Here is a 56861-nt window from a genome sequence, read left to right as displayed (position 1 = left end):
AGGCTCGTTTGAGTGCCGTTGTGCTCCATATGCGCAGTTGCCTGAACCGATTCATCCAGTCGACTCGGCGAACCCGTTTGCACATTCTGATCTGCCACATGAATGCGAGTCTGATTGCCGGCATCGGCGAACTGCGGTGTCGCCTGATCGCCGCTATCTATTGTTCTCCGCGAATGCGTCTGGATCTCGGCATCCTGGACGTCTCGCCCTATTTGAGTTTCTTCATGGACGACCCGCTTATCCGTTTGAGCACTGGTGTGATTGCCTGCCGTCGCATACTTGTGCTCACCCGTTGCCTCTCCATCTGTCGCATGCGGCGGTTGCTTTTCCGTCTGATTCGAGGCTGTCTGAGTGAAGCGGCTCTGCGTGAAATGCGGCGTTTGAGTCGCCCTGCTGATGCCGGCACTCTCCGTTTGAGTCGGTCTATCTCGACTCATTGACAGTAAATGGGTCTGCGTTCCGTGCGACCGTTGCAACTGATCAGTCGTTTGCGTTTGCGCATTACCGGTTCGGAGTGTGGTCGTCTGAGACTGCTTCGATGCAGAAGCCGGTCGGAAATCGACCAGCGCGATCTCTTCGTGCGGATCGCGACTGGGGAGAAACGAGAACGCTCCCTGTCTCAACGGTCCACGCAGGTAATTACGCAGTGTTGCCCGCTTGTCCTCGACCTTCGAGAAATCGATCGCGTAGCCGATCGCATTGCCGAGCGCCTTACTCGCCTGCAATCCGGCGAGGGCTAGGTCCTGTCCACCGTCAGGATCCTGTGCCTTCCCCAAAGAACTGAAGAACCTGCCGAGATTCGACACCATGCCATTGCCCGCATGCCCCATGCGGTTTGCCGAGACCAGCCGGGACGAAAACGAACTGCCTCCCGGCAGCGACTGCCTGTCTTGCAGCGTGTTCAAGGTAGATAGAAGAAGGCCTGTCTTGAAGTTCAGGCTGTTGGAGAACGGTGTCGATACGGAAGGAGAGACCGGGTCGTGCGGGTCGGGCGGTTGGATCGCCGGGAACGGCGGCGTGGCGTTTTTATCGGCGGACTTTTCAGTTTGATGTGGATAGCTAACTGCATATTCGCTATCACGTACGGTACTTCCCATAGTGGACGTCGTCATTTTGATGACCTCTGAATGGAGCGGCACGAGCAATCATTAGGTCACGCCACGTCAGTGCGATGTGGTATCGCGGTACTGCATTCAAATGAGTCACGCCTATCTGAATGCCACTGCAAAATCTATATCCCCTTATGACATGCCACAGGTTCGCCGGTGATCTGATGACCACCACGGTGGGCAGATCTTCATCGCGCACCGTTCGTCCACAACTCTTCGAGGTGCGACCATGTCTACCAGTCCGATCAGTAGTTCCGATCCGCTTGTATCTCCCTATTCGTCCGTCCCGAACGGCGCTTCCATACCGCCGGTTCCCGATCCCCGTGACGCGCTGGCGGGACCACCCCTGCAGCCGGCAACGCGTGAGCCTCACAGCCAGCGCGGCGCTCGCAAACCGGTTTCAACACACGCGTTGCTGCAGAAGTACTCCACCAATCCGACGTTGCAATCATCGGTGACATCGCCGGCCGCGCCGCAGTCGCCCCCAACGTCGGCGACGCAATTTGCCGCCGACATGGTCGGTCGGTACGATGGCGGCGCTCAGTCACGCAACCATGGCGCCGACCTGAAGAGCGCCATGGTCCTGTGGAAGACGGCCAGACTGGTGATGACCGGCCTGCCGCGCGACGAGGTCCAGGTCACCCAGGACGAGCAGGAGCTGGCCTCCGCACTCGCGCAGATGGACCCGGCCACGCGCAAGCAGTTCGAGCAGCGCGCCAACGCGTTACGCACGGTGCCGGAAGATGGCTATGAAGCGGCAAGCTCCTCGTTGCATCGGGACGTAGACCAGGAAATGCGCCGCGTCGAGTCGGACCCGGTCAGTCGCATGAACGCGGTATTCAATGCGCCGGTCGGCATCGGGTTGCTGGGCGAGGACGGCCAGAAACAGATGGCCGCGTTGCTCAACGAGGCGACGAAGATGGATACGCCGGGCGCCACGCCCACCCAGCGCGAGCAGGCCTTCGCGGAAGCCGTTGGGATCAAGTCGCGGATGCAGGATCAGATTCTGCAAGAATCGCAGGACATTCATGAGGCCCAGAAGAAACTCTGGGACGCGTCCAGCGCCCGCGTGAAGCAGGTTCTCGACGACGCGGAACACTACAGGATTTCAGACGACCCGCAAGATAACAGCAAGGACACACTCCACCTGCGCACCCACTCCGACGATTCGGAGTGGGACAGCGGCACGCGGCTGCCGGCCTACGCGAAGACGTTTCCGTACCAGTCGGTGATGGAGAAACTGCTCTCGCCCGACGGCTACTCGCAACAGGAGCGCAGCCGTTCGACCGCGCGTACGCTCTCGCCCGAAGATCGCACGCGCGATCTGCTCACCTTCCAGCAGGGCATGTCGGAGCCGGGGTCGGACATTCACCAGCGCGTCACGAAGCTGGAGCAGCAGGCGCTCTCGACGATGGCCAGTCCCGGCCCCGGTCTGAACGCTGCCACGCCGGCCACGACCCTGAGCAGCGTGGCGGCCCATCCGCCGAAGTATGATCAGAACTACGTACAGAATCTCGCGGACGGCTATCAGGGTGCGCTGGGGGACACCGACAAGCAGATCCGTACGATGCTGAGGCAAGACACTGGCGGTCCTTTGGACAAGGCGCTGTACGCGATCGGCCGGTTCGTCGCGGACCTGTCGCCGATCCCCGGCATGGACTGGTTCGCCACGAAGCTGCTCGATGCCAGCTTCCCCAATCGGGGTGGGCTGACCGGTCAGCAGGTGAGGAACATCGACCTGGGGGCGATGTTCACCGGGTTGCTGCTCGGCAGGGGGGAGCCCGAGGCGGGCGAGAGCGCGCTGAAGCCGTTGCTGGGCGGGCCTGGTGAGGGCGCGATGCAGCTGCAACCAGGTCCGACGGGCAACCCGTCTTCTACGGTTCAACCGCCAGTGAGCGGCGCGACGGCAGGTCCCGCATTCACGGCCGGCGGCATGCCCGAAGCCTATGCACTCAAGAACGTGCCATCCTCGTACGGTCCATCGGCTACGCCGGGCGTGTATGTCGATACGGCCAACGGCCAGAAATTCATCCTCGCCGACCACCAGGCGTTTCCGGTGAAGTACGACAAGGACAACACTACCTACCGGATCTACGACCTCGCCAATCCGGCCCGTCCCACCTATCCCGTGCGTCACGATTCAGGGTCCGAGAAGTGGGAAACCCACCGGGATGTTGGGCTGCAAGGGGGCACCCCTATATCGATGGGAACGAAACTAAAAGCCAAAGATTTGCTTTGCGACGGGTGGATGCAGAAGGACGTCGCGACACTATTGGGTATCAGCCCAAACTCTGTCAGTCGCATTCAGAGCTCGTTTATTAATCCGGATCCCTGGACGATGCCGCTGTGCTCAGAACCCTTCCGACAGGAGGTCATTGCCCAACTGAACGCCGGCGCCCCGCGAGAGCAGATCGCGCGCGATAAACATATCCAACCCGAAACCGTCGATTACATCGACCAGCATTATCGCCGGAACAGGCACGCGCCTCAGCAGGCAACCGGCGCCCAACAGCCGACCGCTTCGGCCGCGCCGCACGGACGTGCATCGCCGCAACCGGGCACCTCCACTGGGGGACGAACCGATGTTCCGACTGGCCTGATGAACCCCGTCCAGACGAACATCGGGACCGAGGCCGGGAAGGTGGAAACCCCTCAGGGTCGCAACCTGAAACGCAGTATGACTCTCTCGAATGTGCCGCCGCATATAAGGCTAAAAGCTGAAGCCCTGCTTGAGGATGGGTGGACGATTATGGAGACCAGCAATGAAACGGGCATGAGCAGATCCTCCGTCGGCCGGTTGAGGACGAGTACGGACCTCTCGAGCCGCCCGGCGCGGCCGCTGGCTTCCCTTTCAGTCGTATGTGCGGTCATAAGCCGGCTGGAAGCTGGCATTCCGCGAGAGCAGATAGCACACGATATGCATATCCAACCCGAAACGGTGGATCGCATCGACCAGGACATTCGTTCCCAATATAGGGCGCACCCGTCATTGCTTGCGCAATTCACGCAAGTAGATCCCAGTATCCCACCACTCGAAACTTCGACCGGGTCTGAAGGACCCGCGTCGCCGCAACCGGGCACCTCCACTGGCGGGCAGACCTACCCATCGACAAAACGCCCGCGCGTCGACGCGCCACAATCCTTGGGCCCGGAAGCATTGAGATCGGAAGTGCTCAGGCAGGTCGAAAACCAGATTCCGGCTGAACAGATCGCAAAGAACCTGGGTCTGACGCCGGAGGCCGTCAACCAGACAATCGAGCGCTATGTGATGGACGAAACCCGGAAGCTGCACGAAGAGTTCCTGGCCGAACAGGCCCCTCAGCCCATCGCCGCGGCACCCACGCCAGTTGTACCGCCCGCCACCCGGGAGGACGTGATCCGTCGACTGAACAACGGACAAACGCCGGCCGACATTGCCGCTCATTCCGGTCTGACGGTGTTCCAGGTTGACCAGATCAGGGATCAGTACTTGCAGGAGGAGCTCGCGCATTTCAACGCGGATTTACTCAGGCAATAGAACACGCGACGCCGGAGCATTGAGCGCCTTCACCACTGCCTCGGCGTCTTCCTGAAATGCATCCGCCGAAAACCTTCGACTGAACTGCGGCATCTGACGCGTCCGTCCACGCAATTCGATTCCCTGTGCCCGGCCGGCCGTATCAGCTGAACGGATGGCACTCGCTGCCAATCCGGCGACGCCCGCGTCCCTTGATTGCGTTTGGGATCGCGTTAGACGGCTCTGTCCCTCCGGTTTTGGCAGTGGGTCGGCCTACAGCCACTAACTCACGACGGGCACCTCCTGAAAAATAGGACCACCCGAACAATTTGCATCTCATCTCTCACCCTATAAATAAGTATGCCGAACGACAATCGAATCTCTCTACCATGTCGTACACGGAGCCAATTCCACACCGTCGGCGACGCGGTTCCGTCAATCTGGTCAAGCCGACTTTTTATTTCCGGAACATCGACATGTCAACAACGACGCAAGCCCACTACAACTCCTTCGCCGTCTATAACAGCGCGAACAATCATTCGCAATTTGCAGCGCTATCGCAGCGTTTCGGTGCTAACTCGTTCGGCGGCCGCGGCTCGTCGGAACCGATGTCCAGAATGCGAGGCAACTTCTCGCAGACGTCGTTCTCCATGACCAGCCACAACTCGCCGCACGGCTCGAGCAGCACGATTACCGCGCAATCGACGAGCATCGGCCGCGGCTATGGCCAACCGCCCGCACCGGCTTACCATCGCGGCGAGTCGTTCAGCCAAAGCCATATGGCAATCAACAGCCGCTCTGTGAAGAATTCGCGAGATTGCGATCGCACGCCGCCGCGTAACGACCGCGACAGGAATTCGTCGCAAGTCAACGTGAGCGGCTTCACCGACGGCAACGGCAAGATCGCCACCAAAGACTACGACTTCGGATTCAACAAGGCCGATTCGTCGATCTCCATCACCAACAAGCAGACCGGCGTGACGAACAAAGTTTGGGGCGACCCGCATTACGACAAGCAAGGCACCTTCAATGGCGCGCTGGATTTCAAAATGCCTGGCGGCGACCTGACAATCGACACGAAGGCGGCCAAGAGCAATTCGAAAGTCTCCTACGCGGACACGGCGACGCTCAGCATGGGAAATAAAACATACACGGTCAACGGCATCAGTCAGGAGAACAGCGCACCGCTCACCGTGCAGGAGAGCCGCGGCCGCTCCGCGCCGCATGGCTACACGCTCGAGGCCACCACGGGCGCCGCCGGCTTTGTCGATCCGCACACCCACAAAGCGCCGACCCAGGCCGATTTCAACCGCTACGCGGCGTAACTCTCGCGATTCTGCATAACACTCACCGGCGCGGCCGCTGCCCCGCCCGGTGAGCGAAGCGTGCGAGCCGGCCCGCGGTCGATGACTGCCCACCGTGCCAGCGGGGTTCACGCGATGCGAAAAAGCCGGACGTCCCCGAGACAGTCCGGCTTCGTTGCTTCCTGTGATCCGTGGGACCCTCTCCGCGACGGCCTTCACGCTACCCGCTTTCACGCAGCCGCATCAAACATTCACGAGCACGCGTATCGGCCTCCTCCTGCCGCACCGTCTCGCGTCGCCAGTTCGTCAAAGCTCGCACCACTTCCTCGCACGCTCGCGTATGCGCCGCCTCGGCTTCGGCCAGTTGCCCACGCAGCGTCGGCGTACGCGCATCATGCGCACGCTGCGTCGCATGCCACTGCCGGCTTGCGCTCAGATCACGCCGGCACGATGCCAGCACCCGTAGCCGCTCCTCCGCATGCCGTTCGAGCGCGGCGATCCGCTCGGCCACCACACCGGCTGCGAGACGCTCGCTGCGGCGCGCGTCCACCATCTCCCGCAGCCGGCGCTGAACGCGCAAGCGGCGCACGCGCGCGAGCACGCGCCAGAACGCCGCCAGCCTGACAACGCGATGTGTCATAGCGGATGAGCGCCATCGCATAGCGCATGCAACTGCATGCGCGTGTCCTCCCAGCCGCAACGCGTATCGTACGGCTGACGCAGAAAGCGCTCGATCGCCGCGCGCCGGTCGATGGCCCGGTCCGTCTCCGCGTCGTTACCACGCTGGTACTCACCTATCTGCAGCAATAGTTCGACCTCCTCATAGCGAGCGAGCCAGTCGCGCACACGGTTCGCTCTCGCCTGATGCGCGGCATCGGCAACGCGCGTCATCAACCGGCTTCGGCTGCGCAGAATATCGATGGCGGGATAGTGACCGGCCGCACCGAGTTTCGACGAAAGCTGGATATGCCCGTCCAGCAGCGAGCGCGCTTCCTCGGCGACCGGATCGGACAGGTCGGCCTCATCCGCGAGCACGGTGTAGAACGCGGTGATGCTGCCCTGCGCCGTCACGCCGGCCGATTCGATCAGGCGCGGCAACTGCGCAAACACGCTGGGCGGAAAACCGCCTCGCAGCGGCGGTTCGCCGACCGCCAGTCCGAGCTCGCGCAACGCGCGTGCATAACGCGTGAGCGAGTCGAACAACAACAGCACGTTGCGTCCGCTCGCGCGCAGCCCAACCGCGACCTGCGCCGCGAGTTCCGCCGCCTTGATCCGTTCGGCGGCGGGACGATCAGACGTCGCGGCGATCACAATGGTCGACGCGCGCCGCCGCTCAAGGTGGTCGTGGATGAATTCGGCGACTTCGCGCCCGCGTTCGCCGATCAAGGCCACCACGACCGCATCGGTCGATGCGCCGTTGGCGATCATGCCCATGATCGTGCTCTTGCCCCCGCCGGCAGGCGCGAAGATGCCGGTGCGTTGCCCGACGCCGCAGGTCAGCAATCCGTCGACCGCCCGCACGCCGGTAGCAAACGGCGTCGTGATGACCGGCCGTTCGAGCGGATTGAGCGTCGCCCCGCTGCTGTCTTGCGCCGCGGCGCTGACGAGCGGCGGCGCAGAACCACCGTCGAGCGGATTGCCCAGACCGTCGACCACGCGGCCGAGCAGCCCTGCCGCGTCGAACGTGCCCCATGCCGAGCCGCAACCTTGCACCTCGGTGATATCCGACAGGCCGTTCAAACCGGCAAGCGGCATGACCAATGCGCCATCGTGTGCAAACCCGACCACTTCGCCGTATTGCGCTTCCAGCGTATCGGGCCGCACGAGGCGCACCTTTTCGCCGATCCGCAACGACACACCCACCACCCGCGCGATCACGCCGCGCGCTTCGACCACCCGGCCGCGCAACGTCGGTGCGGACGAGAACACCGGCGCACTCTTTTCCAAAGACGGCATGCCGTTCCCCTTCATGCGGCACCCAGCGTCGCGACCGCCTGGACGCGGTAGACGTCGAGCGGAATCTCTTCGATGGCCAGCACCTCGACGCGCCGGCCGAAGTCGTGCAATAGCCGCGCCAGATGCGGACGCAGAATCGCGTTCGTGACGATCAACGCGATTCCGTCCAGTTCAGCCATGAAAACCCGTTGCGCACGCTCCAGATCTTCCACGGAAAGCACGCATTGCGGCTCACCGTCGACACCGCTTCTGATCTGCGCCTCCAGCTCGGCCTCCCATGAAGGCTCCAGCACCGCCGCGAAAATCGTCCACGAATCGAGGTCGGCGCGGCCGCGCGCGATCTGCGGACCGAGCTGGATGCGCGCCTGGCGCACCATCCGGTCAATCGTGCGCTCGCCCGCCGGCACACGCACCACGGCTTCGAGAATCGCGCGCAGATTGCGGATCGCCACGCGTTGCTGAAGCAATTGCCGCAGCACGCTGGCGAGCTGGACGGTGCTCACAGCCTGCGCCGCCTGACCAACCAGCTCACGAAATTCGATCGACAGTTGGTCGAGCAGAAAGCGCGTCTCCTGAGTGCCGAGAAAATCAGCCGCGGAGCGCTCGCACACCTCCGCGAGGTGATCGCATAGCGCCTCGTCCACACTCGCCTTGTGGATCTCCGGATCGTCGAGCGAGGCCGCCGTCGCGCTCGGCACCCAGACCGATCTCTCCGCGCGCGGCCGATAGCCCGCAATACCCTCGAACGTGACGCGGTTCGCGTCGCCGCTCACCAGCATATGCGCGTCGACCAGCGTGCCGCTGGCAAACGGCACGTCCTCGATATCCACGACGTAGCGCTCGGGTTCGAGCCGCGCATCGCGCAGCAGCGCGAGGCCAGGAAACGGCACGCCGAGGTCGACCATCAGCTTGCGGCGCAACTGACCGAGCCGTCGGTTCAGCGCCTCGGGCCGCAGCGCGTCGAACGCGCTCAGGCCGAGTCGCAAGCGCAGTGCCGCGCTCGTGCCCAACTCGACGTCGTCGAGAATACGCGGCACGTAGTTGCCGCCGTCGCGCGTCATGCCTGGCATCAGCGCGCGTTGCGAGTTGTTGGCGACTGCGGCGTTGCGCATCAGCGTGATGGCGAGCGCGAGCAGCAGGCCGCCGGCGACCATGAACTGCACATGCGGAAAACCCGGAATCACCGCTAGCGAAACACACGCGACGCCGGCCATGGCCATGGCTTTCGGATGCTCCGCCAGTTGCCTGTAGATGTCGCTGCCGAGATGCGCGTCGGCGCCGTCACCGGCACTCACTCTCGTGACAAGAATGCCCGCGGCGACCGAGACGATCAGCGAAGGAATCTGCGACACGAGGCCGTCGCCGACAGTCAGAATCGTGTACGTGTGCAGCGCGTCGCCGAACGACATGCCGCGCTGCGCGATGCCGACCGCCAGTCCGCCGACGATATTCACCAGCGCAACGACGAGGCCCGCCACCGCATCGCCCTTGACGAATTTCATCGCGCCGTCGAGCGAGCCGTAGAAATAGGTTTCGCGTTCGAGCGACGCGCGCAGACGGCTCGCCTGCGCAGCCGAGATCACCCCGTTGCGCATGTCGGCGTCGATACTCATCTGCCGCCCCGGAATGCCGTCGAGCGTGAAGCGCGCCGCCACTTCCGCGACGCGGTCTGCGCCCTTCGCCACGACAATGAACTGGATCGCCGCCAGCACCACGAAAACCACGAGCCCTACCGCCACATTGCCGCCCACCACCAGTTCGCCGAACGCGCCGATGATCTGGCCGGCGTGCGCGTGGAGAAGGATCATTTTGGTCGAGGCGATCGCCAGCGCGAGACGCAGCAGCGTGGTGATCAGCAACAGCGACGGAAAGCTCGCGAGGTCCGCGGCCTTCGACACATACAGCGTGGCGCTCAGCATCGTCAGACCGGAGGCGAAGCTCACGCAGATGAACAGATCGAGTATGAACGGCGGCACCGGCACGATCAGCAGTGCGAGGACCGCCAGAATGCCCACGCCGACGGCAAGGTCTGCGTGACGCGCAAGAAAAGCCGACAGATCGTAGCGGCTGAGGATGGAACGGTTCGACATGTTATTGACCAAGCTCCCGATGAAGCGCTCGACGCCGGCTCTTTATGTAGGGGTCGCCTTCGTCGTCGCGGTATTCGCGTTTGATTTCGTTCTTGTCCATGCGCAGGCCGCGCAGCCACAAGAAGCGCTGGATGAAATAGTCGGCAACGCTGGGCACGATCTGCGAGGCGGCCATCAAGGCCAGCAGATGCGAGTGCGACATTGCCGTATTGCCGAGATGGACCGGCAAGGAAAACGTCCATGCGGGCGCAAGCTGCCGCAGGCAGGCCTCGATGGCCTCCGCGAACAGAAGCAGCAGGATCATGAACTGGATGATCGTGAGCACGCTGTCCCACACGAGGCGCAGACTGAACATCTGCTTCAATCCATTGATCGGGTTCAGCCGCTTGAGGTCGGGCACGACGCGCTTGAATGCCAGCAGGCCGCGCGTTTGCACCAGTTCGGGCACCAGCACCGCGAGTGCGCCGACACCGAGCGTCGTCAGCACCGGCGCAATGAAAGCGTAAAGCGCGCCGCCCGTCGACGCGAGCAGATCGCCGAATTCGCGCGATGCGTCCAGCGTCGTCACGTGCACGATCAGGCGGCTGCCGAGTGCGTACAGATGCGGACCCTCGATAAACAGATACAGCCACCAGCACAGGCCACTGAAGGCCACCGTCACCTGCGTGCTCTTCGTGATCTGGCCGTCCATCCGCGCGCGGCGGATGCGTTTGGGGGTTGGCGCTTCGGTTTTGTCGCTCATCGCAGATGGATCACATGATCGAAAGCGACGCGCAACTGCTCGAACAACGCGGGTACGCTCAGCATGGCCGCGAAGGTCAGAACCGCGGCTTTCACGGTGCGCGCGTTCGCAAATGGATTGAGCCGCTTCGCATGCCGTGACATGAGGCCGAACGCCACGTCGACAAGCAACAGGAGGCCGAGCAACGGACTAGCGAGCCGCACGCCTTCGGTCAGCGTATCGGGGAGATTGCGCAATGCCAGTTGCCGGAACACATCGAGCAGATCGGTACGCCATTGCCCGGGCGGCCATAGCACCCACGCATCCGTGAAGAAGCCGAACAGCAGCGGCAAACCCGGACCTGCAAACAGCATCAACGCGGCGAACTGCAGAAACAGTTGTTCGAACAACGCCGCTTCCTGCTGGAAGTGCGGGTCGTACATCGCAGCGCTCCCATAGCCGCCCTGCTGATCGAGTATCGCGCCGGCGGCGCCGGCGGCATGGAAGATCGTGCCAAGCAGCAGGCCGAGCACGGCACCGGTCGCGACTTCGACGATCATCGCCAGCAACAGGTTCGGCGGGCAACCAACCTGCTGCGGCAGCATGGCAACGGCGAACATGATCGGCAGGCGCAACTTGGTTCCTAGCGAGTCGCTCTGGCCGAAGGGAATCATGCGAAGCGCGACGGCCGGCCGGATCGTGCAGAACGCAAAGCCTTCGAGATAAGGGATATATTCCATGCTCAATGCAAGCGCCCTGCCGCGATATAGGTGAACACGTGCGCGAGGAAGCGCGCGAGTTCGCGGTTCGCCCATGGCGCGGTGACGATCAGCACGAAGCCGACGCAGATGATCTTCGCGCCATAGGGCAGGCTCTGGTCCTGGATCTGCGTGATCGACTGCAATAGCCCGATCAGCAGGCCGATAACGGTAGCCACGGCGAGCGCGGGCAACGACAACCAGAACACCAGCATCAACGCGTCGCTGGACAAGGTGGGGAGAGACGGCAGGCCGTTCATTTTGCATAGCCGACGATAAGGCTGTGCATGAGCTTCGACATACCCGACGCCGACACGAACATGAACAGCTTGAGTGGAATCGACACCGTCGTCGGCGAGAGCATCATCATGCCCATCGCACTCAGCACATTGGCGACCACCAGATCCACCACCAGAAACGCGATGTAGAGCAGGAAGCCCGCCTCGAACCCGCTCGATATCTCGCTGATCATGAATGCCGGAATCAGCAGCTGCAAATCGGTTTCGCGCGCATCGCGCTCCGGATCGATCCGCTTCGCGGCGCTGACGAGAAACTGCCGCTCGTCGGGCCGCGAGTGCTTCAGCATGAAGTCGCCAAGCGGACCGCGCACGGCCCGCACGATTTCGACGGGGCGCGGCATGGAAGCCTGGCCGCCTTCGCCGGTATCGAGCGAGGCCTCGATCTTCGACACCGTCGGCGCCATGACCACCAGCGTCGCCGCGAGGGCGAGGCCGGAGATCACGAGATTGCTCGGCGCCTGCTGCACGCCGAGCGCCGAGCGCAGCAACGTCAGCACGATGCTGAATTTCGTGAACGATGTGGTCATCGTGACTGCGATTGGCAGAAGCCCCAGCATGAAAAACAGGAAGATGTTCTGTAGCGGATCGAACTGGTCGTTCATGCCGGCAGATCCTCCTGCGTGAGCCGTGTGACGCGCACGCCGAGCGCACCTTCGATATCGATCAATTCGCCGCGCGCAAACGGAATGCCCTGGCATAGCAGCGTGACCTTGCGCTCGCGAGCCGGCAGCCGGAACGCGACGATCGACCCTTCGCGCAAATGCGCCAGTTCGGCCACCGACAACGACAACGTGCCGAGCACCGCTTCGAAGGCGAAAGTGATCGAGTCGATCGGCAACAGTTCACTGGTGACTTCGACGGGCGGGGTTTCATCAGTCATGACATGCTCTATCAAGGTGTACTCCTGAGTAAATTTCAAAAGAATCCGGCATGTTCCAATTCGCAATGGCACACGCAGGTAAGTCGCAGGACGGTCGAACAGCAATGCATCGCCCACCGCGATCCTGCGCAGCCGCGGCAGCGACAGCCACGGACCGGGCACGCAAACCGGCAGGCGCACGTACAGGCGGTTGAGCAATGCCTCTCTCGACGGCACGGGAGGTATGCGCAGTCGCAGCCAGGCATCGACCGCCGTGCTGCGTACTGAGAAATGGGCAGCACGGCCGCTCGCCGTATGGGTGACGGCAAGGCCGTATGCGCCCTGCTCCGGCACGGCGTCGAACGCAACGCTGGTCAGGTCGATCGTGAAACCGAACAGACCTTCGAGCGCGCACAGCCAGTCATTCAACGCGTCGGCGACATGCATGAGTGCAGCCTCGCCGCGTGCGTCGATCACCGACGGCGCGAGTTCCGGCAGCAGCGCGCCGGCGTCGCACCCGGCGCTGAACGGCGCCTGGCCCGCGAAACCGGACACCCGCAGCGGATAAGACGCGCGGCACGGCTCGAACTGCAGCGTGAAGCTGCGCGTGCCCACCGACACCGCGTGTGGACTGCCGAAGTGGCGGATCGCCAGGTTGGTGCGCTCGGCGTCCGCGAGCGCGACCGTCTCCATGTCGTGCCAGAGCGTCACACCGCCTCCCGCACGAATGAACGCCGGACGACACGGACTGAGCGCGGTTTGGGTGGCGATGACGTGGGCGATGTCGGCGATGGCTGCGATGGCTGCGATGGCTGCATTGGCTGCAATGGCTGCATTGGCTGCATTGGCTGCATTGGCGAAGGCGAAGGCAACATCGGCGCTGCCAACGGCGCCGCGAGCACGGCCAACGTCTGCCGCACGCCCTGCTCGATCGTGTCGAGCGCCGTACGCCCCGAACCATCGGCGAAGTCGTACTCGCGCAGCACCGCCGCCACACTGTCGCGGATCCCACGCTCCAGCGCCCGCAACTGCACTTTCAAGCCGGCGTCGATCACGCCGGACTCGGTTTCGACGACGCACGAGCGAGCCGGCAGTCCCGCATCGGCGAGCACGCTGCATAGCGGCGCGCCGAGGTCCTGCTCGAGGGCGGCGATCAGGCGCACCGCGTCATCGAACTCGGCCGGTGCCACGCGGACCGACACGAGCCGCTGCGACTGCGCGACCGTAATCGAGCGGCGCAATTGATGCTTCAACGCGGCCGACGGCGGCAGTTCGCCGACAATGTCGCTCACCGCGCCGAGCACGATCTGCGTGAGCCTCTCTTCGAGACGATGGGCGGCGAATGCCACCGCGCTCGTGCGTCCGACATGTTCGCGCAGCGCTGCCGCCGTGCCGGCCGCGTGGCCATGACGCCACGCGCGGCGCTTGAGTTCGCGCACCCGCGTGCCGAGGCGGCGGCGCTCGTGTGCCGCGTCCGCTGCACGGTCGGCATCGACTGCGCGCAGGCCGTCGAGCGACGCCAGTTCATGCGCGCTCAGATGTCCGTCCGATTCGATGTGCCAGGCACCCAGTCGACATATCAGCATGGATGGGCTCCCATCAGACGGCGCGCCTCGGCGACCAGTTCACGCGCTTCGGCGGAAGATAAATTGCTCACGCGATAACGCGACGCGGTTTCCGACATCTCGCGCGGCAAGCGCAGGCTCCACCAGAATGCGTAGCGCGAGTCGGCGGTGGCTTCGAGCGCGAGTGCGAGGCCGACTGCCGTCATGTCGCGCCGGCTGAATAGCGACGGCGCCGGTTCGACGAGCAGATCGGCAGCCTGCGCACGCGGGTGCCGCTGAATCGCACCGAGCAGGCGCGGCGCAATCCCCGCCGCAAAGGCGGCACGAGCCTGCGCGGCGACAACGCGGCGCAGCGAAGGCGCGAACGCAAGCGCGGCGACGATCCGGCACAGCCGCGCGCAAGCCGGCCGCGGCCAGATCGGCAGCGCGGGCGGCACGTCGGCCAGCGCCACCTGAACCAGTTGCGGATAGCTGCCGAACAGAAACGCATGCGCGATGCGCGCGGTACGTTCGTCGCGGATCGGCTTGCCGTGTTCGAGCCAGCTGTGATGCGCCCAATAGGCCGGCGCACAGGTGTAGGCGCGCCTCATGCCTGGCCTCCGGCGTGCTTGGCGCGCTCCGAACGCGCACTTGTGTCCGACACTTCGGCGCCCTTCTTCGGCTTGAACCATGTGCGCCTTCCCGAGCGCCACAGCCAGATCGAGCCGCTCATCAGCGCCACGAGCAAGGCCAGCACGCCCAGCATCGCCGTGGCACGCGACGGCGTATAGCCGGCGCTCTGCGCGCAAGTCGTCGCGGCGACCGCGCCCGCTGCACTGGCGACGCCGTCATCCGCCGCGCAGTCGGCGGGAAGGGTCAGCACCGGCGTGACCGCGACGAGCGTCAGCGATACGCGTGCCGGCGTCAGCCCTTCGACACCGCCCGCGACCAGCGCGCGAATCCGGTCGCGCATCGGTTCGAGGTTGTAGTCGCTGCGATAGCGCATCATCACGGAAGCCGACGGCAGCGTGTCCTGCGCCGGGTCCATGGGATCCTTTTCCGGCAGCACGATGTGCACGCGCGCCAGCAGCACGCCGTCCATTTTTTCGAGCGTCTCGGAGATTTCCTGCGAGAGCCCGTACACGTAGCGGACGCGGTCTTCCTCAGGGCTCGAAATGAGCCCCTGGCGGCTGAACAGTTCACCGAGATTCGGGTGGCCGCCGCGCGGCAGCGCATAAGCGCTCGCCAGTTCGGTGGCGACCACGGCATCGGCGTCGTCGACCGAGACGTTCCAGGTGCGGTCCGGGTTGCGCTCCTTGTAGCCGTTGATGCCGTGATGGCTCAGCGCGGCGACGATGTGGTTCGCCTGGTCCTCGTCCAGGCCTTCGAAAAGCGAGGTTCTGCAGCCGACGAGGAGAAGCAGCACCGGCAGCAGGATCAGGGCGCGGCGCATCATTTTTGTTGTGTCAGGCTGTCGATCGTGCGACCGGCCGACTGGGCGATTTGCTTCGTGAAATCTACCCGCACTTCCAGTTTGATCACATCGACGTGCAGCCGCAGCATGTCCATGGTCGACAGGCTGCGGGAAGCAGGTTGATCGAGATGGCGGGCTACGCTGTTCGTCGACGCGTCGTAGCCATCCTGCACGCCTTCCAGCCAACGGTCGAATGTCCCCCCTGCGTTGTATGCCCCTTCAGTGATTTGGGGTTCGGCGGATGGCACGGGGGACCATGCATCGTGCGCCGGCGTAGCAATAAAAGAATCTATAGACATATCAATGCACGTGTCGAATAGTTAGTCGTTCAATCGTCGAGAACAAAGCCGCGCGATGCGTAGTGTGTGTAGCGCGCGCGGCACGGGTATAAGGCGCGCATTCGGGCAGGTTCAGGAACACCGTCGCCATCGAAAACGCGCTGGACTCACCATCGTCTGGCACCGTCATCAGCGTTCGGGTGCCGAGCGCGTATTGGCCTTCGAGCAACTGGCACACGCCCAGCCAGGCGCGTGCCAGCGTGTTGTCCGGCGCGAGTTCCACCGCCTGGCCCAACAGCCGGGAGGCAGCGAGATGATTCGCCCGATCCAGTTCCACCAGGCCGAGCGCGAGGTACGAAAAGGCGCGCCGCGGATACAGCAATGCCAACCGCTCGAACAGATAGCGCGCCTCGTCGAAACGTCGATGGATACGGGCGTAGTGGCCAATCGAAATCAGTAGTTGCAAGGTGTCGTCCTGCATTTGCAATGGCTCCCGAAGACGCCGCGAGAGCGTCTTCGTTTTGTTTTGGATTACTGTTTAAAGTTTTGCTCCTTCTTTTGCATTTTGGCCGGCGGCCTGAATCAGGCTATCGACCATCGTATTGACCGCGTTAAGGTTCTGTTGCGCCTGCGAGAGTTTCGCCATGCTGATGTTGTCAGGAGCGCCGCCCTGGTCGCCTTGCCCGCCGGCCTGCGGCGTTTGTTGCTGATTTTTTTGGGCCTCATCCATCGCTGAGCCCATCTTCTGGTTTGCGGATTGAAGAAATAACAAAGCCACACTGGCGACACTGTCGATCGAAACGCCGCCATTGGGGTTAAGTAGCGAACCGTCGCCCCCGAGACCGCCGGCGGTGTACGGATTGATACCCGGGTTCGGTTGGACCAGCGGATTTACACCATTCATGATTTCTCTTCCTTAAAGTTGTCGCGCGCATTTGCGAAGTTCACACTTCGCTCCACAACTTGCCGAGCCGCGCGCAAACACTCGACAAGCAAAACCAGTTCTTTTTGCAACTCCCGTGAAGCAGTTGGCATTGCGCTGTTCAGGCAGCCGATCTCATGCGTCAGGCGGGCGACGATTTCTTCTCGACCGGCCCCTCCGGGTTGAGCGAGCTTCTCCTCGATAGAAAGCTCGCCAAATGAACCGGGCGTACTTCTAGCGGCATCTTTCTGTGTCATGGGCGGCACTCATAAAAAATTCGTAGATCGAACCATCGTCGAGCGTCACCTCTGCCGCACAGGCCGAGATCCGCGTGATTCTCCCGACAGGCAATCGCGCACCAACGAAATAGCGCTGGCCTTGTGCATCGGTCAGCCAGGCCGCGTGACTGCCGGCGAGAAGATTCATTCCCAGTGCCTCGAGAGGCACGCGCACCTTTCCACCCTCCAGCGAGTGGCCGGGGAACGTGAGCTCGCGCAGCCCGTCGATCTCAGCGCGCGCCAGCCTCGCGACACGTGCGTAGTCCCACGACTCAGGCGACACGAACCCCGGCGCGCCAGGCAGCACCACGGTGAACGCACCCGGCTCGGCGGCCCGCACCTCGGCGCCGCGGTAATAGCGCGCGAGAAAATCGCCGACCTGCTCCTGCAATTGCGAAAGCACGATCACGCGCATGACCGGCGCCCGCTGCCGTGACCACGCCCGCGCGGTCAGCGCGGACAGATCCGCGGGCGACTGCACGTAGCCCTCGTAGACGAGCGCGCCGGACTTCGGATCGGGATGCGTCTTCACCAGCCGGAACGTGTCGTCGATGCGCGGTGCGTGCGGCCTGCCCGTCATCGGATTCGACGTGATCCACGCAAGCAGCGCGAACGCGACCGGCGCCGCAAAGACCGTCGCCTTCGCAACGGGCGATGCGCCGGACCAGCGTTTCGCGCAATAGGCGAGCGGCGCATGGCGCAATAGATAGGCGCGCTCGGCGTCGCCCGCCATCGTCGGAGTCGGCGCATCGCGGCCGCCGAACTGGAAGGTGACCGCGCCCGCCGAAAACCACGCGCCGCGCCGCAACAGCACGCGCCGCCCCGGCGCCAGTCGCCGGCCGAACACCGTCACGCCCGGCTGGTGCGCGACCAGCCCGAGCGCCGCGCCGCGCAGCTCGACGGTGGCGTGCAGCGGCTCGACCCCTTCGTCGATCACCATCAGATCGGCGTCGCCGCCGCTGCCGATCCGCAGCGGCCTATCGGCGGACAGCGCGATGCTGGCACCGGTATGCACGCCGTCTTTCACGAGGATCATTGCGTCAGCGGTCATTGCGGTCCTCCCAAGGCATCTTGCGTGTCGATTGCCATGCGGGCAGAGGCGGCGGCGACGGCAATGGCGTGACTGGCAGAGGCGCGATCGAAGGAGCACCCCGCGACGGCGACCGCAGCGCGGCAGCAACCGCCGGTGGGATATTGGTGGCCGCCGGGAGCGGGGGCATCGTCGCTTGTGCCGCTTGTGTCGCTTGTGTCGCTTGCGCCGCTTGCGCCGCTTGTGCCGCTTGTGCCGCTTGCGCGAGCGAACCCGATTCGGCACTCGGGGCGCCGGGCAAACCGGAGCCCGGTGCAAAGACCGCCCCCACTCCTGCGGGGGCCAGAGCCGGCCCCGCCATGACCGCCCCGCCCGCCGCTTCGCCGGTGCCAGCCGCACGCTTGAGGCGCGGTGTGATCAGGATCAAACGTTCGAGACGCTGCCGGGTCGTCTGGGTGTCGCGAAACAGCGCGCCGACGTAGGGCACGTCGCCGAGCACCGGCACTTTCGACGTGCTGCTTTCGCTGCGCTCGTATTGATACCCGCCGACCAGCAGACTCTCGCCGTCGCGCACGATCGCCTGAGTGACGATGGAGTGGTTGTCGACCTTCGGAATGCCGTCGACCGACATCGATGTATTGAACGCGCCGTCATCGATCTGGATGTTGAGCCGGATATTGCGGCGCGGATCAGCGGCCGATTCGACGCTCGGCGTTACCTTCAGCGTGAGACCGGTATCGATGTTGTAGAGATCGACGTCCTGGTTGCCCGCCACCCGCACATAGACCGAGCTGTGCGAAGTCAGCACCGCTTCCATGTTGTTCAGCGTGAGGACTTGCGGGCTCGACAGCACGCGTGCCTGGCCGGCGTCTTCCAGCGCGTGAATCTGCGCGAACAGGTACTGCGCCGAGTTGCCGACCAGAGTGGCGAGATTCAGTCCGGACGCCACGCCCGCCGCTGTTGCAAGCGCCGGCGCTCCGAAGCTCAACGGCGCGTTGATGGTGCCGGAGGACCCGCTGATACGCCCGTTCGAACCGCTCCAGGCCACACCGAGCGAACGCGCCGCGCTCGACGACACGTCGATCACGACAGCGTCGATCTCGACCAGTTCCTGCGGCTGGTCGAGCATCGCGATGGCGCGCTCGTAGTTCGGCATCATCGACGCGAGGTCGTTGATCACCACCGAGTTGGTGCGCGGGTCGGCAATGATGTTGCGTCGCGCGGGCGTCACGCTGGGCTGATCGGTCCGGCTCGTCTCAGTCGTTGCCGTATCGGGCAGCGGTGGTGGCGAGCTGTCGCCATCGGAAGGCGCGCCGCCGGCCAGCCCTAGGCCGCGCAGGCTCGGCAGCGGCGGCGGACCGCCGCGCGCGCTGCGGGCGTCGGCGCGAGCTTCGGCGCGCGAGCGGACTGCGCGCGGCGCGGTAGCTTGCCAACTGTCGATCATGACCCGCCGCAACAGCGAGGCCACCCCGGGCACCACCTGGTCCTGCGAGCCCACCGAATAGTGCATGTCCTGCGCCTGCGCGTAGCGCAGCGGGAAAATGCGGATCTCGGTCTGATCGAACGACGGCTCAGCGGTACTCTGCTGCTGCGCCTTGTCGATCGCGTCAGCCACCGCATCGACAAAGGCCGACGGGCCGGCAACCCTCGCGGTCGTCGCCGAATACCGGATCGGCAGACGCGGGTCGTCCAGATCGAGGTTGCGCAGCAACGCCGCAACCGCTTCGCGGGTCATCGGCGCAAAAGGAATCACCCGGCTACGCACGCCGGCAGCGGTCGCGACATGCATCGACTTGCCGTCGAAATACCAGACCAGGCCGTAGGCCTCGACCAGCTGCATGAACACGTTGCCGGGCGTGTCGTCGAAACGGCCGTTGACCGCGCCCTTCACGTCACGGGCGATATTCGCGGACAGTCCTTCCACCGCCAGCACGTCACGCAGCATGTCCGGCAACGGCGTACCGTTCGCCGCATAGTGAATCGGCGCGCCGTGCCACGCAGGCGTGACGGCCTGAGCCTGGGAGACCTGCAGCACCGCCCACACCAACGCGAGCCGGCCAGCCATTTGAAACATGGCAGCGCCAGTCACGCACGATGGCGAGGACTGCGGTCCACCTCCGCCCTTCTTATTGGGCGAATCATTGCGGCTCGTGATAAGCATCGAAATTTCCTGGCTACGTTGTATTGATTACGCCAGTGAAATTTAATAGCGCCGGCATCACGGATGGTCATATATATGCATGACTTCATCTGCCAATTTCAAATACCGCCATTCCAACCGCTCTTTATCTAGCGCGTGCAAATCCGGATCGCCGCACTCATGGCCTTTCAATTGATCTTATCCGGACTGCATATCTTGAAAATAGGACGACACTTCAGATAAACGTCATACATCTTTATGACCCAGTCGGAATATTGCGGGGAGAAGATTGACTAGCCGTCACTTGAATTCATCCGAACATGAGAAACAACCCGCGCGACTCACATCGCAGATGCATTGCCATCTTGAAATGCATCAGGATATTTACCGCCGTCATGGAGGCTCCGCCTTCTCGAACTCCTACACGCGCACGCACATGCGGATGACCCAGTATTGCAACTTCACCCCGCAGCTCGCCAAGCCGCGGCAGCGCTCCGTCAGAATCAACGGGCTGGCCACCTGTCTTCGGCTCGAGGAGGTGTATTGGCGAATCATCGAAGAGATTGCGCGCCAGGAAGCGGTGACGGTGGGAAAACTGATTTCCAGATGGGCACTTGAAATTGATCTTACCCAGGAAGCCATCTGTAATTTCACGGGCTTTGTCAGAATAATCTGCGTCACCCAGTTGCTGGACAGAAAACATCCGATCGATTTGGATTTGATCGACCCGGATGTGTCAGTTGGTTAACCTGGATAAACCAGAGGAGGTCAATAGAAAACAACCAGATTTCATTTATGCACTTCTGCGCACCAGCGATCCGGAAGCGGGCGCATAAATTCCACACAATACAGCTGTCCGGTTTATATATTTCCTTTTACTCGATTTAAGGATTCTGTGATGGAAGCGATCAACACTATCAGCAACACTCGGCAGTTCGATCTGAGTTCAATGGTGGAAACGATGGGTAGCGGGGCGGCCGACCGCCCCCGTTCCAGTTCGGTCCAGATGTTTTCCACGGAGCACACCGAGGGTGGCCATGGCCCTGTGCAGCAGGACGATACGATGGGTATGCGCCGCCCTATGCACGCGGACCACGCGAACGGTGCCCACCACGCTATGTCGCGCGACGCCGAGGCGGCTGGCCACGACCTTAAGCTGCGGAACGCCGAGAGGGCTGCGGGGCTGGCTTCCGATGATGCGGCACTCGACGCAATCGCAGGACAGCAGACAATGGCGCCGCCGACCGGCGGCACCGACGCATCACAGAACGGCGCCGGCAACATGGCCGCACAACAACCTCAGGCAACGGCGCCGGCCGGCGCCGCCGACGGAGCACAGAACGGAGCGTCGAATGCTATCGGCGAGTTCTTCCAGACCGTCATGAAGGGCCTTCAGGGACTTCTTTCCGCCGTCATCCCGGGCGCGGGGCAGGCGCTCGGCATGCTCTCGCCGCTGATGGGCATGCTCTCGCCGATGCTAGGCAAGCCCGCTACAGGCGGAACCGGCACCGCTTGACGCAGCGCTGAACGCAGCCGGCCGCCGCCACCCCGTCAACGTATCGCCGTGGACGCTCCCGGCGGCCGGCTGCCACCCGCCATTTGCACGCGCCCGCCCACGCTGTTTTCAATGCAATCCACGCTCCGGCAAAGCCGCCCCCGCTCCCGGCATAGCAAGCGTCGCGTCCGACAATGACAACGACAACAGCAGTTGACCGGCTCCCCGGCGCCGTCCGGTAAACTACGCGCCCCACGCCCGCGCTCCCCGGATTCCAGCTTGAATCGTTACGCCCTGCTTCTCATTACCTCGATGCTGTTAGTCGGCACCAATGTCGGCATCGGTAAATCAATCGTCGAGTTCGTCCCCGTCCCCCTCTTCGCGCTGCTGCGCTTCGTGATCGCAATGGCGGTGCTGTGGCCGCTTCTGCGCGTAGCCAAACTGCGCCGCGTGAAGCGCGATGAATGGCTCAACCTGTTCCTGCAGGCCTTGTTCGGCACCTTCGGCTTTACCCTGCTGATGCTCGGCGGCGTGCAGCGCACCAGCGCCGTCGCGGCCGGCGTCATTACGAGCACGATCCCGGCTGTCGTCGCGTTGCTTTCGTGGCTGGTTCTGAAAGAGCGACCGAACGGCCGGGCGCTCGCGTCGATCGCGCTCGCGATTGTCGGCGTGCTGGTCATCAATCTGGCGCACGTGGATCGCAACGCGGACGGCGAGAGCTCGCTCGCCGGCAACCTGATGGTCCTCGGCGCCGTATGCTGCGAGTCGCTCTACATCATCCTGTCGCGCCGCCTCACGCAGACGCTCGCGCCGATCGACATCTGCGCCTACACCCATCTCTTCGGCCTGCTGCTGATGCTTCCGCTCGGCGCCGGCGCATGGCTCGAATTCGATTTTCGCGCAGTGCCGTTCAGCGTCTGGATGCTGGTGTTGTGGTACGGACTGTCCGCCAGCATCTTTTCGTTCTGGTTATGGATGAAGGGCATCCGCCATGTCCCGGGCAGTCTCGCGGGCGTGTTCAGCGCCGTGCTGCCGGTGGCGGCGGCGATTTACGGCATCCTGTTTCTGGGCGAGCGGCCCAGCTTCGCGCACGGCATCGCGCTCGCCTGCGTGGTCACGGGGATCGGGCTCGCGAGCCTGAAGCTCAAGCGACTGCCGACGGTGGCCTCGTGAGGCCTGCCCGCCGCGATGCAGCAAATTTAGCCGACGCGTTACAATAGCGCGCCTGACGCGAGGCTCCTAAGGCCTCGGCTGGCTGTGCATCGCGCCGTGTGCGCCGTCCATGCCGGGTTTGCTTGCCGGGTTTGCTTGCCTGACTGGCGTGCATATCGCGTAGTGCGCCTGCCGGCCCGGCGCATTTTGGTCCGTGTTCCGTCACCTGCGTCTCATCCGACTCTTGCCCATGTCCGCTCCGCGAACCGACTCCGCCCAACAGCGCCGCCCCATGCGCCCGCTGCCCGCCATCATCTTCATGAGCCGCTGGCTGCAGGTGCCGCTTTATCTGGGCCTGATCGTCGCGCAAGCCGTCTACGTCGTCCTCTTCCTCAAGGAAGTCTGGCACCTCGTCACGGCATCCCTGACGCTCGACGAAACCAACATCATGCTGGTCGTGCTCGGCCTGATCGACGTGGTCATGATCTCGAACCTGCTGATCATGGTGATCATCGGCGGGTATGAAACATTCGTGTCGCGCCTCGGCGTGGAGGGTCATCCGGACGAACCGGAATGGCTCGACCATGTGAACGCGGGCGTGCTCAAAGTCAAATTGTCGATGGCGCTGATCAGCATCTCGTCGATCCATCTGCTGAAGACCTTCATCAGCCCCGACCAGAATTCGACGCATACGATCATGTGGCAGGTGATCATCCACGTGGCGTTCCTCGTCTCCGCAGTCGTGATGGCGCTGGTCGACCGCCTCACCACGCATACGCATCCCAGGCATTTCGAAGAGCCCACGGTGCTGCACGCCGTGGGTGCCGCTAAAGGTTCCACTCCCCTGAAGGCGCACGACTGATCCGCCCCGCCCGGCGTGTCCGACAACAAGCGCCCCTGTCTCCACTGAGCTAGCCATGACCGTCATCAAACAGGAAGATCTGATTCAGAGCATTGCTGATTCGCTTCAGTACATCAGCTATTACCATCCGCTCGACTATATCCAGGCTTTGGGCCGCGCCTACGAGCTCGAACAGAGCCCGGCGGCGAAAGACGCCATTGCGCAGATTCTCACCAACAGCCGCATGTGCGCCGAAGGCAAGCGCCCGATCTGCCAGGACACCGGCATTGTTACGGTGTTCGTGAAGGTCGGCATGGACGTGCGTTGGGACGGCGCGACGATGGGCGTCACCGACATGATCAACGAAGGCGTGCGCCGCGGTTATCTGAACCCGGACAACGTGCTGCGCGCGTCGATCGTGAGCCCGCCCGAAGGCGGCCGCAAGAACACGAAAGACAACACGCCGGCCGTGATCCACTACGAGATCGTGCCGGGCGACAAGGTCGACGTGCAGGTCGCGGCCAAGGGCGGCGGCTCGGAAAACAAGTCGAAGTTCGCGATGCTGAATCCGTCGGACTCGATCGTCGACTGGATTTTGAAGACCGTGCCGACCATGGGCGCGGGCTGGTGCCCGCCGGGCATGCTCGGCATCGGCATTGGCGGCACCGCTGAGAAAGCGATGGTGATGGCGAAGGAATCGCTGATGGATCCGATCGACATTCAGGACGTGATCGCACGCGGCCCGAAGGACTGGATCGAAGAATTGCGCGTGGAATTGCACGAGAAGGTCAACGCGCTCGGCATCGGCGCACAGGGTCTCGGCGGTCTCGCCACCGTGCTCGACGTGAAGATCATGGCCGCGCCGACGCACGCCGCGTCCAAGCCGATCGCGATCATCCCGAACTGCGCGGCTACCCGTCACGCGCACTTCACGCTGGACGGCTCCGGCGCCGCCAAGCTCGAAGCGCCGTCGCTCGACGCATGGCCGAACGTGCATTGGCAGCCGGACACGGAGAAGAGCAAGCGCGTCGACCTGAACACGCTCACGCCGGAAGAAGTCGCCGCGTGGACGCCGGGCCAGACGCTGCTCCTGTCGGGCAAGATGTTGACGGGCCGCGACGCGGCCCACAAGCGCATTGCCGACATGCTGGCGAAGGGCGAAAAGCTGCCCGTCGACTTCACGAACCGCGTGATTTACTACGTCGGCCCGGTCGATCCGGTGCGCGATGAAGCCGTCGGCCCCGCAGGCCCGACCACGGCAACGCGCATGGACAAGTTCACCGAGACGATGCTGGCGCAAACCGGCCTGATTTCGATGATCGGCAAAGCCGAGCGCGGCCCGGTCGCGATCGAAGCGATCAAGAAGCACAAGGCCGCTTATCTGATGGCCGTGGGCGGCGCAGCGTACCTCGTGTCCAAAGCGATTCGCAGCGCGAAGGTGCTCGCGTTCGAAGACCTCGGCATGGAAGCGATCTACGAGTTCGACGTGCAGGATATGCCGGTCACGGTGGCCGTCGATTCGAACGGCACCTCCGTGCACCAGACCGGCCCGAAGGAATGGCAAGCCAAGATCGGCAAGATTCCGGTCGCGACGGTTTGATTCGCCGCTAACGCCTGTCACGTATGTCGAAGAGCCGGGACCGCGGTCCCGGCTTTTTTGTTGCCGCGCGCAACGCGACACGCGACACCTGAAACAATGTCAAAAGATATGTCTGTTCCCTTGGCTTTTTCAGGTATGGCGTTTATTGTTGTTGAAAATTCAAAGTCCCACAAAGGAAATACCATGCAAGGCGACAAGAAAGTTATCGAGTACCTGAACTCGCAACTGAAGAACGAACTGACTGCGATCAACCAGTACTTTCTGCACGCGCGGATGTATAAGCACTGGGGCCTCGAGAAACTCGGCAAGCATGAATACGACGAATCGATCGGCGAAATGAAGCATGCCGACTGGCTGATCGAACGCATTTTCATGCTCGACGGTCTGCCGAACCTGCAAGACCTGCACAAGCTGCTGATCGGTGAGGAAACGAAAGAGATCCTCGAATGCGATCTGAAGCTCGAACAGATTTCGCAGAGCACCTGCAAGGAAGCGATCGTGTACTGCGAGTCGGTTCGTGATTTCATCTCGCGCGAAATCTTCACGAAAATTCTCGACGACACCGAAGAACATATCGACTGGCTCGAAACGCAGATCGACCTGATCGACAAGGTCGGGATCCAGAACTATCAGCAATCCGCAATGGGCTCGGTCGAGTCCTGATCGCATTACGGCGCAACCGCCCGCACCCCGCACGCGCCCCGTTCATGGGTCTGCCCGTTCGCAACGGAGCGGATACTGGCGGCGGTGCGCTTGGTGGACGCCCGGCGGAAGTGCTCTGGGGAGGCGCCCTGAATGACGTCCCCGTGGAATGTCCTGACGAAGTGCTTCCGGAAAGCGCGCCGAACAGCGTCTCTAATGGGGAGTTCTGCACGAACTCCTCCCCGGGAGGCGCCGCACGGCAAGTCCCACTAGGGCACGCCGCGCGGGCGCTATACTTGCGCACCTTCCCAGGCTTTCCTTGAGCGCCGTGCCGCACGCATCCTCTTCGCCTATGCCCGCAGAATCACCGTCTACGACAACAGAGATGTTCATGTCTGGCGCCGGATCGCGCGCACCGGTCGGCATTTTCGATTCAGGTCTCGGCGGCTTGTCGGTATTGCGGGCGGTGCGCGCACAACTGCCTGACGAGGCGATCCTGTACGCCGCCGACTCGCTCTACGCCCCTTACGGCGAGCGCGACGACGATTTCATCGCCGACCGCACGCTCGCAATCGGCGAATGGCTGGTCAAGCAAGGCGCGAAGGCCCTGGTGGTCGCCTGCAACACCGCAACCGCGCAGTCAATCGCGATGGTTCGCGAGAAGCTGCCTATTCCGCTGGTCGGCGTCGAACCCGGTATCAAACCCGCTGCATTGCAGTCGAAAACTCGCGTCGCGGGCGTGCTCGCCACCCAGGTGACGCTGCGCAGCGCGCGCTTCCAGACGCTGCTCGAACGCTACGCGGCCGATTGCCGCTTTCTTTGCCAGCCGGGCCACGGACTCGTGCAGGCGGTGGAACGCTGCGACGTCGGCTCCGCCGAACTGCGCGAACTGCTGCGCGGCTACCTGCAGCCTATGCTCGACGCGGGCGCGGACACGCTGGTGCTCGGCTGCACGCACTACCCGTTCCTCGACGCGGCGATTCGCGACATTGTCGGCGACCGGCTGGTGTTGATCGACACGAGCGTCGCGATTGCGCGCCAGTTGGAACGGGTGCTGGACCAACACGGCCTGCGCGCGGCGCCGGAAAGCGCGGGCGCTGTTCTGCCCCGCTTTTATTCCACCGGGGACGGCTCGCATCAGCAGCAACTGGCAGCCAGCCTGCTACATATCGACGCGACGGTCGAACAGGTGTCGATTCCCTCGCGGCGCACCGCAGCTCCGAACTCCCAAGCCGCCTGAGCGCCTGACCCGCGCGGTTTTTTGCCGCGCCGACACGCGCTTTTACAGGGGCGCTGCGAACTCCCGCGCGCCTTTCCAATGGCTTTGGGAGTGACTTTGGGGCGCCTGTTGGAGAGACCGCTCGGAGGCGCCGTGGGAGCGCCTTTAGGCCGCCTTTAGGCTGCCTTGACGCCCCCTTTTCGCCCCAACGGCCACCCGCCGCCCGATTTCGTCCTTTAGACGAAACCCTTCTAAGAGTCTGGTTTTGTTACAAAAAATTGGCCAGGACGCTTGCCAAACGGCTCAAACATAATGATAATAATTCGCATTAACGTTAGCTATGACGCCTGCCATGATTGTCTGTGTCTGCAAGTCCGTTTCTGACCGAAAGATCCGTGCCTCGATCGCGGAAGGCGTCGATTCGTTCGACGAGTTGCAGTTCGAACTTGGCGTCGCTTCCTGCTGTGGAAAATGCGCGGAGTCCGTCCGCGACGTCATGATGCAGAGCGGCGTATGCGCGAGCCGCTGTGGTTTCGAGCATAATCCCCAGGCTGTCCCGCTGACGTTCTACGAACGCAAGGCCGCCTGAGACCGAGTATCAAGGCGCGGCTGACGCCGCGCCTCGGGTGCCTGCCGCCCACTGCCGCTCTTCGCTGTTCAAGCGTTATCCCACTGCCGTCAGCAAGCCAGTATTCGTACCAGCCAGCTACCCGCTCACCCCTCACAGGAGTTCGAGATGGAATTGCTGATTGGTTTCGTGACTACTTTGTTCATTTCGCTGCTGATTTTTCGAACATGACGACGTCTTGTCTGACGCGCTGCATTCACAGCGCGCCGCCACGCTGATATGCCGGCCTCGCATACCGTTTCAGCCGGCGCCATGCCGGCTTCGTCCACCCGAGCGAACTCCCGCGTCCTGACAGCCACCGCACTGGTTGCTGCGATTCACGTCGCGTTGCTGGCCGTGGTGATGACCTTGCGGCACGACCCTGTTCAACCGGTCCTCGAATCGCGCGTGATGACCGCGCAGTTGCTGCCGCCGGCGCCGGTTGCCACGCCCGTCGCGATACAGTCGATCGCACCGCCGCCGCCCACGCCGACGCCGCCGGTTCACACCAAGCCGAAAGTTCAGCCGAAGCCGGCTCCAACGCCCAAGCCGACGCCAACGCCTTTACCAGTGGCCGCCGCGCCCTCGCCGACGCCCGTCGCCGCACCCGATCCTACGCCGCCCGCGCCGGCCGCCCCTGTCGCGCCGCCAGCTGCGGCCGCGCCGGCCGTTAGCCATCAGACGATAGAGGTCAGCGCGCCCAAGAACGTCTCGCACCTTAATTGCGAACTGGTGAAGCCTGATTACCCACCGCTATCCAGGCGGCGTGGTGAAACCGGCACCGCCACCGTGCGGTTCGTGGTCGGCCTGACGGGCAAGCTGGAAGACATCCAGCTACAACAGAGCAGCGGCTTCAGCCGTCTCGACGACGCCGCGCTCGCCGCCGTGCACGCGACTACCTGCAAGCCATTTCTCGAGAACGGCCAGCCAATTCGAGCCGCTTACACCCGGCCTTACAACTTCAGTCTGAGCGACTGAAGCAGATTTCAAAAAAAGGAATTGCAATGCAAAACTACGGACTGGCGCACGTCTGGGCGCAAGGGGATTTCGTGACGCGCGGCATCGCGCTCGCGCTGCTGATCATGTCGGTCATGTCGTGGAGCGTGATCGTGATCAAGGGCTGGAATGTGATGCGCCTGAAGCGCCTCACGAAGAACGCCGAACAGGCGTTCTGGCACTCGGATGATCTCGCCGACGGCGTCAAGAAACTCGGCGCCGGCTCGTCGACCCCGCAGGACAATCCGTTCCTCGCACTGGCGCTGTCGGGTCAGGAAGCGGCCGATCACCATCATCAGACACAACCGCATCTGCACGACCGCATGGACGTGTCGGATTGGATCACGCGCTGCCTGAAGGACACGATGGACGAAAGCGTCGCCCGCATGCAGAGCGGTCTCGCGATTCTCGCGTCGATCGGCAGCACGGCGCCGTTCGTCGGTCTGTTCGGCACGGTGTGGGGCATCTATCACGCGCTGCTGGCCATTGGCGCGAGTGGCCAGTCGTCGATCGATCAGGTCGCCGGCCCGGTTGGCGAAGCGTTGATCATGACCGCGTTCGGCCTTTTCGTCGCGATTCCGGCAGTGCTTGGCTACAACGCACTGACGCGCGCCAACAAGGCGGTGGTGGCCAAATTGAGCCGCTTTGCGCACGGTCTGCACGCATTCTTCGTGACGGGCGCGCGACTGTCGTCGTCCAAGCGCGGCGACGGCCTGCGGCTCGCCGCGCGCACGAACTGATCAGCGAGGCAATCCAATGGCAATGAGCCCCTTCGCCGCCGACGATGACGACGGCCTGATGAACGAAATCAACATGACGCCGCTCGTCGACGTGATGTTGGTTCTCCTGATCGTCTTCATGGTGACGATTCCTGTGATTCGTCATGCGGTCAAGATCGATCTGCCGCATGCAAGCAGCCAGAAAGAAGACACCAAGCCCGCGCAGGTGACCGTCGCGGTCGACGCCGACGGCAACGTCATGTGGGACGACAAAAAGGTGGATGACACCGCACTGCGCGCGAAAATTGCAGAGGCCGCGCAAGCGAACCCGCAACCCGAGCTGCATCTCGACGCGGACCGCAAGGTTCCGTACGAAAAAGTGGCGGAAGTGATGTCGGCGGCACAGGCCGGCGGCCTGACCAAGATCGGCTTCGTGACCCAACCGAAAGCGAAGTGATACGATAAAAGCCCTTCAAAAAAGGGCTGAAAAGTAAAAGGCCTTCATCGTCGGATGAAGGCCTTTTTTTGTGCGCACTCGGCGCCTTCGGGCGGCGGGATCATTTGCCATCGGTCGAAGATTGATAGCTACCTGAATCACCGCATGCGACAGCCGTGATCGACACGGACAGCGCGGTCAGCCCTATCAGGCCCGCTATGATAGCGGCCATGAGTTTTCGCATAAGAGACTCCTTAGCGAAGGGATTTCACTATAGGCCCGGGAGCGCGCGCATTCAAGCAAACGGCCATTGAAAGTACTCATGACAGGCCGCGCTTAAATGCTAAAAGCGATGTTGTCGCGCGTGAGAAGTGCTATGGGGAAATCGCGAACGAAGACTGCGCGGCAGCGGCCTTTTCCTCGCGCGCGGGACACTCGCCCATGATGTGTTTGCCGTCGTCGGGATCGAGCATCTCGACCAGATAATCGACAAACGCGCGCACCGCCGGCACCATCCCCTGCCGCGACACGAATACGGCGTACAACTGCGGCGTCGGGAAGGTCCAACCCGGCATGACCGGCGACAATTGCCCCGCTCGCAACGCGGCGCCATACATCATCTCCGGCAACGCGGCGATACCGACACCACCGAGCACCGCTTCGCGAATCGTCATCAGATCCGCGGTGACGAGGCGCGGCTCGTGTTCGTGCGCGTGCCGCGTGCCGTCGGGCGCGATCAGGTTGTAGACGTGGCGTCCGTCGCCGGTCGGCACGTCGAGCGTTTCGAAGCGGCTCAGATCGGCCGGCAGCAACGGCGGCGCATTCTGTTGCAACAGGCTCGGCGCGCCGACCAGCATCTGCTGCGTGCGCCACAGCGGCCGCACCACGATGTTGGCGTTCTCCGGCGGATCGGAGCGCACCCGCAGCGCGACGTCGATCGAATCCTCGAACAGATCGATCACGCGGTTCGTCACGCGCATGACCACACGCACTTCCGGATAGCGATGCATGAACTCAGGCAGGATCTGCGACAGAATCGTCTGCGAAATCGTGACCGGCACGCTGACGCGCACTGTGCCGCGCGGCGATGAGCGCAGTTGCTGAACGACGTTGACGGCCGCCTGCGCCTCGCTCAGCATCGCCTGACAATGCTGATAGAACAGTTGCCCGGCTTCGGTCAGCGCCAGCTTGCGCGTGGATCGCTGCAGCAGGCGCACGCCGAGCGACGCTTCGAGCTCGGTCAGCCGGCGCGACAGCCGCGACTTGGAGATGCCGAGCACGCGTTCGGCGGCAGAAAAACCGCCATGTTCGACGACCTGCGAAAAATACATCAGGTCGTTCAGGTTGTGTGAATCGATCTTCATCTCATCGTTCCAGTAATAGAACAATCCATTGCGCGAGGGCGGCTGGCACCCCGGAAAACGGTCCCTATAATAGCTCCATGTTTCAAAAATAACGCTATTCCCCATTTTTTGAGGTGACTTTGATGAGCACGACCCGCACGATCGAACGCACGTTTCCCGCCGTTCGCACGACCGAGGGTGGCGGCTTTATCGTCCATCGCCCGTTTCCGACCCGCATGCTGATGGACTTCGATCCGTTCCTGCTGCTCGACGAAATGGGCCCGATCGACTACGCACCGGGCGAGGCCAAAGGCGCGCCCGACCATCCGCACCGCGGCTTCGAAACGGTCACTTATGTGCTGGAGGGCCAGTTCGGCCACAAGGACTCGGCCGGCCTTTCCGGCACACTGCACGCCGGCGACGTGCAGTGGATGACCGCGGGCGCGGGCGTCGTGCACAGCGAGATGCCGGACCCGTCGTTCGTCCGCACAGGCGGGCGCGTGCACGGCTTGCAGTTGTGGGTGAATTTGCCGCGCCGCGACAAGATGATCGCGCCGCGCTATCAGGAAATGCCGTCGTCGAGCATTCCCGTAGCAACGTCCGCGGACGGCAAGGTGCGCGTCAAGGTGATCGCCGGCGAAGCGCTCGGCGTCAAGGCCGCGATCGAAACGCGCACGCCGATTCTGTATCAGCATTTCTCGCTGCAACCGGGCGCGACGATCCGGCAGCCGGTGCCCGCCGACTATCGCGTGTTTGCGTATAGCCTGTCGGGCAACGGGTTCTACGGCGAAGGCGAAGCGCGTCAGGAAATCGGTGCGCAGAAAATGGTCGTGTTCCAGAACGACGGCGACTCCGTGACGCTCACGGCCGGCACGGAGCCGCTCGAAGTGCTGCTGCTCGGCGGCGTGCCGCTCAAGGAGCCGGTGGTGCGCTACGGTCCGTTCGTGATGAACACGGAAGACGAGATCCGCCAGGCCGTCGTCGATTACCAGGCCGGGCGCATGGGCGCGATCACGCATTGAGTCCCGGGCGGGCGAAGCACGCGCCGCCCGCGCCGCAACCCAAGGCGCGAAGGCCGGTAAATTCGTTCACAATAGCGATTCAGGCCGCGCGCCACGCCGTTGCGTCATAACGGGCCGTGGCGCGCGGCGATTTCCGTCCCTGTTCAGGAGCGCGCATGGCAGAGCCCACCGTCACCGCCCACATCGGTTCGACGAATTTCCAGGTCCTTTTCGACGACGGCAAGCACACATGGCTTGCCGACGAGCCCGAGTCGCTCGGCGGCGGTGATCGCGGGCCGACACCCGTTTCGTTGTTGCTGTCGAGCCTCGGCGCGTGCACGTCGATCACGCTGAAAATGTACGCTCAACGCAAGGAATGGCCGCTCGCCGACGTACGCGTGACGCTCTCGCTCGAAACCGGCGACGCGGGCACGACCATCGACCGCAAAATCGTGCTGGAAGGCGATCTCTCAGACGAGCAGCGGGAACGGCTCTTGCAAATTGCCAATCAGTGCCCGGTTCACAAGATCCTCACGCACTCGATCACGATCCGTTCAGGGCTCGCCGTCGCTTAACGCTTTCATAGGAAGCCGTCGTTTTGAATTTCGAACACCTTATCCAGATCAACGACCCGTTGAATCCGTTTGTCGAGTCGATGACCCGCGAGCAGTTGTGGGAGGGTCTCGTGCTGCGCGCCGAACAGCCGCAACTGTTCGTGATGGGGCTCGACAGCTGCACGATTCTCTCGCGCGACGGCAACGTGCTCGAGCGGGAGCTGCACTACGGCCAGGCGACCGTACGCGACCGCGTCACGCTGGACCAAAGCCAGAGCGTGCGCTACGACATTCTGCCGACGGCGGACTACGTCGGCGGCTCGCTCACCATGACCATCGAGCAACCGGACGAACTGCAGCTGTTTCTGCGCTTCGAGTACGCGACCACGTTGCCCGAATCGACGGACCCCGACGCGCATCAAACGCAGGAGATCGTGAAGTCGGCGTATCGCGAGAACGATATCGATACCGTTCGGCTCATCCGTCAGTATGTGCAGGCCAAGCAGGAACCCGGCTCGCTGCATTGAATTTCGCGGGCGCCCTTCCCGCCCCGCTCGCCATCGATTGCAAGGCCGCTGATCGAAGCGGCGGCCTTGGCCAGATTTCTCCGTTTTATCGCCGCCTTGGTCGATCGACTATCGAAACAAAAATTCGATCAACTTCCTTAACTTGTAAATAGGAATAGTTATCATTTAGAATTAATCCATCGAATCGACCAACAGCTAAAAACCAATGACCGATACTGCGCGCCCTTCGACACTCAGCCTGCGCCGCCCCGCGGCCGCGCTGACCAGCCGTCCGAAAGCCTCCACGGCGGCGGCGACCAGCCAGAAGCCTGGCGCGGATCGCGCCAATGCATCGGGCGAGACGTCGGAGCGGATCGTACGCAGCGACGCGCTGCTGCAAGGACATAGCCACGTCAGCATCGTGCACAACGGCGAGACCTACCAGTTGCGCGCAACGCGCCTGGGCAAGTTGATTCTGACGAAGTAAGGACGAACAGTTGTAACTACCGGGTATTGTGGGGACCACCTCCCAGAGAGGTGTTAGGCATTAGCCAGCCACGACGGCTTGCACGTGAGAACTAGACCCCTTCGTGCAGACACCAAGCCAGCCGTCGCAGCCAGCCAGGCCGCTTTTTTGGTCCTCACTCGATGCGGCCACACGCAACGGCGTGTACCGATCATGCAGACAATGAAAAAAGCCGTGGGATGATGTCATCTCCACGGCTTTTCTGTTTGGCGCGGCGCTTAACGGTGCATCAGATGCATCCAGTCGCGGCGCCGGGTATTGAGTTATTTCGGGCTTGCTTCGGCGTTACCTCGGCCTCACTTCGAAGCCCAGCCCCAGAACATCAACCACCATGCGCTGTCGACCACGGCCAGCGCCGCGACGAACCACATCATCGCGAGGCCGCGCTGAACGAAGCGTTCGCTGTAGCGGCGCGTAACGAGCCAGGCGAGCCATGCGCTCCACAGATTGGCGATCGCCAGTATCGCGATACGCATATCCGACGCCCACCACAACGACACATGTTCCGCGCGCAACAGCGACAGCGTGGTAGCGGACAGGCCGAGGAACACGCCCGCGCCGGCAATCGGAATCAGCCCTTGCGTCAGATGATGCAAACGCACGGCATTGAAGCGCCCCAGCATGCGCGTCGCGCCCATCAGCAGCACCAGCAGCGCGGTGCCGTACACCAACGCCGTGGCGAGGATGTAGCCGATCACCATCGTGCCGTCGAGCCACGAAAACACATCGTTCTGCTCGGGGTAATGCGTGAACAGGAACCACGGCGCATTGGTGTCGAGCGGCCACGTAATGTCGTGATCGACCAGCCAGGTCGCGAAGAACATCTTCAGATCGACGAACCAGCGCGACGCGGTCCAGTGGAACGCGCCGATCGCAATGCCGAGCAGACCGTACAGGATCAACGCGGTGTCCCACGGGTTCGCCTGCTTGTCGCCCAACTGAACCACTTCCGAGGACGGCGCGCGCCACGTCAACGCAATCGCGTCGCGGTGCCCGCTGCAACGGCCGCACATATGGCAGGCCGACGCGCCCTTCATATTGCGCAACGGCACGAGCGGCGCGCAATTGATCGGAATCACGCGATGCCCATGCTCGCCGTTCTTGTAGGAACGGCGCCAGGCGTCTTCATCGACTTTGTAGTGAAACGGCGCGAGCCGCGCCAGAAGCGAAAAGACCCCGTTGACGGGGCACAGATACTTGCACCAGACACGTTTCTCGCGCCCGTAAAGCAAGCCGATGATCATCGCCGCGAAGGTCGAACCGCCCAGCACCAGCAGCACGGCCTTCGGATACTGGTAGACGCTCACCATCTGACCGTAGATGGTGGTGATGCCGAATGCGACGAACGGCCAGCCGCCCCAGCGCATCCAGTGTGGAATCGCCCAGCCTCGCCCGTATTTGCTGGCGAATTCGGCGAGCGCGCCTTCGGGGCACAGCACGCCGCACCAGACACGGCCGAGCATGACCATCGAAAGCAACACGAACGGCCACCAGATTCCCCAGAAGACGAACTGCGCCGCCAGCGTGAGGTTATTCCACAAGTGCGCCGTGTCGTCCGGCAGCGGCATGACCGCCGGCACCAGAATCAGAAACGCGTAGACCGCCACCACGACCCACTGAATGCCGCGAATCGCGGCGCCGTGGCGCTGCATCCACTGCCCGGCCGCCGCAAGGCGGCCCGGGCGGGTCATCACGGTGCTCATGCCGCGCGCCCGGCGGCTTGTTGTACCGGCTTGCGGTTTGCACGGCGCAACAGCAGATACACCACCGCCCAGTACACCGCGTACGCCACCAGATTCATCATTGCCGGATGCGCGCGATAGCCGGTGAGCGTGGCGACCAGCGAACCGAAGGTGCCCGAGTCGTCCAGAATCGCCGACGAGTTCCACAACTGATCGACGAGCGTCGGCAGGATTTCCTTGTCGATCAGCTTGTCCACGCCGGTCTGGAACAGGCCCGCGCCGAGGAACAACAGCATGATTTCGGTGATGCGGAAAAACAGCCGCCACGAGAAGAACTTGCCGCCCAGTTGCAGCACGTAGAAGGTCAGGAACGCGAGCGCGAGGCCGATCACGACGGCGAGCATCTGGCTGCCGTCCACGTGACCGGACTGGCCGAAACCGAGCCCGTACAGGAAGATCACCGTTTCGCTGCCTTCACGCGCGATCGCCAACGCCACCAGCAACGCGACGCCCCACCAGTTCGAATCGCGCTGGCTCTTTTGCAGCGACTGCTCCATGTCTCGCTTGAGCGAGCGGCCATGCTGCTTCATCCACAGCACCATTTGCACGATCAGCACGCAGGCGATCAGCACCATCGCCGTCTGGAAATAATCCTGCGCGTCACCGGAAAGCACCTCGGTGAAACCGACCAGCGCCGCGCCGAGCGCCACCGCCGCGATCAATCCGGCTGCGACGCCGCCCCACAGGTACGGCAAGCCGCGGCGCGCATCGTCGTCGCCATTTTTCAGCCACGCGTACAGAATGCCGACGACCAGCAGCGCCTCGACACTTTCCCGCCATACGACGAACAGAATCTGACCCATCCAAGCTCTCCCTCTACCCTTCTACTGCCTTGGCGAACACACGAACCGCCGACGGCCCGCGCTCGCAGCTGAGGCCATTACTTCGCGACGATGACACCCTGCGCCTGCTGATGGAAATCGTCGAAAAACTTGTACTCGCCCGGTTCCAGCGGCGCGATCACCACGAACGAATCCGCGCCGGGCGCCAAAACCTTTTCCTTACGCAACTGAACGCTTTCGAATTCAGCCGCGCCCTTGCCGGTGTTGCGCACTTCGATCTTGATACGCTGCCCCGCCGGCACCTCGATGCGTGCCGGATTCAACTTGCCGTCGTTCATTTCCAGCTTGAAGGTCGGCAGGTCGGCTGCGTGCGCTGCGCCCGCCAGCAAAAGCGTGGTGGCGAAGGTTGCGATCTTTCGGTTAATTCTCATCAGCCTTTCCGGAAAACGTGGCGCAGTGCGGGTTCATCAACGACACGCCGCCTGCTGCATGGATTCATTCATCCCATTCACCCACGCGCGGCCACGCGGCAAAGCGCGGCCACACATGACGATGCGCGGCGATCAGTAGCCGCCCTTCTTGCCGATACCGGCGAAGGTGAAGTCGTATTCGAGCGTGATCGGCTTGAACCACGGGCCTACCCCGGTTTCCTTGTCGACGTGGCGGCCGAAAGCCATATGGCCCGTTTGCATCGGCGCTTCGACGATCATCTTCAGGTGATACTTGCCCGGGCCTTGCAGCTTGACGTTATCGCCGTAGTGCGGGCCGTCGTTGGCGACCATCGCCATCATGTCGCCCTTTTGCGTCTGGTTCGAGCCGGCTTTCGTCAGCTCATAACGCACTTGCAGATACGGCATCCAGTCGCCTTCGGCGAAACCGGTCGGATTGTTCTTGACCGCGTGAATGTCGGCCTCGAGGTGGATATCCGAGTCCGAGGCCTTGCGCATCATGCCTTCGGGTTCCATCGTGATCGGCTGCAGATAGACCGCGCCGATTTCCATGCCGCCCTGAATCTGCTGCTTGCCGATCGGGTACTCCGCTGCCGTTGCCGACAACGCCGCGACCGCGGCCACCGCTGCTGCGCCACCACGCACAAATGAAGAAATCCGCATTGAAACTCCTTGTTTTTTTATCAGACTCGAATCGAACCCATTGGAACAGTGCGTTGCGCAGGCTTTGATGCAGCGGCCCCAAGCCTTGAAACCCACGGCCGGTCGGAGCCTAAGCGCTATACGAACGTTAATGCGAACCATTCTCAATATTGGTTGAGTTTATCATCGATCGCGAGGGAGAACAATTCAGAACGCACGCAGAGCCCTATGCCAGCAGGGTCTTAAGGTGCTTTTAAGGAAGTGCGCGGCGATGACATGGCGCGCTGCCGGGCGAGTGCCGGGCAGCGGTCGACAGGGCGCGATGCGGCGCCGCGCCCTGCGACGGAAGGACGCATTATTCGACGCCGGACACGTGATCGCCGACGTTCGCGCCGAACACGCGCTGGCGCAGCAAGGCGAGCTGGTCGCGCGTTTGCGCGGCCTTTTCGAACTCGAGGTTCTTGGCGTGCTCCATCATCTGCTTTTCGAGGCGCTTGAGCTCCTTGGCAAGCTGCTTCTCGGACATGTCCTCGAATTTCGCGCGCGTCTGCTGTTCCTTCAGTTCGGCGCGGGCGTCGTCGACGTTGTACACACCGTCGATAATGTCGCGAATGCGCTTGACCACGCCCCGCGGCGTAATGCCGTTTTCGAGGTTGAAGGCAATCTGCTTGTTGCGCCGCCGCTCGGTTTCGTCGATGGCTCGGCGCATCGAGTCGGTGATCCTGTCGGCGTAGAGAATCGCCTTGCCGTTCACATTACGCGCCGCCCGGCCGATGGTCTGGATCAGCGAGCGCTCGGCACGCAGGAAGCCTTCCTTGTCCGCGTCGAGAATGGCGACGAGCGACACTTCCGGGATATCCAGCCCTTCGCGCAACAGGTTGATCCCGACCAGCACGTCGAAGGTGCCAAGCCGCAGGTCGCGGATGATTTCAACCCGCTCCACCGTATCGATGTCGCTATGCAGATAACGCACCTTGACGCCATGGTCGGCCAGAAACTCGGTCAACTGCTCGGCCATGCGCTTGGTCAGCACCGTTACCAGCACGCGGTCGCCCACTTTGACGCGCTCGTTGATCTCGCCTAGTACGTCGTCGACCTGGCTGCGCGCCGGCCGCACTTCGATTTCCGGATCGACGAGACCCGTGGGGCGCACCAGCTGCTCCGCCACCTGCCCGGCCGTTTTCTGCTCGTAGTCCGCCGGCGTGGCCGAGACGAACACCACCTGGCGCATCTTGCGTTCGAACTCGTTGAATTTGAGCGGCCGGTTATCGAGCGCCGACGGCAGGCGGAAACCGTAGTCGACCAGATTCTCTTTACGTGCCCGGTCGCCGTTGTACATGCCGTTCAACTGCCCGATCAGCACATGCGATTCGTCCAGCATCATGATCGCGTCTGACGGCAGGTAATCGACCAGCGTGGGCGGCGGTTCGCCCGGCGCCGCGCCCGAGAAATGCCGCGAGTAGTTCTCGATGCCCTTGCAGAAGCCCAGTTCCTGCAGCATTTCCAGGTCGAAGCGCGTGCGCTGCTCAAGCCGCTGCGCTTCAACCAGCTTGCCGCCGCTGTAGAAGAATTCGAGCCGCTCACGCAGTTCGTTCTTGATCGTTTCCACCGCGCGCACCACGGTATCGCGCGGCGTCACATAGTGCGACGACGGATACACCGTAAAGCGCGGAATCTTCTGACGCACGCGGCCGGTGAGCGGATCGAACAGTTGCAGCGTTTCGATTTCGTCGTCGAACAACTCGATGCGCACCGCCATTTCGGCATGCTCGGCCGGGAAAATATCGATCGTGTCGCCGCGCACGCGAAACGAGCCGCGCTGGAAGTCGGCCTCGTTGCGGTTGTACTGCATGGCGATCAGCCGCGCGATGATGTCGCGCTGGCCGAGCTTGTCGCCGGTGCGCAGCGTCAGAATCATCTTGTGGTATTCGGACGGATTGCCGATACCGTAAATCGCCGACACCGTCGCCACGATCACCACGTCGCGCCGCTCCATCAGGCTCTTGGTGGCCGATAGCCGCATCTGCTCGATATGCTCGTTGATCGACGAGTCCTTCTCGATGAACAGGTCGCGCTGCGGCACGTACGCTTCCGGCTGATAGTAGTCGTAGTACGAGACGAAGTACTCGACCGCATTGCGCGGGAAAAACTCGCGGAACTCCGAATAGAGCTGCGCGGCAAGCGTCTTGTTCGGCGCGAACACGATGGCCGGGCGGCCGAGCCGCGCGATCGTGTTGGCCATGGTGAAGGTTTTGCCGGAGCCGGTCACGCCGAGCAGCGTCTGGAATGCGAGGCCGTCTTCGACGCCTTCCACGAGCGTGTCGATCGCCGTGGGCTGGTCGCCGGCGGGCGGATACGGCTGGTACAGCTGAAACGGCGAGCCTTCGAACCTGACGAATTTGGATTCGTCGAGCGTATCTTCGGCTTCAGTCAGATGTTGTTCGGACATGTGGGGCGGCGCCTGGCCTTGGGGCAAAGAACTATTCTAACGGGTTGCGGGAATCGAGGATCGAGCGGGTCTGCGTAGGCTTTTCAAGGGTTCGCGCGAGTCTGGTCGGGCGCGATGTTGTGGCCCTTTGGGGCGGTCGCAGGGCATTGGCTCATCGCGGCCAGGTGGCCGTGACGCCCCGTCGCCGCTCGGTTGCGGGCCGGTTTTCCGGTCTCTCCAGACGGCGTTGCGGACCTCGCCGCTCTTTTCAATTGGCACCGGAGTGCCTGTTTTTCAAGCGAAAAATTCCATCCGTCCGGCCGTGTCGGCCAAAAAATGGTCGCGAATTCGTTACAATGCGAAGCTGCACTCGCTTGCCGTTGTCCGCAGTCCGTTTGTGCCCTGCGCCGGACACCACTGCTGGCCCGGCCGTCCGCGATCGAAGCCGTCCTCTTTTCACTACTGCTGCCCATCCATCATGTCTCTGTTCTCCGCCGTCGAACTTGCTCCCCGCGACCCGATTCTGGGCCTGAACGAAGCCTTCAACGCCGATACGCGCACGACCAAGGTCAACCTTGGCGTCGGCGTGTACTTCAACGAAGAAGGCAAGATTCCGCTGTTGCGCGCGGTGCGCGACGCCGAAAAGGCCCGCGTCGACGCCGCGCTGCCGCGCGGGTATCTGCCGATCGAAGGTATTGCCGCTTACGATGCCGCCGTGCAGAAACTGCTGCTCGGCAACGACTCGCCGCTGATCGCAGCGGGCCGTGTCGTGACGGCGCAAGCATTGGGCGGCACGGGCGCGCTGAAGATCGGCGCGGACTTCCTGAAGCGTCTGAACCCGAACGCCAAGGTCGCGATCAGCGACCCGAGCTGGGAAAACCACCGCGCGCTGTTCGAAGGCGCAGGCTTCGAAGTCGTGTCGTACCCGTACTACGACGCGCACACCCACGGCGTGAATTTCGACGCCATGTTGAGCGCGCTGAACAGCTACGCCGCGGGCACCGTCGTCGTGCTGCACGCGTGCTGCCATAACCCGACCGGCGTGGACCTGAGCGTCGAGCAATGGAAGCAGGTTGTCGAAGTCGTCAAGGCGCGCGATCTGGTGCCGTTCCTCGACATCGCCTACCAGGGTTTCGGCGACAACATCGAAGCGGACGCTGCGGCCGTGCGTCTGTTCGCCGCGTCGGAACTGAACGTGTTTGTCTCGTCGTCATTCTCGAAGTCGTTCTCGCTGTATGGCGAGCGCGTCGGCGCTCTGTCGATCATCACGGCAAGCAAGGAAGAAGCCGCTCGCGTGCTGTCGCAACTGAAGCGCGTGATCCGCACGAACTACTCGAACCCGCCGACGCACGGCGGCTCGGTGGTCGCAGCCGTGCTCGCGTCGCCGGAACTGCGCGCCACGTGGGAAACGGAACTGGCCGAAATGCGCGACCGTATCCGCGCGATGCGCAACGGTCTGGTCGAACGCCTGAAGGCTAGCGGCGTGGACCGTGACTTCAGCTTCGTGAACGCGCAACGCGGCATGTTCTCGTACTCGGGTCTGACGGCGCCGCAAGTGGACCGTCTGCGTGAAGAGTTCGGCATCTATGCCGTGAGCACGGGTCGCATCTGCGTGGCTGCGCTGAATACGCGCAACCTCGACGCGGTGGCCAACGCGATCGCTCAAGTGTTGAAGTAAAGCATCGAGACGCGCGGGCATTCATTGCACGCGCTCTGCTTGAACTTGCTTGTGGAAACGGCGCCCTTTCGGGGCGCCGTTTTTTTGTGCCTGATTGCCTGTTACTTGCGACGTGAGCCGAGACGTTTGCGATGCATCATGACTTGCCGCGACGACAGAGATCCACCTCTATTGCGCGCGCCGCCCGGACCCGCCGCTCTTCAGCGCGAATCCCGATGGATATCGTGCGTGACAAAGCCTGCGTCGTTATTCGGCATGTCGAGCCAATCCGGTTGCGCGAGCGAACGACGAATGTCCTCCAGACCGCTTTGCCAATGTTCACGCATCGTCGACAGTCCGAACTGAAAGTCCTTGTAGTGCCCTTCGTATTCCTTCTCGCGGTAGATGAGGTGAATCACGTTGTAGCGCTTCGAACACGACAGATCTTCCGCGAGTTTGCACCACGGATCGTCACGCTGGTCCGACGGCACGCGTTCCAGCACCTCGCGCAACACGTGCCGGAAACGCTGCGACCGTTGCAGCATGTCGGTCACGAGACGCGTGCGGCTCGAATACTGGATGTCTTTCATACGCCCCTGGACATCGGTGATGTTGTCCGGCACAGGTCCGATCGCACTCCAGAGATCGACCTGAAACGCGAGCGTGTCGCGGCGCGGTGTGGACTGGATCACCTCATAGAGCGGCGTATTCGACATCAAACCGCCGTCCCAGTAAAACTGGCCGTCGATCTCGACCGCCGCGAACCCTGGAGGCAGCGCACCTGAGGCCATGAAGTGCTCGGGCCTCAGTGTGGTGTGCGTGTTGTCGAAGTACGCGAAATTCCCCGAGCCGCAATTCACCGCGCCCACCGAAACGCGCATTTCGCGCGAATTGATCCGGTCGAAATCGCAAAGCGCTTCCAGCGTGGCTTTTAGCGGCGTGGTGTCGTAATAACTCGCCTGTTGCGGCGGCCCGGACACCGTGGGCAACGGCGGTGGGAAGCGGGGCACGAAAAAGCCCTTCTGCCCCTCGACGATGGCACCCATTGCCTGCGTTGCCGTGAACGCTTTGCGCACGGCTTCGCTGGAGTTGAAAAGCGCGTGCTCGATAAATGCCGGCAACGGCGGGCCGAAAGCCGGCTGGCAGATCGTCTCCCAGAATTTCAACAACCGCTCGACGCGCTTCTCCGGCGGATTGCCCGCAATGATGGCGGTGTTCAACGCGCCGATCGAAATGCCGGCCAGCCAGTTCGGCTCGATGCCGGCTTCGTGAAGCCCCTGGAAGACACCGGCCTGGTAGGCACCCAACGCACCGCCGCCTTGCAGCATCAGCGCAACGGTTTCGTAGTCAGGCAGATGGACGTGCCGGCCCAGGTGCTCAGCGGGCGCCGGACCGGCGCCCTCGCCTTCCCCGTCGCCGGGCGCGGCGACGCGCGCCCGCTTGAGATTGCGTTGCGCCATGGGTGCCTCCTTATTGCATATACCAGCCGTGACTCACAATGAAGGACTGCCCGGTCAGCGCTGCCGTCGGGAAGGTCGACAGGAACAGCACGGTCTGCGCGACGTCTTCCACCGTGGTGAAGATGCCGTCGACCGTACCGCCCAGCATGACACGCTTCACCACCTCTTCTTCGCTGATGCCCAGTTCCTTGGCCTGCTCCGGAATCTGCTTGTCGACGAGCGGCGTACGGACGAAGCCGGGACACACCACATGCGAGCGCACGTTGTGCTTTGCGCCTTCCTTCGCGAGCACACGCGAGAGGCCCAGCAATGCGTGCTTTGCCGTCACATAAGCCGACTTGAGCGGCGACGCTTCATGCGAGTGGACCGAACCCATGTAGATCACGATGCCGCCGCGATCGTCCTTGTACATATGCTTGAGCGCTGCCTTGGTGGTCAGGAAGGCGCCGTCCACGTGGATCGCCTGCATCTTCTTCCAGTCTGAAAACGAATAGTTTTCGATCGGATTGACGATCTGAATGCCGGCGTTGGAAATGAGAATATCGACCGAGCCGAGTTCCGCGGCGACCTTGTCGATGCCCTGGTTGACGGCGTCTTCATTCGTGACGTCCATCGCCACGCCGATTGCCTTGCCGCCGCCCTTTTTGATTTCTTCAGCGACGGCATTCGCCCCGTCCTGGTTCAGGTCGGCGATCGCGACGGCCGCGCCCGCTGCGGATAAGGTCAGCGCGATCTGCTTGCCGATGCCGCTTGCCGCGCCGGTCACCACCGCGACTTTGCCATTCAGATTTGTGTTCAGTGAAGACATCCAGAACCTCCATGCAGTTAATGAGCAATGAGACCACGGGCCGCGGGCGGCGTGAAGTCGGCCGAACGGTATAGACCGTTCGGCCGAATGCTGCACTGCGGCCAACGCTGCTATTGTGCATGAACCGTGTGAACTCCATCGGTAAAAAGCATATTGCAACTTATCTCTTTAAACTGGACGTTTTCAGCGGGATTCCGGTGGCATCACCAACAAGGAGGAATGCATGAATTATCGACGTCTGGGCCGCTCCGGCCTGCAAGTCAGCGAACTGTCCATCGGCTCGTGGGTCACCTACGGCAATCAGGTCGACAGCCGCGCTGCACGTGAATCGCTGGCGGCCGCACGTGACGCGGGAGTCAACTTCTTCGACAACGCCGAGGTGTATGCCGGCGGCCAATCCGAAGAAATCATGGGGCAGGCGCTCAAAGAATTGGCGTGGCCGCGCGTGAGCTATGTGGTGTCGACAAAATTTTTCTGGGGGCTCGCGGAAGCGCCGAACCAGTACCACACGCTGAACCGCAAATATCTTCTGAACGCGATCGATTCGTCGCTCAAACGTCTGCAACTCGACTATGTCGATCTGGTGTTCTGTCATCGTCCGGACCCGAACACGCCGGTGGAGGAAACCGTCTGGGCCATGAGCGACATGATCACTCGCGGCAAGGCGCTGTACTGGGGCACGTCCGAATGGAGCGCCGATGAAATCCGCGCCGCTTATGACATTGCGGAACGGCACCATCTGCACAAGCCGGTCATGGAGCAGCCGCAATACAACCTGTTCCACCGCAACCGCGTCGAGCAGGAATACAAGCGGCTCTATGAGGATATCGGCCTTGGCCTGACCACCTGGAGCCCGCTTGCGTCCGGCCTGCTGACCGGCAAATACCGCGACGGCGTGCCGGCCGACAGCCGCGCGCAATTGCAAGGCTACGACTGGCTGCGCAAGCAGGTCACCGACGCGGGCAAGAACGACGTGGTCGGCAAGCTCGGCGAAGTGGCTGACGAGTTAGGCTGCACGGTCGGCCAGCTCGCGATAGGCTGGATTCTGAAGAATCCCCATGTCAGCACGGTAATCACGGGGGCGTCGCGGGTCGAACAGATCGGCGAAAACATGAAGTCCGCCGAAGTGGCCGAGCGGATCACGCCTGAGATCAAGGAGCGGATCGAGGCAATTATCGGCGACGCGCACGACTGACAGGGCCGGCCACTGAACGCGTAACATGGATCCGGCGGATCGCAGCCAGTAACGTGTTACGCGGCACTCACTGCAAAGCGCCGGTGCGCAACGCGGCCTCGCGTACAATACGCGACCGCGCTGCACACCGGCGCCATATGCCCGCTGTGCAGCCGCAGTGCATCTGCAGCGCCGAATCCGCCTTGGAGCGGCACGCCCTCTTTCAGCGTCTCCTCATCATGCTCAGCTACCGCCACGCCTTTCATGCAGGCAATCACGCCGACGTTCTGAAACACGCCGTCGTATTGCAACTCCTGCGCTACCTCGGTCAGAAGGACAAATCCTACTGGTATATCGACACGCACGCGGGCGCCGGTGTCTATTCGCTGAAGGAAGGTTACGCGACCAAAACCGGCGAATTCCAGACCGGCATTGCCAGATTGTGGGAGCGCAACGATCTGCCGCCCATCTTCGCCGACTACGTCGACGAAGTGAGCGCGCTCAATCCGGACGGCCAGTTGCGCTTTTATCCCGGCTCGCCGTATATCGCGTGGCGGCAGATGCGTGAACAGGACCGCATGCGTCTGTTCGAACTGCACACCACCGAGATCGACGTGCTGCGCCACAATTTCCGCGACGCAGGCCGCCGCGCCATGCTGTATGCGGGCGACGGCTTCGAAGGCATTCTCGCCTTGCTGCCGCCGGCGCCACGGCGCGCGCTGGTCTTGCTCGATCCTTCGTATGAGGACAAGCGCGACTACACGCGCACGTTGCGCAGCGTGGAAGAAAGCCTGAAGCGTTTCCCGACCGGCACGTATGCCATCTGGTATCCGCAAGTGAGGCGCCCTGAATCGCAGCGTTTCCCCGATCAGTTGAAGAAACTGCAGGAGCGTAACTGGCTCCACGTGAGCTTAACGGTCAGCAACCCGCCGGAAGACGGTTTTGGACTTTTCGGCAGCGGCATGTTCATCCTGAACCCGCCGTACACGCTGGCGAAAACACTGAAAGACCAGATGCCCTGGCTCGTCAAGGTGCTCGGCCAAGACAAGGCCGCACAGTTCAAGGTCGAGTATCGCGGCGACTGAGTAGTTGCTCGGCGCGCGCTGCAAGCGCGAGTAGCTCGCCGAGCCACGTGGGCCCTGTCGCCGGTCACGCGCAAATATCGCGCGCAGAGCCGGCTGCCCGCTCCGTCATTCCCGCCTACTTGAGCTGCGCCGCGGCCTTGTGGGCGAAGTCGTTGGTATAGGTCGCGTTCAGGTCGATCTTTTTCGGGTCGAGCCGGGTATCGAACGAGGACAGCGCGCGTAACGAGGTCGCCGGGCCGTCCGCGGGCATCAGTCCGTCCGGGGAGTAGGCGTCGCGCACATTGTGGAAAGCCTCCACATAGAGCGCCGGGTCGTTGAGCAGATAGGCCGGCGGCACCATTTTCAGCAGATCCGCATCGCTCGCGGTCTGCAGCCAATGATCCGCGCGCACGATTGCATTGGCGAGCGCCTGGGTAGTCTTCGGATACTTCTGGATGAAACTGTCCGACGCATAAAGCGTCGCCGCCGGCATCGTCCCGCCGAACACCTCTTGGGTACCCTTCACCGTGCGCGTATCCACCAGTATTTTGATCGCGCCGGTGCGAGCCAGTTTGGTCATCATCGGATCGACGTTGGAAAGCGCGTCGATCTGCCCGCCGCTCACTGCCGCGAGCACCGAGGCGCCGCTGCCCACACCGATCGCCGATATCTCGTTGCGCTGCACGCCCGCTTTGCGCAAAGCCACGGTGAGCACGAGATCCGTCGACGAACCCGGCGCACTCACCCCGACTTTCGCGCCTTTGAAGTCCGCCATCGTCTTGAGTTGATCCGCCTTCGACTTCAGCACCGCGACAACGATCTGCGGCGCGCGCCCCATCAATGCGAAGGCCCGGTAGTGCTGCCCTTTCTCCTGCATGAACAGCGTGTGCTCGAATGCGCCCGCGCCCACGTCGGCACTACCGCCCACCACCGCTTCCAGCGCTTTCGATCCACCCGCGAAGTCTTCGAGCGTGACATCGAGGCCTTCGTCCTTGAAGTAGCCCAGCTGTTGCGCGGCGAGTACCGGCAGATAGTAGAGACCCGGCAGACCACCGACGGCCATCGTCAGCGCAGGCTTTTCCGGTGTCTCTTTGGCGAGCGCGGCGGCAGGCAGCGTGGCCAGCGCAAGCAGCGTGACGCAGGCGCTGGCGGCCTGTCGCATCCAGTAAGTCGGCATTCAATGTCTCCTTATTCTGTTTTTCGTTCAATTCGGCAACCGCGCGATCGATGCATGGCCAGAGCCGCCGGCGAAAGACCGCGCGATGATTGTCGTCGGACGGTTTCGCCCGCGCCATGCGCCCAAACCCCAATGGCGCGGGCCACGAGGGCTCGTCACTGGCTCGAAAGCACAGGTGTTGCCGCGAGCGTCCTCCCGGTGGCCCGCGCAATAGCCGCTCACCGAGGCATTAGTGGAGGTGAAGAAGAACCGCCGGCAACAATCGCGCGCGAGCGCTTATTGCGAACGAGGCGCTGGATGAGGCTGTGGCTGTGGCTGAGTTGGCCGCGACGTGGCCCCGCCTACGGGCAGCGGGATATAAGGCGCAACCACGATCGGGATCGACGAGTTCGGCGCCAATTCGGTCGGTGTCGCGATGGGCTGCGCTTCGACGATTGGCTGCCGTGAAAGCGGCGCGGTCTGGAGCACGGTTCCGCTCTGACCGTCGCTGATACCGTTTTGGGAGTCGAGAATCACCGGCTTACGCGTGTTGGCCGACACAGCAGAAGCGCTCGACGCGGCAAAAACCATTGCCAGGGAGGCTGCAATGGTCAAGACCAGGAGTAATTGGTGCTGGCGGGCAGATGGCATGAGCGGGCCGGTTGAGTTTGAGAAGCCGGATTGCGCAGGAAACGCTTTACCTTACCGCGACGGTAGCTACGAAGCTAGTCGATATTCGCCACGAGTAGCTTCCGGGCGCCGCCCGACCTGAATTTTCAAAGCCCAAATGTGACAAAGCCCCGCATAGACGGGGCTCAACACTTTACTGCCATGGCCGCGCAATAGCGCTACCGGGTCACACTTGATGCATTTGAAACTTACAGCGAGTAGCCGCCGGTTTCGAGCGAACGGATGCGCTGTTCGAGCTGGACGATATCCGAAGACGACGCCAGGTACTCTTCACGACGGGTGCGTTCAGCAGTTTCAAACCAGGTGCTCAGCTTTTCAAGTACGTATGCAAACATGATGTTCTCCAAGGATCAGATTGAATCCCCGGTGGATTGGGCATCAGGGATTTCCCGTAAAAGGGTTAACCCGGATTATAGACCTATGGTGCAACCATGCTAGTGAAATGCCCGCATGACGTGCATTCCGTTTTGGAATGGTGCACGAGCATGGTGCGTGCAACTTATTGATTTTGCTGAATTCAACTCGACTTTTTGTCATGTCTGATCTCGCCCCTTATTTTGAAGCACAACATTGGTGCTTAACCCACTCGGGCGCCACCTAACGCAGCCTTCGGGTAGCACCGGACGTCGCAAGACATTAAATCGGATGACAACCCTGCCCCGCAACCAGGTCGGAGTCGGCAAGCCGCTCGATAATTGGACAATCGGGGCGATCATCGCCGTGGCAATGGTCGGCCAGGTGCGCCAACGTGTCGCGCATGTCGGTCAGTTCGGCAATCCGGCGATCAAGGTCGGCAACGTGTTCCAGCGCAATTTTCTTCACTTCGACACTGGCGCGGGAGCGATCGTGCCACAGCGCCAGCAGCCGTCGAATATCTTCGACCAGAAAGCCGAGCCGTCGCGCCTGACGGATGAACCGCAGCGAATGAACCTCCTGCGGGCCGTATACGCGATAGCCGGCACTCGTGCGCGCTTTCGCCGCCAGCAGGCCGACGCTTTCGTAGTAGCGAATCATTTTCGCCGTGACGCCCGACGCGCGGGCCGCTTCGCCGATATTCATGGCCGTTTCCCCAGTGTGAGAGTCGATCCTACACCTTCCCATAATGGGAAGGTCATCACCCAATTGCGGATCGGCAGGCATAATTCAACTGGCGCACTATCCATTTTCCGAGGCAATCCCAATGACGATCGAATTCCAGGTTGAAGGTATGAGCTGCCAGCATTGCGTCGCGGCGGTCACGAACGCAATCCGCGAACACGATGAAGCCGCGCAAGTCCAGGTGGACCTGAGCGCCGGGCGCGTGACGGTCGAATCGGCGCAACCGGCCGAGACGCTGAAGGCCGCCATCGACGAAGCCGGCTACACGGTGACGAACGTGACAAGCCGCGCAACGACGAACGCGTCCGGCGCAGTCCGTTAAGCGAGTTCACGGCATGTTCAAAGTTGCTGTCATCGGCGCCTCCGGGCTGCTAGGCCGCGCGCTCGCAGACGAACTGACCCAGCGGGCCGGCTGGCAAGTGGTGGCCACATCGTTTAGCCGGCCGGCGCCGGGCACAGTCGCGCTGGACATTCGCGACGCGCGGGCAGTCGAGCAGTTCGTCGAGCGCGAAGCGCCGGACGCGCTGGTGGTTGCCGCGGCGGAGCGCCGGCCGGACGTGTGCGAGCATGATCCGGCGCTGGCCCGCGCGCTGAACGTCGAGGCAGTGCGCACCCTTGCCACGGCGGCAAACCGGCGCGGCGCATGGACACTGTCGATCTCCACCGATTACGTGTTCGACGGCACGCACCCGCCCTACGAGCACGATTGCGCGCCGGCGCCGCTCAATGCCTACGGGCGCAGCAAGCTCGAAGGTGAGCGCGCGCTGGCTGAATCGACCGATCTCGGCTGCGTACTGCGCTTGCCGCTGCTGTACGGACCGATCGTCGGTTGGGCGGAGTCGGCCGTGACGAGCCTCGTGCCGGCGATCGCAGCATCGGCTGCGCCGGCTGCCCAACCTGCGGTCATGGATGCCTGGGCGATCCGTTATCCCACCTTCACGCCGGATGTCGCGTTCGTGATCCGGCAGATGCTCGAACTGCATGCACGTGGTGACGCAATTCGCGGCATCGTGCAATGGTCGGGCGACGAACCGATGAACAAGTACGAGATCGCGGTTCGCCTTGCCGAGGCGCTGCAACTCGACGCGCACCTGACACCGCAACGCACGCCGATCGATGCGACGCCGCGCCCGCATAACTGCCATCTGGCTTCGACCCGGCTCGAGGCACTCGGGATTGGCCGCCGCACGCCGTTCGATACGGCGATACGGCAAGTGTTAAGCGCTTTTCCATGGCACGGTGACGCGCGCGCGTAGAACGTCGTGTCGTGCGGGTGAGACTGGCCACGCCAGATCGCCGTATTCTGATGTGTACGACGCGGCTGGCGCGACGGTCCGGCGTTAAGGCGCGCTTGCCTGCGGCAAGCCTGCCTCAGTGAAAATCACGGCTTGCCGTCGCCAGTTCACCGAGCCATTCGCTGTGGTCCTCAAGGCGATGGGCGACGAGATGGATCACCTCGCCCCGGTTTTTCTGTTTCGCCTTGCCTGCCTGACTTTCGCGAACGTCATGGCCCGCATGGTCGCCGCCGGTAGCCACACCGTCGTCGCGTTGCAAAACGCCGTATACCGCCAGCAACGATGCGCCCAGCAAAACCTTGCGCTGCTTCTCCACCAACGACGGCCAGACGATCACGTTGATCGAACCGGTCTCGTCTTCGATGGAAACGAACACCGTGCCATTTGCCGTGCCAGGCCGTTGTCGCACGGTCACGATGCCGCATGCTCTCGCGAGCGTGCCGTGCTGACAGGCGGCGAGTTCGGCGGCCGTGCGAAAACGCTGCCGCGCAAGACGCGCGCGCAATAGTGCGAGCGGATGACGATTGAGCGTGAGGCCGAGGCTCGCATAATCGTCGACGATTTCGCGGCTTTCGGCTGCCTGCGGCAATGCCAGCGGCGCTTCGGCGATCGGCGCGTCGCGTAGCAATTTGGGCACTGTATGCTGCGCCGTCACAGCCCACCACGCTTCGCGTCGATGTCCCGCGATACTGACCAGCGCGTTCGCCGCGGCAAGTGCTTCGAGATCGCGCCGCGTCAAGGCCGCGCGGCGCGCCAGATCGTCGACATCGGCAAACTGCGCCTCGTTGCGAGCCGCCATGATGCGTTGCGCGGCCCCTTGCGCCAGACCTTTGATCAGATGCATGCCGATACGCACGGCGGGACCGCGAGCGCCATAGGTGCCGGACGGCTGAAACACGCGAGCCGTCAATCTCCGTGCCGCGCGCCGGATCGTTCTGCTGACCGTCAGATGCCGCAGCGAAAGATCGCGCAATTGCTGCGCAGATAGTACGGTCTGCTGACGATGCAAACAGGTCTCTTCCGCGGAGATCCGCTGCCCTTCATGATCGCGCCTCTCGAATGTCGACTCCCAATCGCTCAAAGTCACGTCGGGCGGCAATACCTTGACGCCGTGCCGCTTCGCGTCCTGAACCAGTTGCGATGGCGAGTAAAACCCCAGCGGTTGACTGTTCAGCAAACCCGCCAGAAAAGCCGCCGGTTCATAGCGCTTCAACCACGCGCTGAGATAGACGAGCAACGCGAAGCTCGCCGCATGGCTCTCTGGAAAACCATACTCGCCGAAGCCTTCAATCTGTTTGCAGATGCGCTCGATGAACGCCGGCTCATAGCCACGCTTGAGCATCCGCTCGTTCAAATCCTTCTGATACTTCGCAAGATTGCCACTGCGTCGCCATGCGGCCATGGCACGTCGCAACTGATCGGCCTGCTCACCGGTATATTCGGCCGCAACCATCGCCAGATGCATCACCTGTTCCTGGAAAATCGGCACCCCGAGCGTACGTTCGAGCACGGGACGCAGTTCGTCCTTCGCGTAGTCGACCGGTTCGAGCCCCTGCTTGCGGCGCAGATAGGGATGCACCATGCCGCCCTGAATCGGCCCCGGCCGCACGATCGCCACTTCGATCACGAGATCGTAGTACTTGTTGGGCTTCAGGCGCGGCAGCATGCTTTGCTGCGCACGCGATTCGATCTGGAATACGCCGATCGTATCGGCATGGCCGCACATTTCGTAGACGGCCCGATCCTCGCGCGCAATATCCTGCACCCTGAACTTCGGAAAACCGCGCCTCAATGCGACGAACTCCAGCGCGCGCCGGATCGCCGACAACATGCCGAGCGCCAGCACGTCGACTTTCAGCAACTTGAGCGCGTCGATATCGTCCTTGTCCCATTCGATCACGCTGCGGTCTTTCATCGTGGCGTTTTCGATCGGCACGAGCCGCGACAGCTTGTCTTTCGCGATCACAAACCCGCCGACGTGTTGCGACAGATGACGCGGAAAAGCGCGCAACTCTTTGGTCAAGCGAATCAGATTCTGCGTGATGTGCGAGTTGGCGTCGAAGCCCGCTTCGGCCAGATATCTGGCGACCGCATCCGTGCCGTCCCACCATTGTTGCGACTTGCTGATCCGCTCGATCAACGACGCCTCGAGACCCAGCGCCTTGCCCACATCCTTTAGCGCGCTACGCGCGTGATACGTAATCAGCGATGCAGTGAGCGCCGCCCGATGGCGGCCATACTTCGTGTAGATATATTGGATCACCTCTTCACGCCGCTGATGCTCGAAGTCGACGTCGATATCAGGCGGTTCGTTGCGCGCGCGGGAGATGAATCGCTCGATCAGCATGTTCATGTGCACCGGATCGATTTCCGTCACATGCAGGCAGTAACAGACGATCGAATTCGCCGCCGAGCCTCGCCCCTGACAGAGAATGTTTCTGGAGCGCGCGAAACTCACGATATCGTGCACCGTCAGAAAATACTTTTCGTATTTCAGATCGGCGATCAGTGCCAACTCTTTTTCGATCTGACCGATTCGCTTCAGGTCCATGCCTTTGGGCCAGCGCTCCATCGCGCCGGCCATGACCAGCTTGCGCAGATAACTCGATGGCGACTCGCCGGCGGGCACCAGTTCCTCGGGATACTCATACTTGAGTTCATCGAGCGAGAAGCGGCATAGCGCAGCGATACGCAGCGTTTCTTCCAGCGTATCGCGCGGATACAGTTTGCCGAGCCGTACACGCGTACGCATATGCCGCTCCGCATTCGCTTCGAGCGCGTGACCGCACGCCGATAGCGGCGTGACGAGGCCGATGGCGGTCATCGTGTCCTGCAACGGCTTGCGCGATCGCGCATGCATCAGAACGCCACCTGCCGCGACCAACGGCAACCCACTCGCTTTTGAAATCATGCGCAAGGCGTCGATCTGAAGATCGTCGCTACCTGTCTGCCAGAGTTCCAGTGCGATCCACGCCCGTTGTGCAGCGAACGATGCAAGCCAATGCGCGCAACGCAGCGTATGCGAGAGCGTCGCCGTACGTTGCGGCACGAGCATCAGGATGCAATCGGGCAGCGTCTTCAGATGTGCAAGATGGGGCAACGCATCGGTAAAGTCGGACGGACCGAGCCGATAACTGCCTTTGTCCGCGCGCGATCGAGCCAGTGTGATCAACTCGGAAAGATTGCCGTAACCGTTGCGATTGGTTGCTAGCGCAACCAGGGTGCAGAAGGGTTCGCCGGTATCGTCGGTCAGATTGAGTTCGCTGCCGATGATCAGATGAGGGAGGGGTTTTAATGCCTCGGATTCCTCGGGTTCCTCGGGTTCCGAGGTTTCACGTTCTGCTGCTCCGGTTTCCGACGTACCTTCCGAAGGCGCTTTCGATTGCGCCGTCTTTGCCTTTGCCTTGTCCTCGCGCTCTTTCTGCTGCCGGTCCCGCTCGTCCTTGAGCTCCCTCAACGCCGTATGAGCTCGAACGACGCCTGCCAGCGAACATTCATCGGTGATCGCGAGCGCGCTATAGCCGCGCGACATCGCCTGCTCGACGAGCTCATGAGGATGCGAAGCGCCACGCAGGAAAGAGAAATTAGTCAGGCAATGCAACTCCGCATACGCCGGCAAATGCGTGGCGAGTGCCTGCTGCGCAAGGAACGATGGCGGCGATAGGGGCATGATGTTCAGCCGAACAAACCTTGTAGATACCACTCGCCGCTAAGACGTTCGCGGTAGACCCAGAACATATGACCGCGGTCATCGGCCGCGACGTAGTAATCGCGCTCGACAGTGTTGCCGTCCCACCACCCTGCTTCGATCCGTTCGGTACGCGTGAGCATTTTCAGCGGCCGACGATAGATCGGCCGCTGGTCGCGCATCATCAGGCGCAACGGCTTATCGAGCATCCAGACCGGGCGAGGTTGAGAAGGCAACGCGCTGTCGGGTAAGTCGAGGGATGCCTGCGCGTTACCGGCTTGCGGTGTGGATGTGCTGGTGTTTTTTGCGTTATTTGTTCTGGATAGGAGTCGGGTTGCCTGGGTTGCCTGGGTTGCCTGGGTTGCCTGGGTTGCTTGCGTAGCCTGCGTGGCCGTCTCGCCGTCTTCATGCCTTTTTTCCGCTGCAGCGTGCCGCAACTCATCGGTCAGCCAGGTTTTGTCCGCTTTGACTTTCGACCGGGACTTAGCCGGCGAGCGCTTCTTGCGTGAAAACGCTTGCGCCTGGTAGGCTTCGACGCGCATTGCCCGCTCGGGACGATGATCGTCCCGCACCGACATCTGCAGCACATTCTCCGGCCCCAACCGCGCGCTCAAGCGTTCAAGCAGACGCGCAATCGAATCGCCGTCCGATTCGGGCATGGGAAACAACGTGTCCGACTGCCCGGCATATTCACTGATCTGATCCGCAACCAGCTTCAACTCGATAACCGGTGCCGCCAGCACCGTCTGATTCAACTTTTCCCGCAGCAACCAGATCAGGTGCTCTGCATCGCGCGACGGTATGGCCCAGGCAACCTTCAGGCTAGATGTCTTCGGCGCATGACGGGATGCCAATTCATGCTCGAGCAGCAACGTATAACCGCTGAGCGCTGCATGATGCGCGCTCAGCCAGCCGGCCAATTGCACAATCAGCCGACGCGCGGCGAACAGCAAGGCATCCGCGTTATCGACCCGCGAGGGTAATTCCAGTTGCGCGTGGAACGACGCCGGCGCACGAAACGACTCACGTGGATCCGGACGCGTGCCATACGCCTGCGCCAGCAGATCCAGAACTCCGCTGCCGAAACGTCGCACGACACCCGAGCGTGGCAACTGACGCAAATCGGCCAGCGTCGCGCAGCCGACATGCGAAAACGCATCGCGATGCGCCGGCGTGACCGGCAGCAGCGATACGGATAAACCATCCAGCACACGCGCGAGTGAAGTCTCCTTCACCACATGCCAGCGACGCCCCTGCTGAACGCAGCGCGCCTGCGCCAACAGCCACGCCCCCCAGGCGGTCGGCGCACAGGCAATACGCGCCGTATAGCCGAACTCCGCCACCGTGGCAGACACCCGCGACAACAACGCGTGCAAGCCGCCGAACAATCTCAACCCCGAACCGACTTCGAGCAACAGGGTATGCGCGTCGGCGAGAGACACTTTCGGTGTGTACGTGAGCAATGCAAGCGCGATTGATTCGAACGACTGAGTTTCGCGGGCGGGATCGGCGGCAAGCAGTTCAAGCTCCGGCGTCAACGCCAACGCATAGGAACGCGATTGACCCGCCTGCACACCGGCGCGCAGGGCGTCGAAATCCGGCATCAGAATGTGCGCATGATCGGCTAATGCGTAACAACGCCCCTCACGGATTTCTTCGACATTGTGAGGTTGGTCTGCCTCGTCGCGCGACTCACGTCGATTCGGCTTCGCGAGCGAACCATCCGGGAGCGGCATAAGAGGCTTCACCGCTTCCAGTGACAAGAGTGGCAATGTGACTGCGATCCACAGCATGTTTGATCTTGAGTCCTTGATGGCTGCCGACTCCGTTTTCCGGCAACAAACCGCTTTGTAAAGGCAAAACGAGTCGAAGAGGTTCAGCTGGCGGCGGCCCCCGGCGCTTGAAGATGTCGATCGACAAACCGATCTCCTGTAGCCATTGACGACGGTTGATCGTCTGCGCATTGGCCGGCAAGAGCGGCTCGCAAATCATTCGCAATGGTGCTGGGGAAGATTGCCTGGCTGCCTCGACAGGCCGGATCAAAAATGCCAGCGACGCCGACTCCTGAGCCGCCACTTGCAGGCGCCGGACCTTGTCGGCGCGCGCATTCGGCAACCAAACCAGGACCGCGCCGATGCCATCTTGCTTCAAGGCCTGAGCGGCGGCCCACAGGGCCTGGTCTTCACTCGAGCGCACCCATAAGACTCGCTCGACATCGACGCCCCAAGCCCTCAATGCGGCGGCGCATGGTTGATACGGAGGCGCCACAAGCATGACATGCCGCTCGGCTTGCTTCGTCAGATGACAAAGCGCATGAGATAGCAGACGTACTTCACCCACGCCACCATGTTCGATCAACAATTCCGTCAACCCACCGGCCGACCAGCCTTGTCCCGGCAATAACCGATCCAACGCGGCATAACCGCTGGAGATCACGCGCGAATCCGCCTCGGCAAGCTCATTGCCCTGCCACACCTGACGCCGCAATTGAGACGACAGCGCGGTCGTCGCCAGCTGAATCGCTGCTGCCATAGACACGCTCTTGAATAGGGAATGCTCCGCCCTGCCCGGCACCGGGCAAGCATGAGTCGACGATCTTTCACTGTATATTTATACAGTATTTTGAGATGAATGTTAAGACAGAGGGAGACTACGCGATGCGCGTAGGAGAAGCTTGAGGGAGGGGACGAAACTGTTTTTTGTGGCAGCTTTATATTTTCTTACAAGAGCTATTTTTGCTTTAGCTTGAGCGATTTGAAAGGATGAGAATCGAGTATGGGTACCGAAACGATCACACGAAACTGAGGCGTTGCTTGCAGAAGTCGACAAAGCG

General features: G+C 62.4%; 55 protein-coding genes (1 of these 55 running past the window's edge). 22 read left to right on the top strand and 33 right to left on the bottom strand.

What is annotated here, in order from left to right:
* On the bottom strand, window positions 1-1112 hold the start of the coding sequence (locus P0D71_RS27710; RefSeq protein ID WP_408483105.1) for a hypothetical protein. 1567 nt of this gene lie to the left of the window's left edge; the window shows 1112 of its 2679 coding nt (coding positions 1-1112); its start codon is at window positions 1110-1112; its stop codon lies beyond the left edge, outside the window.
* 226 nt (window positions 1113-1338) lie between these two features.
* Between P0D71_RS27710 and P0D71_RS27705 the strand changes: the two genes are divergently transcribed.
* Both P0D71_RS27705 and P0D71_RS27700 read left to right on the top strand, forming a co-directional pair.
* A complete protein-coding gene (locus P0D71_RS27705; RefSeq protein ID WP_408483104.1) occupies window positions 1339-4626 on the top strand; it encodes a hypothetical protein in 3288 nt (1095 codons plus the stop codon).
* Between the two features lie 455 nt (window positions 4627-5081).
* A complete protein-coding gene (locus P0D71_RS27700; protein ID WP_408483103.1) occupies window positions 5082-5930 on the top strand; it encodes a DUF1521 domain-containing protein in 849 nt (282 codons plus the stop codon).
* A 199-nt stretch (window positions 5931-6129) separates the two neighbouring features.
* Here the strand turns inward: P0D71_RS27700 and P0D71_RS27695 are convergent, their stop codons facing one another.
* Genes P0D71_RS27695 through sctC form a run of 17 tightly spaced genes read right to left on the bottom strand, consistent with a single transcriptional unit; the run spans window position 6130 to window position 20192 of the window.
* The gene (locus P0D71_RS27695; RefSeq protein ID WP_408483102.1) at window positions 6130-6549 is read right to left on the bottom strand and encodes a hypothetical protein; all 420 of its coding nucleotides are present in this window, start codon (window positions 6547-6549) and stop codon (window positions 6130-6132) included.
* Window positions 6546-7865 (bottom strand): FliI/YscN family ATPase, encoded by a 1320-nt coding sequence (locus tag P0D71_RS27690; RefSeq protein WP_408483101.1) that lies wholly within the window; start codon window positions 7863-7865, stop codon window positions 6546-6548. The genes P0D71_RS27695 and P0D71_RS27690 overlap by 4 nt, the downstream gene beginning before the upstream one ends.
* Before the next feature lie 11 nt (window positions 7866-7876).
* Window positions 7877-9955, bottom strand: a complete 2079-nt coding sequence (locus P0D71_RS27685; protein ID WP_408483100.1) for a flagellar biosynthesis protein FlhA — start codon at window positions 9953-9955, stop codon at window positions 7877-7879.
* 1 nt (window position 9956) lies between these two features.
* The gene (locus P0D71_RS27680; protein WP_408483099.1) at window positions 9957-10697 is read right to left on the bottom strand and encodes an EscU/YscU/HrcU family type III secretion system export apparatus switch protein; all 741 of its coding nucleotides are present in this window, start codon (window positions 10695-10697) and stop codon (window positions 9957-9959) included.
* Window positions 10694-11416 (bottom strand): EscT/YscT/HrcT family type III secretion system export apparatus protein, encoded by a 723-nt coding sequence (locus P0D71_RS27675; RefSeq protein WP_408483098.1) that lies wholly within the window; start codon window positions 11414-11416, stop codon window positions 10694-10696. Before P0D71_RS27675 ends, P0D71_RS27680 begins: the two co-directional genes overlap by 4 nt.
* A 2-nt stretch (window positions 11417-11418) precedes the next feature.
* The gene (gene sctS / locus P0D71_RS27670; RefSeq protein ID WP_408185302.1) at window positions 11419-11694 is read right to left on the bottom strand and encodes a type III secretion system export apparatus subunit SctS; all 276 of its coding nucleotides are present in this window, start codon (window positions 11692-11694) and stop codon (window positions 11419-11421) included.
* Entirely contained in the window at window positions 11691-12335 is a 645-nt protein-coding gene (gene sctR, locus P0D71_RS27665) for a type III secretion system export apparatus subunit SctR (protein ID WP_408342818.1), read from the bottom strand. The genes sctS and sctR overlap by 4 nt, the downstream gene beginning before the upstream one ends.
* Window positions 12332-13303, bottom strand: a complete 972-nt coding sequence (locus P0D71_RS27660; protein WP_408483097.1) for a FliM/FliN family flagellar motor switch protein — start codon at window positions 13301-13303, stop codon at window positions 12332-12334. The genes sctR and P0D71_RS27660 overlap by 4 nt, the downstream gene beginning before the upstream one ends.
* On the bottom strand, window positions 13300-14178 hold the full coding sequence (locus P0D71_RS27655; RefSeq protein ID WP_408483096.1) for a flagellar biosynthesis protein: 879 nt from the start codon (window positions 14176-14178) through the stop codon (window positions 13300-13302). The genes P0D71_RS27660 and P0D71_RS27655 overlap by 4 nt, the downstream gene beginning before the upstream one ends.
* Window positions 14172-14747: a hypothetical protein gene (locus P0D71_RS27650; protein ID WP_408483095.1), complete on the bottom strand. Its 576-nt coding sequence runs from the start codon at window positions 14745-14747 to the stop codon at window positions 14172-14174. Before P0D71_RS27650 ends, P0D71_RS27655 begins: the two co-directional genes overlap by 7 nt.
* Complete coding sequence (gene sctJ, locus P0D71_RS27645) at window positions 14744-15592, bottom strand: type III secretion system inner membrane ring lipoprotein SctJ (protein WP_408483094.1); 849 nt, start codon at window positions 15590-15592, stop codon at window positions 14744-14746. The genes P0D71_RS27650 and sctJ overlap by 4 nt, the downstream gene beginning before the upstream one ends.
* Window positions 15589-15858, bottom strand: a complete 270-nt coding sequence (locus P0D71_RS27640; RefSeq protein WP_408483093.1) for an acyl carrier protein — start codon at window positions 15856-15858, stop codon at window positions 15589-15591. The genes sctJ and P0D71_RS27640 overlap by 4 nt, the downstream gene beginning before the upstream one ends.
* Before the next feature lie 52 nt (window positions 15859-15910).
* Window positions 15911-16369: a tetratricopeptide repeat protein gene (locus P0D71_RS27635; RefSeq protein ID WP_408483092.1), complete on the bottom strand. Its 459-nt coding sequence runs from the start codon at window positions 16367-16369 to the stop codon at window positions 15911-15913.
* A 57-nt stretch (window positions 16370-16426) separates the two neighbouring features.
* The gene (locus tag P0D71_RS27630; RefSeq protein ID WP_408483091.1) at window positions 16427-16792 is read right to left on the bottom strand and encodes a hypothetical protein; all 366 of its coding nucleotides are present in this window, start codon (window positions 16790-16792) and stop codon (window positions 16427-16429) included.
* Window positions 16789-17067 (bottom strand): hypothetical protein, encoded by a 279-nt coding sequence (locus P0D71_RS27625; protein ID WP_408483090.1) that lies wholly within the window; start codon window positions 17065-17067, stop codon window positions 16789-16791. The genes P0D71_RS27630 and P0D71_RS27625 overlap by 4 nt, the downstream gene beginning before the upstream one ends.
* Window positions 17045-18139, bottom strand: a complete 1095-nt coding sequence (locus P0D71_RS27620; protein WP_408483089.1) for an FHA domain-containing protein — start codon at window positions 18137-18139, stop codon at window positions 17045-17047. The genes P0D71_RS27625 and P0D71_RS27620 overlap by 23 nt, the downstream gene beginning before the upstream one ends.
* Window positions 18129-20192 carry a type III secretion system outer membrane ring subunit SctC gene (gene sctC / locus P0D71_RS27615; protein ID WP_408483088.1) on the bottom strand — a complete coding sequence of 688 codons (2064 nt, stop codon included), beginning with the start codon at window positions 20190-20192 and terminating at the stop codon, window positions 18129-18131. Before sctC ends, P0D71_RS27620 begins: the two co-directional genes overlap by 11 nt.
* 370 nt (window positions 20193-20562) lie before the next feature.
* Here sctC and P0D71_RS27610 point away from each other — a divergent pair, with 370 nt between their 5' ends.
* The 11 genes from P0D71_RS27610 to P0D71_RS27560 all read left to right on the top strand — a co-directional run bounded on the left by P0D71_RS27610 (window position 20563) and on the right by P0D71_RS27560 (window position 29986).
* The gene (locus P0D71_RS27610) at window positions 20563-21006 is read left to right on the top strand and encodes a ribbon-helix-helix domain-containing protein (protein WP_286161967.1); all 444 of its coding nucleotides are present in this window, start codon (window positions 20563-20565) and stop codon (window positions 21004-21006) included.
* 150 nt (window positions 21007-21156) lie between these two features.
* Window positions 21157-21774: a hypothetical protein gene (locus P0D71_RS27605; RefSeq protein WP_408483087.1), complete on the top strand. Its 618-nt coding sequence runs from the start codon at window positions 21157-21159 to the stop codon at window positions 21772-21774.
* A 258-nt stretch (window positions 21775-22032) separates the two neighbouring features.
* Window positions 22033-22926, top strand: a complete 894-nt coding sequence (locus tag P0D71_RS27600) for a DMT family transporter (protein ID WP_408483086.1) — start codon at window positions 22033-22035, stop codon at window positions 22924-22926.
* 229 nt (window positions 22927-23155) lie between these two features.
* Entirely contained in the window at window positions 23156-23767 is a 612-nt protein-coding gene (locus P0D71_RS27595) for a TIGR00645 family protein (protein WP_408483085.1), read from the top strand.
* 55 nt (window positions 23768-23822) lie between these two features.
* Window positions 23823-25346 (top strand): fumarate hydratase, encoded by a 1524-nt coding sequence (locus P0D71_RS27590; RefSeq protein WP_091795618.1) that lies wholly within the window; start codon window positions 23823-23825, stop codon window positions 25344-25346.
* Between the two features lie 183 nt (window positions 25347-25529).
* Window positions 25530-26009, top strand: a complete 480-nt coding sequence (bfr, locus tag P0D71_RS27585) for a bacterioferritin (protein WP_091795621.1) — start codon at window positions 25530-25532, stop codon at window positions 26007-26009.
* A gap of 331 nt (window positions 26010-26340) precedes the next feature.
* Entirely contained in the window at window positions 26341-27228 is an 888-nt protein-coding gene (gene murI / locus P0D71_RS27580) for a glutamate racemase (RefSeq protein WP_408483084.1), read from the top strand.
* 331 nt (window positions 27229-27559) lie between these two features.
* A complete protein-coding gene (locus P0D71_RS27575) occupies window positions 27560-27796 on the top strand; it encodes a (2Fe-2S)-binding protein (protein ID WP_091800666.1) in 237 nt (78 codons plus the stop codon).
* A 258-nt stretch (window positions 27797-28054) separates the two neighbouring features.
* A complete protein-coding gene (locus P0D71_RS27570) occupies window positions 28055-28792 on the top strand; it encodes an energy transducer TonB (protein ID WP_408483083.1) in 738 nt (245 codons plus the stop codon).
* 26 nt (window positions 28793-28818) lie between these two features.
* A complete protein-coding gene (locus tag P0D71_RS27565) occupies window positions 28819-29550 on the top strand; it encodes a MotA/TolQ/ExbB proton channel family protein (RefSeq protein ID WP_091795630.1) in 732 nt (243 codons plus the stop codon).
* A gap of 16 nt (window positions 29551-29566) precedes the next feature.
* Window positions 29567-29986, top strand: a complete 420-nt coding sequence (locus P0D71_RS27560) for an ExbD/TolR family protein (protein WP_091795633.1) — start codon at window positions 29567-29569, stop codon at window positions 29984-29986.
* A gap of 353 nt (window positions 29987-30339) precedes the next feature.
* Here the strand turns inward: P0D71_RS27560 and P0D71_RS27555 are convergent, their stop codons facing one another.
* The gene (locus tag P0D71_RS27555) at window positions 30340-31329 is read right to left on the bottom strand and encodes a LysR family transcriptional regulator (protein ID WP_408483082.1); all 990 of its coding nucleotides are present in this window, start codon (window positions 31327-31329) and stop codon (window positions 30340-30342) included.
* 122 nt (window positions 31330-31451) lie between these two features.
* On the opposite strand from P0D71_RS27555, the gene P0D71_RS27550 reads away from it, so the two are divergent.
* The 4 genes from P0D71_RS27550 to hemP all read left to right on the top strand — a co-directional run bounded on the left by P0D71_RS27550 (window position 31452) and on the right by hemP (window position 33856).
* Window positions 31452-32330, top strand: coding sequence for a pirin family protein (locus P0D71_RS27550; protein ID WP_408483081.1), 879 nt, complete (start codon window positions 31452-31454; stop codon window positions 32328-32330).
* A gap of 155 nt (window positions 32331-32485) precedes the next feature.
* Window positions 32486-32884 carry an OsmC family protein gene (locus P0D71_RS27545; protein WP_091795642.1) on the top strand — a complete coding sequence of 133 codons (399 nt, stop codon included), beginning with the start codon at window positions 32486-32488 and terminating at the stop codon, window positions 32882-32884.
* Window positions 32885-32907: 23 nt separating this feature from the next.
* Window positions 32908-33390 (top strand): SRPBCC family protein, encoded by a 483-nt coding sequence (locus P0D71_RS27540; protein ID WP_091795645.1) that lies wholly within the window; start codon window positions 32908-32910, stop codon window positions 33388-33390.
* Window positions 33391-33595: 205 nt separating this feature from the next.
* Window positions 33596-33856, top strand: coding sequence for a hemin uptake protein HemP (gene hemP, locus P0D71_RS27535; protein WP_408296532.1), 261 nt, complete (start codon window positions 33596-33598; stop codon window positions 33854-33856).
* 335 nt (window positions 33857-34191) lie between these two features.
* Here the strand turns inward: hemP and P0D71_RS27530 are convergent, their stop codons facing one another.
* From P0D71_RS27530 to uvrB, 5 genes are all read right to left on the bottom strand, one after another.
* Entirely contained in the window at window positions 34192-35598 is a 1407-nt protein-coding gene (locus P0D71_RS27530) for a 4Fe-4S binding protein (RefSeq protein ID WP_408296529.1), read from the bottom strand.
* The gene (locus P0D71_RS27525; RefSeq protein ID WP_408483080.1) at window positions 35595-36440 is read right to left on the bottom strand and encodes an FTR1 family iron permease; all 846 of its coding nucleotides are present in this window, start codon (window positions 36438-36440) and stop codon (window positions 35595-35597) included. Before P0D71_RS27525 ends, P0D71_RS27530 begins: the two co-directional genes overlap by 4 nt.
* Before the next feature lie 77 nt (window positions 36441-36517).
* Window positions 36518-36850 (bottom strand): cupredoxin domain-containing protein, encoded by a 333-nt coding sequence (locus tag P0D71_RS27520; RefSeq protein ID WP_091795658.1) that lies wholly within the window; start codon window positions 36848-36850, stop codon window positions 36518-36520.
* 132 nt (window positions 36851-36982) lie between these two features.
* On the bottom strand, window positions 36983-37531 hold the full coding sequence (locus P0D71_RS27515; RefSeq protein WP_091795661.1) for an iron transporter: 549 nt from the start codon (window positions 37529-37531) through the stop codon (window positions 36983-36985).
* A 334-nt stretch (window positions 37532-37865) separates the two neighbouring features.
* Window positions 37866-39959 carry an excinuclease ABC subunit UvrB gene (gene uvrB, locus P0D71_RS27510; protein WP_408483079.1) on the bottom strand — a complete coding sequence of 698 codons (2094 nt, stop codon included), beginning with the start codon at window positions 39957-39959 and terminating at the stop codon, window positions 37866-37868.
* A 457-nt stretch (window positions 39960-40416) separates the two neighbouring features.
* On the opposite strand from uvrB, the gene P0D71_RS27505 reads away from it, so the two are divergent.
* The gene (locus tag P0D71_RS27505) at window positions 40417-41616 is read left to right on the top strand and encodes an amino acid aminotransferase (RefSeq protein WP_408483078.1); all 1200 of its coding nucleotides are present in this window, start codon (window positions 40417-40419) and stop codon (window positions 41614-41616) included.
* Between the two features lie 200 nt (window positions 41617-41816).
* Here the strand turns inward: P0D71_RS27505 and P0D71_RS27500 are convergent, their stop codons facing one another.
* Window positions 41817-43055 carry a DUF3734 domain-containing protein gene (locus tag P0D71_RS27500; RefSeq protein WP_091795671.1) on the bottom strand — a complete coding sequence of 413 codons (1239 nt, stop codon included), beginning with the start codon at window positions 43053-43055 and terminating at the stop codon, window positions 41817-41819.
* Between the two features lie 10 nt (window positions 43056-43065).
* Window positions 43066-43863: a 3-hydroxybutyrate dehydrogenase gene (locus tag P0D71_RS27495; RefSeq protein ID WP_091795673.1), complete on the bottom strand. Its 798-nt coding sequence runs from the start codon at window positions 43861-43863 to the stop codon at window positions 43066-43068.
* Between the two features lie 223 nt (window positions 43864-44086).
* On the opposite strand from P0D71_RS27495, the gene P0D71_RS27490 reads away from it, so the two are divergent.
* Together P0D71_RS27490 and P0D71_RS27485 are read left to right on the top strand one after the other, a co-directional pair.
* Window positions 44087-45058: a potassium channel beta subunit family protein gene (locus P0D71_RS27490; protein WP_091795676.1), complete on the top strand. Its 972-nt coding sequence runs from the start codon at window positions 44087-44089 to the stop codon at window positions 45056-45058.
* Window positions 45059-45276: 218 nt separating this feature from the next.
* Window positions 45277-46122 carry a 23S rRNA (adenine(2030)-N(6))-methyltransferase RlmJ gene (locus P0D71_RS27485; protein WP_408483077.1) on the top strand — a complete coding sequence of 282 codons (846 nt, stop codon included), beginning with the start codon at window positions 45277-45279 and terminating at the stop codon, window positions 46120-46122.
* Between the two features lie 115 nt (window positions 46123-46237).
* Here P0D71_RS27485 and P0D71_RS27480 read toward each other — a convergent pair whose 3' ends face one another.
* The 4 genes from P0D71_RS27480 to cueR all read right to left on the bottom strand — a co-directional run bounded on the left by P0D71_RS27480 (window position 46238) and on the right by cueR (window position 49006).
* Window positions 46238-47278, bottom strand: coding sequence for an ABC transporter substrate-binding protein (locus tag P0D71_RS27480; RefSeq protein WP_408187011.1), 1041 nt, complete (start codon window positions 47276-47278; stop codon window positions 46238-46240).
* Window positions 47279-47554: 276 nt separating this feature from the next.
* Window positions 47555-47908, bottom strand: a complete 354-nt coding sequence (locus P0D71_RS27475) for a hypothetical protein (protein ID WP_408483076.1) — start codon at window positions 47906-47908, stop codon at window positions 47555-47557.
* Between the two features lie 227 nt (window positions 47909-48135).
* Window positions 48136-48282: a DUF3563 family protein gene (locus tag P0D71_RS27470; protein ID WP_091795685.1), complete on the bottom strand. Its 147-nt coding sequence runs from the start codon at window positions 48280-48282 to the stop codon at window positions 48136-48138.
* Window positions 48283-48583: 301 nt separating this feature from the next.
* Complete coding sequence (gene cueR / locus P0D71_RS27465) at window positions 48584-49006, bottom strand: Cu(I)-responsive transcriptional regulator (RefSeq protein ID WP_408187018.1); 423 nt, start codon at window positions 49004-49006, stop codon at window positions 48584-48586.
* A gap of 121 nt (window positions 49007-49127) precedes the next feature.
* Between cueR and P0D71_RS27460 the strand changes: the two genes are divergently transcribed.
* A complete protein-coding gene (locus P0D71_RS27460) occupies window positions 49128-49367 on the top strand; it encodes a heavy-metal-associated domain-containing protein (RefSeq protein WP_091795691.1) in 240 nt (79 codons plus the stop codon).
* Window positions 49368-49380: 13 nt separating this feature from the next.
* Window positions 49381-50301: a dTDP-4-dehydrorhamnose reductase family protein gene (locus P0D71_RS27455; RefSeq protein ID WP_408483075.1), complete on the top strand. Its 921-nt coding sequence runs from the start codon at window positions 49381-49383 to the stop codon at window positions 50299-50301.
* A gap of 115 nt (window positions 50302-50416) precedes the next feature.
* Here the strand turns inward: P0D71_RS27455 and P0D71_RS27450 are convergent, their stop codons facing one another.
* The 3 genes from P0D71_RS27450 to imuA are packed head-to-tail and all read right to left on the bottom strand — an operon-like array spanning window position 50417 to window position 56560.
* Window positions 50417-54010 (bottom strand): error-prone DNA polymerase, encoded by a 3594-nt coding sequence (locus tag P0D71_RS27450; RefSeq protein WP_408483074.1) that lies wholly within the window; start codon window positions 54008-54010, stop codon window positions 50417-50419.
* 5 nt (window positions 54011-54015) lie between these two features.
* Window positions 54016-55821, bottom strand: coding sequence for a Y-family DNA polymerase (locus P0D71_RS27445; protein ID WP_408483073.1), 1806 nt, complete (start codon window positions 55819-55821; stop codon window positions 54016-54018).
* A complete protein-coding gene (gene imuA / locus P0D71_RS27440) occupies window positions 55721-56560 on the bottom strand; it encodes a translesion DNA synthesis-associated protein ImuA (protein ID WP_408187016.1) in 840 nt (279 codons plus the stop codon). The genes P0D71_RS27445 and imuA overlap by 101 nt, the downstream gene beginning before the upstream one ends.
* Window positions 56561-56861: the final 301 nt, after the last annotated feature.

The organism is Paraburkholderia sp. RL17-383-BIF-A, assembly GCF_046028015.1.
Taxonomy (GTDB): Bacteria; Pseudomonadota; Gammaproteobacteria; order Burkholderiales; family Burkholderiaceae; genus Paraburkholderia.
Note: the sequence above shows the minus strand (reverse complement) of the source record. Positions and strands in the feature narration are given on the sequence as shown.

What these genes read in the sequence shown, in the direction of transcription:
- P0D71_RS27705 (WP_408483104.1), top strand. Translation starts at nt 1,339, where the DNA reads ATGTCTACCAGTCCGATCAGTAGTTCCGATCCGCTTGTATCTCCCTAT.
- P0D71_RS27700 (WP_408483103.1), top strand. Translation starts at nt 5,082, where the DNA reads ATGTCAACAACGACGCAAGCCCACTACAACTCCTTCGCCGTCTATAAC.
- P0D71_RS27695 (WP_408483102.1), bottom strand. Translation starts at nt 6,549, where the DNA reads ATGACACATCGCGTTGTCAGGCTGGCGGCGTTCTGGCGCGTGCTCGCG.
- P0D71_RS27690 (WP_408483101.1), bottom strand. Translation starts at nt 7,865, where the DNA reads ATGCCGTCTTTGGAAAAGAGTGCGCCGGTGTTCTCGTCCGCACCGACG.
- P0D71_RS27685 (WP_408483100.1), bottom strand. Translation starts at nt 9,955, where the DNA reads ATGTCGAACCGTTCCATCCTCAGCCGCTACGATCTGTCGGCTTTTCTT.
- P0D71_RS27680 (WP_408483099.1), bottom strand. Translation starts at nt 10,697, where the DNA reads ATGAGCGACAAAACCGAAGCGCCAACCCCCAAACGCATCCGCCGCGCG.
- P0D71_RS27675 (WP_408483098.1), bottom strand. Translation starts at nt 11,416, where the DNA reads ATGGAATATATCCCTTATCTCGAAGGCTTTGCGTTCTGCACGATCCGG.
- sctS (WP_408185302.1), bottom strand. Translation starts at nt 11,694, where the DNA reads ATGAACGGCCTGCCGTCTCTCCCCACCTTGTCCAGCGACGCGTTGATG.
- sctR (WP_408342818.1), bottom strand. Translation starts at nt 12,335, where the DNA reads ATGAACGACCAGTTCGATCCGCTACAGAACATCTTCCTGTTTTTCATG.
- P0D71_RS27655 (WP_408483096.1), bottom strand. Translation starts at nt 14,178, where the DNA reads ATGCTGATATGTCGACTGGGTGCCTGGCACATCGAATCGGACGGACAT.
- P0D71_RS27650 (WP_408483095.1), bottom strand. Translation starts at nt 14,747, where the DNA reads ATGAGGCGCGCCTACACCTGTGCGCCGGCCTATTGGGCGCATCACAGC.
- sctJ (WP_408483094.1), bottom strand. Translation starts at nt 15,592, where the DNA reads ATGATGCGCCGCGCCCTGATCCTGCTGCCGGTGCTGCTTCTCCTCGTC.
- P0D71_RS27635 (WP_408483092.1), bottom strand. Translation starts at nt 16,369, where the DNA reads ATGCAGGACGACACCTTGCAACTACTGATTTCGATTGGCCACTACGCC.
- P0D71_RS27630 (WP_408483091.1), bottom strand. Translation starts at nt 16,792, where the DNA reads ATGAATGGTGTAAATCCGCTGGTCCAACCGAACCCGGGTATCAATCCG.
- P0D71_RS27625 (WP_408483090.1), bottom strand. Translation starts at nt 17,067, where the DNA reads ATGACACAGAAAGATGCCGCTAGAAGTACGCCCGGTTCATTTGGCGAG.
- P0D71_RS27620 (WP_408483089.1), bottom strand. Translation starts at nt 18,139, where the DNA reads ATGACCGCTGACGCAATGATCCTCGTGAAAGACGGCGTGCATACCGGT.
- sctC (WP_408483088.1), bottom strand. Translation starts at nt 20,192, where the DNA reads ATGTTTCAAATGGCTGGCCGGCTCGCGTTGGTGTGGGCGGTGCTGCAG.
- P0D71_RS27605 (WP_408483087.1), top strand. Translation starts at nt 21,157, where the DNA reads ATGGAAGCGATCAACACTATCAGCAACACTCGGCAGTTCGATCTGAGT.
- P0D71_RS27595 (WP_408483085.1), top strand. Translation starts at nt 23,156, where the DNA reads ATGTCCGCTCCGCGAACCGACTCCGCCCAACAGCGCCGCCCCATGCGC.
- P0D71_RS27590 (WP_091795618.1), top strand. Translation starts at nt 23,823, where the DNA reads ATGACCGTCATCAAACAGGAAGATCTGATTCAGAGCATTGCTGATTCG.
- bfr (WP_091795621.1), top strand. Translation starts at nt 25,530, where the DNA reads ATGCAAGGCGACAAGAAAGTTATCGAGTACCTGAACTCGCAACTGAAG.
- murI (WP_408483084.1), top strand. Translation starts at nt 26,341, where the DNA reads ATGCCCGCAGAATCACCGTCTACGACAACAGAGATGTTCATGTCTGGC.
- P0D71_RS27575 (WP_091800666.1), top strand. Translation starts at nt 27,560, where the DNA reads ATGATTGTCTGTGTCTGCAAGTCCGTTTCTGACCGAAAGATCCGTGCC.
- P0D71_RS27570 (WP_408483083.1), top strand. Translation starts at nt 28,055, where the DNA reads ATGCCGGCCTCGCATACCGTTTCAGCCGGCGCCATGCCGGCTTCGTCC.
- P0D71_RS27565 (WP_091795630.1), top strand. Translation starts at nt 28,819, where the DNA reads ATGCAAAACTACGGACTGGCGCACGTCTGGGCGCAAGGGGATTTCGTG.
- P0D71_RS27560 (WP_091795633.1), top strand. Translation starts at nt 29,567, where the DNA reads ATGGCAATGAGCCCCTTCGCCGCCGACGATGACGACGGCCTGATGAAC.
- P0D71_RS27555 (WP_408483082.1), bottom strand. Translation starts at nt 31,329, where the DNA reads ATGAAGATCGATTCACACAACCTGAACGACCTGATGTATTTTTCGCAG.
- P0D71_RS27550 (WP_408483081.1), top strand. Translation starts at nt 31,452, where the DNA reads ATGAGCACGACCCGCACGATCGAACGCACGTTTCCCGCCGTTCGCACG.
- P0D71_RS27545 (WP_091795642.1), top strand. Translation starts at nt 32,486, where the DNA reads ATGGCAGAGCCCACCGTCACCGCCCACATCGGTTCGACGAATTTCCAG.
- hemP (WP_408296532.1), top strand. Translation starts at nt 33,596, where the DNA reads ATGACCGATACTGCGCGCCCTTCGACACTCAGCCTGCGCCGCCCCGCG.
- P0D71_RS27530 (WP_408296529.1), bottom strand. Translation starts at nt 35,598, where the DNA reads ATGAGCACCGTGATGACCCGCCCGGGCCGCCTTGCGGCGGCCGGGCAG.
- P0D71_RS27525 (WP_408483080.1), bottom strand. Translation starts at nt 36,440, where the DNA reads ATGGGTCAGATTCTGTTCGTCGTATGGCGGGAAAGTGTCGAGGCGCTG.
- P0D71_RS27520 (WP_091795658.1), bottom strand. Translation starts at nt 36,850, where the DNA reads ATGAGAATTAACCGAAAGATCGCAACCTTCGCCACCACGCTTTTGCTG.
- P0D71_RS27515 (WP_091795661.1), bottom strand. Translation starts at nt 37,531, where the DNA reads ATGCGGATTTCTTCATTTGTGCGTGGTGGCGCAGCAGCGGTGGCCGCG.
- uvrB (WP_408483079.1), bottom strand. Translation starts at nt 39,959, where the DNA reads ATGTCCGAACAACATCTGACTGAAGCCGAAGATACGCTCGACGAATCC.
- P0D71_RS27505 (WP_408483078.1), top strand. Translation starts at nt 40,417, where the DNA reads ATGTCTCTGTTCTCCGCCGTCGAACTTGCTCCCCGCGACCCGATTCTG.
- P0D71_RS27500 (WP_091795671.1), bottom strand. Translation starts at nt 43,055, where the DNA reads ATGGCGCAACGCAATCTCAAGCGGGCGCGCGTCGCCGCGCCCGGCGAC.
- P0D71_RS27495 (WP_091795673.1), bottom strand. Translation starts at nt 43,863, where the DNA reads ATGTCTTCACTGAACACAAATCTGAATGGCAAAGTCGCGGTGGTGACC.
- P0D71_RS27490 (WP_091795676.1), top strand. Translation starts at nt 44,087, where the DNA reads ATGAATTATCGACGTCTGGGCCGCTCCGGCCTGCAAGTCAGCGAACTG.
- P0D71_RS27485 (WP_408483077.1), top strand. Translation starts at nt 45,277, where the DNA reads ATGCTCAGCTACCGCCACGCCTTTCATGCAGGCAATCACGCCGACGTT.
- P0D71_RS27480 (WP_408187011.1), bottom strand. Translation starts at nt 47,278, where the DNA reads ATGCCGACTTACTGGATGCGACAGGCCGCCAGCGCCTGCGTCACGCTG.
- P0D71_RS27475 (WP_408483076.1), bottom strand. Translation starts at nt 47,908, where the DNA reads ATGCCATCTGCCCGCCAGCACCAATTACTCCTGGTCTTGACCATTGCA.
- P0D71_RS27470 (WP_091795685.1), bottom strand. Translation starts at nt 48,282, where the DNA reads ATGTTTGCATACGTACTTGAAAAGCTGAGCACCTGGTTTGAAACTGCT.
- cueR (WP_408187018.1), bottom strand. Translation starts at nt 49,006, where the DNA reads ATGAATATCGGCGAAGCGGCCCGCGCGTCGGGCGTCACGGCGAAAATG.
- P0D71_RS27460 (WP_091795691.1), top strand. Translation starts at nt 49,128, where the DNA reads ATGACGATCGAATTCCAGGTTGAAGGTATGAGCTGCCAGCATTGCGTC.
- P0D71_RS27455 (WP_408483075.1), top strand. Translation starts at nt 49,381, where the DNA reads ATGTTCAAAGTTGCTGTCATCGGCGCCTCCGGGCTGCTAGGCCGCGCG.
- P0D71_RS27450 (WP_408483074.1), bottom strand. Translation starts at nt 54,010, where the DNA reads ATGCCCCTATCGCCGCCATCGTTCCTTGCGCAGCAGGCACTCGCCACG.
- P0D71_RS27445 (WP_408483073.1), bottom strand. Translation starts at nt 55,821, where the DNA reads ATGCTGTGGATCGCAGTCACATTGCCACTCTTGTCACTGGAAGCGGTG.
- imuA (WP_408187016.1), bottom strand. Translation starts at nt 56,560, where the DNA reads ATGGCAGCAGCGATTCAGCTGGCGACGACCGCGCTGTCGTCTCAATTG.